The 55,673-nt window shown below is 63.6% G+C and carries 55 protein-coding genes (1 of these 55 running past the window's edge); 29 read left to right on the forward strand and 26 right to left on the reverse strand.

The features are described from left to right. Positions 1 to 228 precede the first annotated feature (228 nt). From AB4Y63_RS12175 to AB4Y63_RS12185, 3 genes are all read right to left on the reverse strand, one after another. Positions 229 to 915 carry a hypothetical protein gene (locus AB4Y63_RS12175; protein WP_441791308.1) on the reverse strand — a complete coding sequence of 229 codons (687 nt, stop codon included), beginning with the start codon at positions 913 to 915 and terminating at the stop codon, positions 229 to 231. A 472-nt stretch (positions 916 to 1,387) separates the two neighbouring features. After that, positions 1,388 to 2,047, reverse strand: a complete 660-nt coding sequence (locus tag AB4Y63_RS12180; protein ID WP_441791309.1) for a DUF6338 family protein — start codon at positions 2,045 to 2,047, stop codon at positions 1,388 to 1,390. 246 nt (positions 2,048 to 2,293) lie between these two features. Then, positions 2,294 to 2,422 carry a hypothetical protein gene (locus AB4Y63_RS12185; RefSeq protein WP_441791310.1) on the reverse strand — a complete coding sequence of 43 codons (129 nt, stop codon included), beginning with the start codon at positions 2,420 to 2,422 and terminating at the stop codon, positions 2,294 to 2,296. Between the two features lie 133 nt (positions 2,423 to 2,555). Between AB4Y63_RS12185 and AB4Y63_RS12190 the strand changes: the two genes are divergently transcribed. After that, complete coding sequence (locus tag AB4Y63_RS12190; RefSeq protein ID WP_441791311.1) at positions 2,556 to 3,635, forward strand: DUF4238 domain-containing protein; 1,080 nt, start codon at positions 2,556 to 2,558, stop codon at positions 3,633 to 3,635. Positions 3,636 to 4,312: 677 nt separating this feature from the next. Here AB4Y63_RS12190 and AB4Y63_RS12195 read toward each other — a convergent pair. Together AB4Y63_RS12195 and AB4Y63_RS12200 are read right to left on the reverse strand one after the other, a co-directional pair. Beyond that, positions 4,313 to 5,719, reverse strand: coding sequence for an FAD-binding oxidoreductase (locus AB4Y63_RS12195; RefSeq protein ID WP_441791312.1), 1,407 nt, complete (start codon positions 5,717 to 5,719; stop codon positions 4,313 to 4,315). A 68-nt stretch (positions 5,720 to 5,787) separates the two neighbouring features. Then, positions 5,788 to 9,054 (reverse strand): ATP-binding protein, encoded by a 3,267-nt coding sequence (locus AB4Y63_RS12200; RefSeq protein ID WP_441791313.1) that lies wholly within the window; start codon positions 9,052 to 9,054, stop codon positions 5,788 to 5,790. Positions 9,055 to 9,389: 335 nt separating this feature from the next. Here AB4Y63_RS12200 and AB4Y63_RS12205 point away from each other — a divergent pair, with 335 nt between their 5' ends. From AB4Y63_RS12205 to AB4Y63_RS12215, 3 genes are read left to right on the forward strand one after another with little or no spacing between them, the layout of a single operon-like run. After that, positions 9,390 to 9,755 carry an ArsR/SmtB family transcription factor gene (locus tag AB4Y63_RS12205; RefSeq protein ID WP_441791314.1) on the forward strand — a complete coding sequence of 122 codons (366 nt, stop codon included), beginning with the start codon at positions 9,390 to 9,392 and terminating at the stop codon, positions 9,753 to 9,755. Beyond that, the gene (locus tag AB4Y63_RS12210; protein ID WP_441791315.1) at positions 9,752 to 11,401 is read left to right on the forward strand and encodes a SulP family inorganic anion transporter; all 1,650 of its coding nucleotides are present in this window, start codon (positions 9,752 to 9,754) and stop codon (positions 11,399 to 11,401) included. The genes AB4Y63_RS12205 and AB4Y63_RS12210 overlap by 4 nt, the downstream gene beginning before the upstream one ends. A 2-nt stretch (positions 11,402 to 11,403) precedes the next feature. Next, on the forward strand, positions 11,404 to 12,987 hold the full coding sequence (locus AB4Y63_RS12215; RefSeq protein WP_441791316.1) for a multicopper oxidase family protein: 1,584 nt from the start codon (positions 11,404 to 11,406) through the stop codon (positions 12,985 to 12,987). Between the two features lie 12 nt (positions 12,988 to 12,999). Here the strand turns inward: AB4Y63_RS12215 and AB4Y63_RS12220 are convergent, their stop codons facing one another. Both AB4Y63_RS12220 and AB4Y63_RS12225 read right to left on the reverse strand, forming a co-directional pair. Further along, positions 13,000 to 13,980 carry a Dyp-type peroxidase gene (locus tag AB4Y63_RS12220; RefSeq protein ID WP_441791317.1) on the reverse strand — a complete coding sequence of 327 codons (981 nt, stop codon included), beginning with the start codon at positions 13,978 to 13,980 and terminating at the stop codon, positions 13,000 to 13,002. Between the two features lie 172 nt (positions 13,981 to 14,152). Beyond that, positions 14,153 to 15,106, reverse strand: coding sequence for an alpha/beta fold hydrolase (locus tag AB4Y63_RS12225; RefSeq protein ID WP_441791318.1), 954 nt, complete (start codon positions 15,104 to 15,106; stop codon positions 14,153 to 14,155). A gap of 573 nt (positions 15,107 to 15,679) precedes the next feature. Here AB4Y63_RS12225 and AB4Y63_RS12230 point away from each other — a divergent pair. Next, positions 15,680 to 16,429, forward strand: coding sequence for an alpha/beta fold hydrolase (locus AB4Y63_RS12230; RefSeq protein ID WP_441791319.1), 750 nt, complete (start codon positions 15,680 to 15,682; stop codon positions 16,427 to 16,429). Between the two features lie 109 nt (positions 16,430 to 16,538). Here AB4Y63_RS12230 and AB4Y63_RS12235 read toward each other — a convergent pair whose 3' ends face one another. Further along, positions 16,539 to 16,850, reverse strand: a complete 312-nt coding sequence (locus AB4Y63_RS12235; RefSeq protein WP_441791320.1) for a transcriptional regulator — start codon at positions 16,848 to 16,850, stop codon at positions 16,539 to 16,541. Further along, positions 16,840 to 17,310, reverse strand: a complete 471-nt coding sequence (locus AB4Y63_RS12240) for a hypothetical protein (RefSeq protein WP_441791321.1) — start codon at positions 17,308 to 17,310, stop codon at positions 16,840 to 16,842. The genes AB4Y63_RS12235 and AB4Y63_RS12240 overlap by 11 nt, the downstream gene beginning before the upstream one ends. A gap of 184 nt (positions 17,311 to 17,494) precedes the next feature. On the opposite strand from AB4Y63_RS12240, the gene AB4Y63_RS12245 reads away from it, so the two are divergent. After that, a complete protein-coding gene (locus AB4Y63_RS12245) occupies positions 17,495 to 17,926 on the forward strand; it encodes a bleomycin resistance protein (RefSeq protein ID WP_441791322.1) in 432 nt (143 codons plus the stop codon). A gap of 142 nt (positions 17,927 to 18,068) precedes the next feature. Here AB4Y63_RS12245 and AB4Y63_RS12250 read toward each other — a convergent pair whose 3' ends face one another. Next, positions 18,069 to 18,293 (reverse strand): hypothetical protein, encoded by a 225-nt coding sequence (locus AB4Y63_RS12250; protein WP_441791323.1) that lies wholly within the window; start codon positions 18,291 to 18,293, stop codon positions 18,069 to 18,071. A 540-nt stretch (positions 18,294 to 18,833) separates the two neighbouring features. Between AB4Y63_RS12250 and AB4Y63_RS12255 the strand changes: the two genes are divergently transcribed. The 5 genes from AB4Y63_RS12255 (at position 18,834) to AB4Y63_RS12275 (ending at position 21,864) form a co-directional block, all read left to right on the forward strand. After that, the gene (locus AB4Y63_RS12255) at positions 18,834 to 19,223 is read left to right on the forward strand and encodes a GNAT family N-acetyltransferase (RefSeq protein ID WP_441791324.1); all 390 of its coding nucleotides are present in this window, start codon (positions 18,834 to 18,836) and stop codon (positions 19,221 to 19,223) included. A gap of 158 nt (positions 19,224 to 19,381) precedes the next feature. After that, positions 19,382 to 19,630, forward strand: a complete 249-nt coding sequence (locus tag AB4Y63_RS12260; RefSeq protein ID WP_441791325.1) for a hypothetical protein — start codon at positions 19,382 to 19,384, stop codon at positions 19,628 to 19,630. 126 nt (positions 19,631 to 19,756) lie between these two features. After that, positions 19,757 to 20,404 (forward strand): NUDIX domain-containing protein, encoded by a 648-nt coding sequence (locus AB4Y63_RS12265; protein WP_441791326.1) that lies wholly within the window; start codon positions 19,757 to 19,759, stop codon positions 20,402 to 20,404. Between the two features lie 84 nt (positions 20,405 to 20,488). After that, the gene (locus AB4Y63_RS12270; RefSeq protein WP_441791327.1) at positions 20,489 to 21,052 is read left to right on the forward strand and encodes a hypothetical protein; all 564 of its coding nucleotides are present in this window, start codon (positions 20,489 to 20,491) and stop codon (positions 21,050 to 21,052) included. Between the two features lie 326 nt (positions 21,053 to 21,378). Next, positions 21,379 to 21,864, forward strand: a complete 486-nt coding sequence (locus AB4Y63_RS12275; RefSeq protein WP_441791328.1) for a hypothetical protein — start codon at positions 21,379 to 21,381, stop codon at positions 21,862 to 21,864. A gap of 145 nt (positions 21,865 to 22,009) precedes the next feature. Here the strand turns inward: AB4Y63_RS12275 and AB4Y63_RS12280 are convergent, their stop codons facing one another. Together AB4Y63_RS12280 and AB4Y63_RS12285 are read right to left on the reverse strand one after the other, a co-directional pair. After that, the gene (locus AB4Y63_RS12280) at positions 22,010 to 22,573 is read right to left on the reverse strand and encodes a GrpB family protein (protein WP_441791329.1); all 564 of its coding nucleotides are present in this window, start codon (positions 22,571 to 22,573) and stop codon (positions 22,010 to 22,012) included. Positions 22,574 to 22,659: 86 nt separating this feature from the next. Next, on the reverse strand, positions 22,660 to 23,262 hold the full coding sequence (locus AB4Y63_RS12285) for a class I SAM-dependent DNA methyltransferase (protein WP_441791330.1): 603 nt from the start codon (positions 23,260 to 23,262) through the stop codon (positions 22,660 to 22,662). Positions 23,263 to 23,522: 260 nt separating this feature from the next. On the opposite strand from AB4Y63_RS12285, the gene AB4Y63_RS12290 reads away from it, so the two are divergent. After that, positions 23,523 to 23,984, forward strand: coding sequence for a hypothetical protein (locus AB4Y63_RS12290; protein WP_441791331.1), 462 nt, complete (start codon positions 23,523 to 23,525; stop codon positions 23,982 to 23,984). 76 nt (positions 23,985 to 24,060) lie between these two features. Here the strand turns inward: AB4Y63_RS12290 and AB4Y63_RS12295 are convergent, their stop codons facing one another. Continuing rightward, positions 24,061 to 24,279: a hypothetical protein gene (locus tag AB4Y63_RS12295; RefSeq protein ID WP_441791332.1), complete on the reverse strand. Its 219-nt coding sequence runs from the start codon at positions 24,277 to 24,279 to the stop codon at positions 24,061 to 24,063. A 99-nt stretch (positions 24,280 to 24,378) separates the two neighbouring features. Here AB4Y63_RS12295 and AB4Y63_RS12300 point away from each other — a divergent pair, with 99 nt between their 5' ends. The 5 genes from AB4Y63_RS12300 to AB4Y63_RS12320 all read left to right on the forward strand — a co-directional run bounded on the left by AB4Y63_RS12300 (position 24,379) and on the right by AB4Y63_RS12320 (position 31,039). Continuing rightward, a complete protein-coding gene (locus AB4Y63_RS12300) occupies positions 24,379 to 24,801 on the forward strand; it encodes an ASCH domain-containing protein (RefSeq protein WP_441791333.1) in 423 nt (140 codons plus the stop codon). Between the two features lie 99 nt (positions 24,802 to 24,900). Beyond that, positions 24,901 to 25,359 (forward strand): GNAT family N-acetyltransferase, encoded by a 459-nt coding sequence (locus AB4Y63_RS12305; protein ID WP_441791334.1) that lies wholly within the window; start codon positions 24,901 to 24,903, stop codon positions 25,357 to 25,359. After that, positions 25,356 to 25,697 carry a cupin domain-containing protein gene (locus tag AB4Y63_RS12310; protein ID WP_441791335.1) on the forward strand — a complete coding sequence of 114 codons (342 nt, stop codon included), beginning with the start codon at positions 25,356 to 25,358 and terminating at the stop codon, positions 25,695 to 25,697. Before AB4Y63_RS12305 ends, AB4Y63_RS12310 begins: the two co-directional genes overlap by 4 nt. Before the next feature lie 208 nt (positions 25,698 to 25,905). After that, positions 25,906 to 27,171, forward strand: coding sequence for a HupE/UreJ family protein (locus AB4Y63_RS12315; protein ID WP_441791336.1), 1,266 nt, complete (start codon positions 25,906 to 25,908; stop codon positions 27,169 to 27,171). Between the two features lie 277 nt (positions 27,172 to 27,448). After that, positions 27,449 to 31,039: an outer membrane protein assembly factor BamB family protein gene (locus AB4Y63_RS12320; RefSeq protein WP_441791337.1), complete on the forward strand. Its 3,591-nt coding sequence runs from the start codon at positions 27,449 to 27,451 to the stop codon at positions 31,037 to 31,039. A gap of 88 nt (positions 31,040 to 31,127) precedes the next feature. On the opposite strand, the gene AB4Y63_RS12325 is transcribed toward AB4Y63_RS12320, so the two are convergent. The 4 genes from AB4Y63_RS12325 to AB4Y63_RS12340 are packed head-to-tail and all read right to left on the reverse strand — an operon-like array spanning position 31,128 to position 33,458. Further along, positions 31,128 to 31,892, reverse strand: a complete 765-nt coding sequence (locus AB4Y63_RS12325) for an ABC transporter permease (protein ID WP_441791338.1) — start codon at positions 31,890 to 31,892, stop codon at positions 31,128 to 31,130. After that, positions 31,889 to 32,707: an ABC transporter ATP-binding protein gene (locus AB4Y63_RS12330; protein WP_441791339.1), complete on the reverse strand. Its 819-nt coding sequence runs from the start codon at positions 32,705 to 32,707 to the stop codon at positions 31,889 to 31,891. The genes AB4Y63_RS12325 and AB4Y63_RS12330 overlap by 4 nt, the downstream gene beginning before the upstream one ends. Further along, complete coding sequence (locus AB4Y63_RS12335) at positions 32,704 to 33,072, reverse strand: DUF1048 domain-containing protein (protein WP_441791340.1); 369 nt, start codon at positions 33,070 to 33,072, stop codon at positions 32,704 to 32,706. The genes AB4Y63_RS12330 and AB4Y63_RS12335 overlap by 4 nt, the downstream gene beginning before the upstream one ends. A gap of 2 nt (positions 33,073 to 33,074) precedes the next feature. Beyond that, on the reverse strand, positions 33,075 to 33,458 hold the full coding sequence (locus AB4Y63_RS12340; protein ID WP_441791341.1) for a PadR family transcriptional regulator: 384 nt from the start codon (positions 33,456 to 33,458) through the stop codon (positions 33,075 to 33,077). 222 nt (positions 33,459 to 33,680) lie between these two features. Between AB4Y63_RS12340 and AB4Y63_RS12345 the strand changes: the two genes are divergently transcribed. After that, positions 33,681 to 33,968 carry a DUF1905 domain-containing protein gene (locus AB4Y63_RS12345; protein WP_441791342.1) on the forward strand — a complete coding sequence of 96 codons (288 nt, stop codon included), beginning with the start codon at positions 33,681 to 33,683 and terminating at the stop codon, positions 33,966 to 33,968. Between the two features lie 7 nt (positions 33,969 to 33,975). Here AB4Y63_RS12345 and AB4Y63_RS12350 read toward each other — a convergent pair whose 3' ends face one another. Genes AB4Y63_RS12350 through AB4Y63_RS12360 form a run of 3 tightly spaced genes read right to left on the reverse strand, consistent with a single transcriptional unit; the run spans position 33,976 to position 36,018 of the window. After that, complete coding sequence (locus AB4Y63_RS12350; RefSeq protein ID WP_441791343.1) at positions 33,976 to 35,229, reverse strand: RNA polymerase sigma factor; 1,254 nt, start codon at positions 35,227 to 35,229, stop codon at positions 33,976 to 33,978. Next, on the reverse strand, positions 35,229 to 35,564 hold the full coding sequence (locus AB4Y63_RS12355; protein ID WP_441791344.1) for a YciI family protein: 336 nt from the start codon (positions 35,562 to 35,564) through the stop codon (positions 35,229 to 35,231). The genes AB4Y63_RS12350 and AB4Y63_RS12355 overlap by 1 nt, the downstream gene beginning before the upstream one ends. A gap of 43 nt (positions 35,565 to 35,607) precedes the next feature. After that, positions 35,608 to 36,018, reverse strand: a complete 411-nt coding sequence (locus AB4Y63_RS12360) for an SgcJ/EcaC family oxidoreductase (RefSeq protein WP_441791345.1) — start codon at positions 36,016 to 36,018, stop codon at positions 35,608 to 35,610. 278 nt (positions 36,019 to 36,296) lie between these two features. Between AB4Y63_RS12360 and AB4Y63_RS12365 the strand changes: the two genes are divergently transcribed. Next, positions 36,297 to 37,451, forward strand: a complete 1,155-nt coding sequence (locus AB4Y63_RS12365) for a hypothetical protein (RefSeq protein WP_441791346.1) — start codon at positions 36,297 to 36,299, stop codon at positions 37,449 to 37,451. 12 nt (positions 37,452 to 37,463) lie between these two features. On the opposite strand, the gene AB4Y63_RS12370 is transcribed toward AB4Y63_RS12365, so the two are convergent. From AB4Y63_RS12370 to AB4Y63_RS12385, 4 genes are all read right to left on the reverse strand, one after another. Next, positions 37,464 to 37,904, reverse strand: coding sequence for a VOC family protein (locus AB4Y63_RS12370; protein ID WP_441791347.1), 441 nt, complete (start codon positions 37,902 to 37,904; stop codon positions 37,464 to 37,466). Positions 37,905 to 38,229: 325 nt separating this feature from the next. Next, positions 38,230 to 40,449 carry a cell wall-binding repeat-containing protein gene (locus tag AB4Y63_RS12375; protein ID WP_441791348.1) on the reverse strand — a complete coding sequence of 740 codons (2,220 nt, stop codon included), beginning with the start codon at positions 40,447 to 40,449 and terminating at the stop codon, positions 38,230 to 38,232. A 445-nt stretch (positions 40,450 to 40,894) separates the two neighbouring features. After that, complete coding sequence (locus AB4Y63_RS12380; protein WP_441791349.1) at positions 40,895 to 41,392, reverse strand: SRPBCC family protein; 498 nt, start codon at positions 41,390 to 41,392, stop codon at positions 40,895 to 40,897. After that, on the reverse strand, positions 41,389 to 41,751 hold the full coding sequence (locus tag AB4Y63_RS12385; RefSeq protein WP_441791350.1) for an ArsR/SmtB family transcription factor: 363 nt from the start codon (positions 41,749 to 41,751) through the stop codon (positions 41,389 to 41,391). Before AB4Y63_RS12385 ends, AB4Y63_RS12380 begins: the two co-directional genes overlap by 4 nt. A gap of 146 nt (positions 41,752 to 41,897) precedes the next feature. Here AB4Y63_RS12385 and AB4Y63_RS12390 point away from each other — a divergent pair, with 146 nt between their 5' ends. Continuing rightward, entirely contained in the window at positions 41,898 to 43,028 is a 1,131-nt protein-coding gene (locus AB4Y63_RS12390; protein ID WP_441791351.1) for a M24 family metallopeptidase, read from the forward strand. Positions 43,029 to 43,058: 30 nt separating this feature from the next. Here the strand turns inward: AB4Y63_RS12390 and AB4Y63_RS12395 are convergent, their stop codons facing one another. Continuing rightward, positions 43,059 to 43,439, reverse strand: a complete 381-nt coding sequence (locus tag AB4Y63_RS12395; RefSeq protein ID WP_441791352.1) for a hypothetical protein — start codon at positions 43,437 to 43,439, stop codon at positions 43,059 to 43,061. A gap of 333 nt (positions 43,440 to 43,772) precedes the next feature. On the opposite strand from AB4Y63_RS12395, the gene AB4Y63_RS12400 reads away from it, so the two are divergent. From AB4Y63_RS12400 to AB4Y63_RS12415, 4 genes are all read left to right on the forward strand, one after another. Next, positions 43,773 to 45,377 carry an ABC-F family ATP-binding cassette domain-containing protein gene (locus AB4Y63_RS12400; RefSeq protein ID WP_441791353.1) on the forward strand — a complete coding sequence of 535 codons (1,605 nt, stop codon included), beginning with the start codon at positions 43,773 to 43,775 and terminating at the stop codon, positions 45,375 to 45,377. A 55-nt stretch (positions 45,378 to 45,432) separates the two neighbouring features. Next, on the forward strand, positions 45,433 to 46,827 hold the full coding sequence (locus tag AB4Y63_RS12405) for a glycosyltransferase (protein ID WP_441791354.1): 1,395 nt from the start codon (positions 45,433 to 45,435) through the stop codon (positions 46,825 to 46,827). Further along, complete coding sequence (locus tag AB4Y63_RS12410; RefSeq protein ID WP_441791355.1) at positions 46,824 to 47,555, forward strand: PIG-L deacetylase family protein; 732 nt, start codon at positions 46,824 to 46,826, stop codon at positions 47,553 to 47,555. The genes AB4Y63_RS12405 and AB4Y63_RS12410 overlap by 4 nt, the downstream gene beginning before the upstream one ends. Positions 47,556 to 48,330: 775 nt before the next feature. After that, entirely contained in the window at positions 48,331 to 49,518 is a 1,188-nt protein-coding gene (locus AB4Y63_RS12415) for an ROK family transcriptional regulator (RefSeq protein ID WP_441791356.1), read from the forward strand. Between the two features lie 222 nt (positions 49,519 to 49,740). Here the strand turns inward: AB4Y63_RS12415 and AB4Y63_RS12420 are convergent, their stop codons facing one another. Then, the gene (locus AB4Y63_RS12420; RefSeq protein ID WP_441791357.1) at positions 49,741 to 50,112 is read right to left on the reverse strand and encodes a VOC family protein; all 372 of its coding nucleotides are present in this window, start codon (positions 50,110 to 50,112) and stop codon (positions 49,741 to 49,743) included. A gap of 126 nt (positions 50,113 to 50,238) precedes the next feature. Here AB4Y63_RS12420 and AB4Y63_RS12425 point away from each other — a divergent pair, with 126 nt between their 5' ends. From AB4Y63_RS12425 to AB4Y63_RS12445, 5 genes are all read left to right on the forward strand, one after another. After that, positions 50,239 to 52,311, forward strand: coding sequence for a TPM domain-containing protein (locus AB4Y63_RS12425; protein WP_441791358.1), 2,073 nt, complete (start codon positions 50,239 to 50,241; stop codon positions 52,309 to 52,311). 134 nt (positions 52,312 to 52,445) lie between these two features. Further along, entirely contained in the window at positions 52,446 to 53,180 is a 735-nt protein-coding gene (locus tag AB4Y63_RS12430) for a PspA/IM30 family protein (RefSeq protein ID WP_441791359.1), read from the forward strand. 78 nt (positions 53,181 to 53,258) lie between these two features. Further along, complete coding sequence (locus AB4Y63_RS12435; RefSeq protein ID WP_441791360.1) at positions 53,259 to 53,909, forward strand: NADPH-dependent F420 reductase; 651 nt, start codon at positions 53,259 to 53,261, stop codon at positions 53,907 to 53,909. A gap of 36 nt (positions 53,910 to 53,945) precedes the next feature. Continuing rightward, positions 53,946 to 54,779: an arginase family protein gene (locus AB4Y63_RS12440; RefSeq protein WP_441791361.1), complete on the forward strand. Its 834-nt coding sequence runs from the start codon at positions 53,946 to 53,948 to the stop codon at positions 54,777 to 54,779. A 113-nt stretch (positions 54,780 to 54,892) separates the two neighbouring features. Next, positions 54,893 to 55,673 carry the 5' portion of a dihydrolipoyl dehydrogenase family protein gene (locus AB4Y63_RS12445; RefSeq protein ID WP_441791362.1) on the forward strand. It continues 668 nt past the right edge of the window, so the window shows 781 of its 1,449 coding nt (coding positions 1–781); it begins with the start codon at positions 54,893 to 54,895; its stop codon lies beyond the right edge, outside the window.

Here is a 55,673-nt window from a genome sequence, read left to right on the forward strand (position 1 = left end):
AACGATCCGCCGTCGGCATGGATCCTGACGAAAGAACTGAGCCTGCCTGCGCTCCTCTCAGCGACGTGATCCGTTGCACGTCAAAGGCTCCCCTTACGGGCAATGACGCGGCCTGGTAGACCAGCCTTGTAGCAATCAGCCGGAACGCCCAAATTGGCGTTGCCTCACTGGAGAGCAGCCCAAAGACGTCAGCGCCGAGGCTCTGGAATTTACCGTCATCTGCCCGGGCTAGCGGCGGATTTCTGCAACGTTGGCAGCGATCGCTCGAAGTGTGTGCAGGAGATTTTTGCTCTGTGTCTCGGGTGATGCGCCCTGAGCAGTAGAGCCGGTGCTTGGCAACGGTATGAGCTTCGGATATTCCGTTAGGTCGTACTGGATCGAGTCTGCGTAGTTACGCACCGGTCGGTCATCACCCGGAGCCCAGTCATAGACGAATGCGATACCGGCGGCGACCGGTGTGCCCATGTGTCCCCGCGGTGATGAGTTCTCGTCAGCGGGAATCTGCCAGAACACCCGGCGACGCGCTCCCGGCGCGAGATCGAAGCTTGTCGCGAACAGTCGCCCCAGCGCTTCACCGATCACGTCACCGTCTGACTGCGCTCGGAAGGTGTCGCCCACCAGGCTCACTCGGATGTTGCGTGCGGTTGTGCGCCCGTGGTTCTCGATGATGATGTCAATTGAGCCTGCACCCGCGATCCCAGGCACTATGTCAATCCCGATGTAGGGACGAGTCTGGGCTTCGCTGTTCTGTGCCTCTTGAATCGCTGTCTCTCGCATCTGCCGCGAGGTGAGCCGCAACTGCACCACGGTGAACACGATCGCTGCGAGGGCGACGATGACACCGACGAGGGTCGCGATCGCCTCGATCCATGACGGAACTAGGTCGGCAGGAGTTTCAGTCGCAATCATCCACATGGACCCAAGCTATCGTCGCGCCCCGACATCGCTGTTCTCGTGGGTTAGCTTCGCACTCGTGAGAAGGCGCATCGTATTCGCAGATGCGATCCCGGCAGATCTGGACGCGCAGCGGACCCTTCAGATGGCAACTGACTACGCCGACCTTACGAGGAGGCGAAAGCAAGCGACCGCGAGCAGGCTCGCGAATGTATCTCCGCGTTGAAGCAGCTCCTGGCCCGATGACGGGGCTTCAGCGCACTACCTGCATTCCGCTCTCGCTGGAGAACGTAGCCGGCATCGCGCGGCCTACTTCTTCGGCGATGACACCCCGGACGGACCAGCCGGCGGCTTGCCGGTGGACGGTGCGGCGGTCCCTGACCCGCTGCCCGTCACTGACCGGGGTCGCGCGCCTTCGCTGGAACGCTGCGGCCGAGCACCCTTACCAACAGGTTCGGGGCCTTGCTTGTCATTGGGGGCCATGTGCATCCGTTCACTCGTCGGCGTCGTGCAGCCATTCAACTAGATACTCATCGGTGACGGCCACCCACACGCCCGCGCTGCTCGGAACCGGTGACAAAAATTCTCCCTGCTTACCCATCGCGTACTGCCCCTCGATGAAGATATCCCGCGGTTCGGGATAGGTACTGAAGTACGAGTTGTTGCCGAAACGACCGCCAACCCACACTTCGTCGCTCATCCTGATTCGCACCCAGTTTGCGTCAGTGGTAGTCGCGGCCAGGTCCCATGCAGTCGGGGTGGCCTCGTACCGGGAATCCGTCAGACGTGCTCGGAGCTTTCTGGCTGCCTGATGGAGCGGCCGCAGTAGCTTGCCGTCGCCGTAGACGGCCCAGGACACGATCGAGGGGGTTACGATTCCAGTCGCGATGAAGAGCCATGCCACTGCCGAAACCTCGTTAGGCGTGATGGGCGCACCCGATTGCAGCCGCTGCACAGCCAACGGACCGAGGATTGCAACGTAGATCGCGTCGAAGATGACACTGACCACGAACGCGAGCAGTATGCGACCGCCCACGGTGCGGTCGACGTCTCGGAATCCACGGAACTGGGCTCGAACCAGGATGAATACAACACCCGGAACGATCAAGGCAAGGTACGAGATGATCCCAAAGCCGTCCGTAGGTACCGTCATCAGCTGCCGCTTCTAGTAGAGGTCACCCAGACAGGCTACTGACCGTTCAGCCAACTCCCCGACGTTGACGCTTGACTCCGAGCGAGTCTTTCACATCCATTTCTCTACTAAGTGATCGGCCTCGATGCCGCGGATGGTGCTCCAAGCGCCAGCGCAGCCCGTCAAGCACGATGCCACTCGCGGCTGCTCCGGGTCCGGCAGTGACGGTCGGGACGGCCCACCGCGCAATGCGATCGAAGGATCCYATCAGCGTGGGAGCCCGCCGTGATCGCGCTGCGGGCCGTAGCTTTTCTTCTTGTTCTTGATCTTGTTCCACTGGCCATCGTGGAGCTCACACCTCGCGTGGTGCTTGGCCTTATCGCTGTCTTCGAGCATGCGGGCTGCTATGGGTGCGATAGGCCCTTGCATTCCAAGCTGTTCGCAGCTTTCGCTGAGGCGCCCCCGGCCAAGGATGACCACACCGACGCGTCGGCGTCCTCAGCCGGGTGTCGCCTGCTCTACTGATCACATGATCCGACCGGGGAAAACTAATGACCATACTGTTCCACAGATGTACCTGCGCCGCTTTGCCGTTGGGACTGGGACAGGGCACCGGCTTTCCGTTTCCCTCGTTTCTGACCTCCGCCATTCGTTCATGCAGGTAACTGAAAACGTTGGTGCCAGCAAGGGGTTCTATTGGGGCACAACGCCAGACGGTATCCCCTTCCATGACATGGAGGACTTCCTATCGCTCATCGAAGGTGATGCAGCTGAAGGTTTCAGAGAAGTTCTGGACAGCGAATCCGGGCCACACTCCAGTGCGCTTCCCCTCCAATGGCCTCCTTCACAAAAGACTCGAGCCGCGCTTTCGTGGTGGCTCGCCGTGCAGGTGCTTCGAACGACACGGCAACGAGAGCGAATCACGGCTGCGGACACTGCCGAAGGAAGAGTTCCTCCAACCGGCATCAGCCGCGCGAATTCTCATCTCCAGTACATAGTGAAATGGGCAGAGCCTATCGCCCGCGGTATCTACAACCGCCCGTGGGGCATCGGATTCAGCGTCGCCTGTCTACTTACCAGCGACGTCCCCGTTCTCGTCCTCAACGGGCAGGACCACGATAATCAGTCCTTAGCCATCGACTTCTGGGATCTATATCTGCCCGTCGGACCACATCGCGCTCTCTATCTACCGGGCCGCGCGCACCGCAACAGAAACCAGATCCACCGTGACCATTGGTTCCAACTACATGCTGGCCACGGGATGGGACTGAACGAATCGATGGTCGAAGTCGCAACCAAGCACGTCTTCTTTCATCCCGACCACGACCCGCGCGAGTTCGTAACACAACGCACCAAACATCCTCGCCCCGGCGAAGCCTTTCCTGCCGCACCACCACGGCTGATCTTGAACTACGAGCCATTCGAATATGGGCTCGGAATCGAACGTCGGTGGCTCACTGAACACCCACCGAGGGCCACGGAGCCATCAGCGCCGAACCATCCATTCGATGTGACCATTGTCGAAGAGCTCGCCGCTCAGCTTGACTCGGAAACGGCCGAGTTCGATCACATGGCGGGCCACTCGTTCGACGTCGGTGACAAGCGCTGAACGCATGCGGACACCGTTACGGGAGCCACTCAGGCTCCTGGCGCCGGACACTTCAACGCTAGACGCGGTGTCTTCCTCGCTTGTCCGAAGTAGCGTGGCAAGAATCGTGGATGGTTTCGACGTGACATCCGCATAATTCCGGGTGTCCGGACTTGGCAAATTGTCCGGACTGACCTGTCACGGGACACATTTGGTCACATGACCTGCTTGATCGGACTTTTGCCACTGTTGAGAACTCAGCGTGTTTGCGATTCATCCCGGCGGGAAGCCGCTTGAGTGGTTCCTTCGATGCTGCCGAGCCGGAGAACACAGATTCCAACAAGCATCTACCACGGCGGCGGTCTATACGAAGTGGCGAGGTTTCGCTGATCGTCACCTCGCCGTAACGCACTCTGGGCGAGCGCGACCCAGCCCCGCCGCTTGGTTTGAACTAGCCACCCGAAAGCGCTCACGGCGCGAACGTGGACCGAGGGCGACTTCGGCGCCGAGGCGACCGAGGTCTGGTTGGCAGAGGAATCGGACATCGTGGTGCTCCTGGCTATACGAGATGCGCTGGGGGGGCTCAGTCTCGACCGAGCCGCGGATGCGCATCGAGGTCATTGTTGAGTAGCCATCCGTTTATCGCGATGGCGCTTGCACTTCCGGCTCCCACCGCGGGACCAACGATGGCAATGCGTTCATACCGTGGGTGCGATGTTCTGGTTCAACCGGAACAGATTGGTGGGGTCGTATTCGTTCTTCAGTTCCACGAGACGTCGGTAGGTGTCCGGCGGGTACGACGCCCTGACCAGCGCCGCATTGGTCTCACCGGTGAAGTTCACGTAGGCCGCAGCGTCCGGGCCGAGAGCGGACGTCACGCCCCGGGCCCATTCAACGACATCCGCAAAGCCTTCCGCCGTCGGCGTGCGGGCAATAACGTTGACGACGAATTCCTGGTCACGCAGCGCGAAGGCCGTTGCGTCGGCCGGAACGCGGCCCACTGCACCGCCCAGGTGGTGCAGGTGAATCTCCGCCAGAGCGTTGGGCAATGCCGCAAACGAGTCCAGCAGCACGCGCACGGACGCGTCGTCGGCGGTGCGGAGGAATGCCGAGCGGAAATAGTTGTGCACACCGCGCGGGTACAGCGGGTCCAGCGCCTGCTGCCACCCCGCATACGGGTTCGCCGCGAAAACATCGGCGATTACCGTGCCCAATGACCGGAAGGGGGCGGTGGCGGCCTCGCCGGCATTGGGATCGCCGGACCAGCACCCTGCCACAGCGATGACTGGCTTGCCGTGCACCGATTCTGGCAGGAACGGGACCGGCGGCGCCGTGGTCATGTTGACCAGCGTCGTCAGCTCATCAGGGGCCGCCGCGCAAGCCGACCGGTAGCCACGCAACACCTGCTCCGCCTCATCGGCGGGGTAGAAAACCAGACCGGAAAGGACGGTGGGACCCACTTCGTGCAATTGATAGTCGAAGGACGTCACCACACCGAAATTGCCGCCGCCGCCGCGCAACCCCCAGAACAAATCGGGGTGCTCCTTGGCACTGGCGTGAACAAACTGCCCGTCAGCGGTGACGACGTCGGCGCCGACCATGTTGTCGGAGGCCAGTCCGTGTTTGCGCATGAGCCAGCCGATGCCGCCCCCGGTGGTGAAGCCGGCGATACCGGTCGAGGACACCAGGCCACCTGTCACCGCAAGCCCGAATTGCTGGGTCTCTGCGTCCACGTCTTTCCAGGTGCAGCCGGCCTGCGCCGCCACGCGGCGGCGTTCAGGGTTGACCCGGATCCCCTTCATCAGCGAGAGGTCCAGCACGATGCCGTCGTCGACGGTGGAAAACCCGGGGATCGAATGGCCGCCGCCGCGAACTGCCAGCGGCAACCCCTCGCTTCGGGCGAAATCGACCGTGCGGATCACATCGGCCACGCCTGCACAGAGTGCGATGAACGCCGGGCGGCGATCGTGGGCCCCGTTCCAGACGCTGCGTTCGTGGTCATAGTCCTCGTCGCCCGGCCGGACGACCCTGCCGCGCAGGCCCGCAGCGAACTCTGCAATGGTGGCCTCCCCGATGCGGGTCGGCCCAGTCTGCGTCGTTGTCATGATGCGTTCCTCCTGTTTGTTTGTCGGATCCATTTGCCAGATCCGGGAGCAACGCTATTGACCGGGCCTCAACGAGAACTCAACACGATCTCAACATCGCCACCCTGGCCCCGCCTGCGCAGTGCGGCCAGTCGCTGACCGGCGATGACGCATCTCGTTCGGTCGAAAATCGCCGCAACGCTGTCAATTTCGCGGGTCGTCCGATGCGGGTCGCCGAGCTCGTTGGACAGCTCGGCGACCATCAACCGCTGCCAGCCGGTGAGCCGTAGCCAAGGGGCCACCTTTTCGGCCGCGCGCCTGTACATTTCCCGCGCTGCCCGGACCTCCCCGGAGATCAGTTCGACGGCCCCCAGAATGGTCAGGGTGGCGCCCAGCCCCACCTGGTCTCCCGCAGACTCGAACATGGAAAGGCAACGCCGAGCGTCTGTCAGGCCATGGTCGATGTCATCGCCCATGGCGCGAAGCAGGGCGAGGTTAAGCTCGGTCAGCAGCTCGCCCCGCCGGTCGCCCAGGCCGTGCCGGAGCTCCCGAGCCAAAGACAGGGCCTCATCGGCCGCGCTGTGGTCGCCACAGTCGCGCTGAATACAGCCCAGCTGGTGAAGCGCCTGCGCCCGGGCCAGGTCATCTCCCAGCCACGCGAAATGTTCGGCTGCCTCCGCGACGACGGATGTCGCCGACTGCGAGTCCGCCGACAGCCGGGCCGCGTAGCCGAGCGCGGACAGCACATAGCCTTTGGCCTGGATGACGCCGACCCGCCTGCCCAACAGCATGGTCTCCTCGACGCAGGGGACCAACCGTCCGGCGATCGGGACCAGTTGCAGGCTCGGCGTGATCACCGGCAGGAAAGGAGGAGCGCTGGTTTCGGACTGGGCGAGCTCGCTCAGGCAGGTGTTCAGATGACGGGCGGCGGACGGTCCGTCCTCACGGGACAACGCGCACTGGCCGAGAAGCCAACTGCTGGCAGCGGCATGTTCGGCCTTGCCCCTCTCGACTGCCTCGGCGTGGATGTCGGCTGCCAGCTGTTCGGCCTCGTCCAGGTCGAAAGTGCCCCAGGCGAGTGAGGTCTCAACGAGCCGGGCCATTACCACCTCGTCGGGTTGGCCGATCTGCTGCACGATCGCCAGGGCCTCCGCGCCGAGGGCCCGATGCCGATCGCTGCGACCCTGCCTACTGTCCAGCCCAGTCAGACCTATCAGGGCGGCCGCGCGAGGCCGGGTCGGGTCGGGTGCCACCGCCAGGGCACGCTCCACCCAGCGCGCTCCTTCGATCGCGTGACCGCGGAGAAACCAGAACCGCCACAGGCTCGCGGCGAGCCGGAGCGAGGTCTCTGGCTCGTGGGCGCACGACCAGCGCAGCGCGGAGCGCAGGTTGTCGTGCTCGCGGTCGAGCAGCTTCGGCTGTTCGATGACCACTCCGGTGGCCCGTTCGGGATTGTGGGCGACGGCGAAGGCAAGGAAATAGGCGCAATGCGCTGCCGACAGCTGAGCCGCCTCACCCGCACGATCGAGATTCTCGATGCAAAACTGGCGGACCGTCTCCAACTGCCGGTATCGGGTCCCAGCGGCTCTTCTTTCACTGATCACCAAAGACTTGTCCACCAACCTGGCCAACAGATCGAGCAGTTCGATTTGCTTGAGGGGCGGGTCAGTGCAGACTGCCTCTACGGCGTCGAGAGTGAATCCACCCGCGAACACCGACAGCCGACGCAACAGAACCTGTTCCGGTTTGGTGAGCAAGCCGTGGCTCCATTCCAGGGTGCTGCGCAGCGTCTGATGCCGCGTAACGCCGTTGGTTGCTGCACCAAGGATGGACAAGGCATCGCCCAGCCGCTGCACGATCTCGGCAGGCTCGAGAACGGCCGTTCTGGCCGCCGCCAATTCCAGGGCCAGCGGCATCCCGTCGAGCCGTCGGCACAATTCGGTCACGCCGTGGACGTTGCGGGGGTCGAGGGCGAAACCCGGCCGCACCTGCGCTGCCCGCTCAACGAAAAGCCGAACAGAGGGCAGAAGGCCCAGCTCGGCCAGGTCGGGAGCGTCGGTCCCGATGGGCGAGGGCACCGTCAATGACGGCACACGGAAGGTGTACTCGCCGTCGACATGGAGCGGCTCCCGACTAGTGGCCATCACTTTAACCCCAGAAGATCCGGCCAGCAACGCGACGACGAGTTGCGCACAGGCCACGAGCAGATGTTCGCAGTTGTCCAGAACGAGGAGCAGCGAACGTCGCCGCAGCTGGTCGACCAGCGCTTGTACGCGGTTTGATGCCGCGCCGGAATCCAACCCGAGCACCTCGGCTACGGCGTCGGCCACCAGTAGCGACTCCCCAACCCCCGCGAGGTCGATGAACCAGACCCCGTCCACGAAACCGGAACGAACGTTCTTCGCGGCCTCCAGCGCCAGCCTGGTCTTGCCGCTGCCGCCGGCCCCGATGAGGGTGAGTAGGCGGGCACGGCCGATCAGCCGCTCGACGTCAACGAGTTCACGCTCGCGCCCGATGAAACTTGTCAACGGGGATGGGAGAGAGCCGAGGGCGTCTTCGTTGCCGGACTGCTCGGCGGGCTGGTGGGGGCGTTCTTCGGGCGGCGACCCGGTCAACAACTCGCGAAACAGTCCAGCCGTGCGGGCATCCGGGTCGGTCCCGAACGCATCGAGGAGGTCCTCGACCAGCCGCTCATAACGGGCCAGTGCCTCCGAGCGCCGGCCCATTCCAGCCAGTACCACCATCTGGGCGCGCACTGCCCCCTCATGGAGCGGATCGGATTCGAGCGCACGGGTGAGGATGGCCAACGCTTCTTCCGGTGCGCGCCGCCCCACCGTAGACCCCAGTTTCACCAGTACTTCCCGATGGGTCTCCCGGAGCTCATTGCGCCGGGTCGTCAGCCAATCCGCATCTGGCAGATCGGGCAAAAGGTCACCCCCGTAAAGGTCGGCCGCTTCGCGCAGGCCTGCCTCGACGCCGGAGGCCAACGCTGCCACGGCCAATCGCTCGAACTGCAGCACATCGACTGCGACCGGTCCCCTGTCATCGAGCACAATTTCTCCACCGCGGATGGCGAGCAAACCGTCGTCTCCGGCTCCCAGCCCCGCGAGTGTTTGACGGGCGACGTACAGGGTCTGATGCAGATTCCGTGCGGCGGCCACCGGCCCCAGGTCAGGCCACAGACGGTCCAGTACCTGTTCGCGACGACGACGCTGACTGGGCGCCAACGCCAGCATCGCCACCAGGGTCTGAGCCTTCCGCAGTCGCCAGTGGCCGTTCTCGACGGTGTTCCCTTTGACTTGAATGGTGAACGAGCCGAGCAGCTGGATACTCAGCCCGCTGTGGGATGGCATCATGATCTTTCAGTATCCGCCCGTCTCCCGGTCTTGTCGAACAAAGAAATTTCCCGCGCACCGCTGCCCCTGACCTCGCGCCGCTCGCAGACAGCCGATGCTCGATGGAAGGTGCGATGCGTTCGTCTGTTCCGATTCCAGGGAACCTCTGAGTCAGCCAATCCAGGTCGTCGCTCCTGTGTGTCCGAAGTAGGTTGGCAAAAGCCGCACTCCTTCTTCACCGCAAGTACCGCGGGATTCCGAGTGTCCGGCCCTGGCAATTTGTCAGGATCAAAGCGGTATGATGAATCCATCAAGTCACCATTTCGCAGGATCACATCGAATTCACGAGGAGACGAATGGTATTCGGCAGCGATGAGCGGCCCCTGTACGAGATCAAGGCGAATCTGTTCAAGGGCCTCGCCCACCCCTACCGCATCCGGGTGCTCGAGATTCTCGCGGGTGTCGTTGAGGTACCTGTCTCAGACCTGCTCGCCGAGACCGGACTAGAGGCTTCGCATCTCTCGCAGCACCTCTCGGTGCTCCGCCGTTACGGGTTAGTGGTGTCCGAACGACGAGCTAGTGTCGTCTACTACCGTCTGGCTTTCCCTCAGGTCGCCGACTTGTTGCGAGTGGCCCGTCTGTTGCTTTCGGAGTTGCTCCAGGATTCGCAGAGACACCAGGCCTCTGCCCTCACTCTGCCCGCGATCTCCCCTGCTCCATGACAGCCTCCTCGCGGTCGATGAGATCGTTGCTACCCAGCCTTCGGGACTACCGGGAGCTTCGCCGGAGCTGGCGCGGCGACCTGGTTGCGGGTGTCACGGTCGGAATCGTGGCACTCCCTCTTGCTTTGGCATTCGGAGTGAGCTCCGGCGTGGGCGCCGAAGCAGGTCTCATCACGGCGATCGTCGCCGGTTTGGTCGCCGCGGTGTTCGGTGGCTCGAATGTTCAGGTGTCGGGACCGACCGGGGCGATGGTGGTGGTGCTCGCCCCGATCGTGGTCAGCCACGGCGCCGGTGCCGTGGTGCTCATCAGCATCCTCGCGGGCGTCATCGTGTTGCTCGCCGGCGCACTTCGTCTGGGGCGAACGGTGAGTTACATTCCTTGGCCGGTGATCGAGGGATTCACCGTCGGAATCGGTGTGATCATCTTTCTCCAGCAGGTCCCTGCCGCAGTCGGCATGAGCGGGGCCGGGCACAGTACCAATGCCGTGATCGCCGCCATCGAATCTGTTCGAGGCGCGGATTGGCCAACCGCTCTCATCCCGCTTGCCACGGTTGCAGCTGTCGCGCTCATCATGCTGCTCCTCGGCCGCATCAGCGGTCGACTTCCGGCATCCTTCATGGCGATCGTGATCGTGACGCTGGGCGCATCCCTCCTCGGTCTGCCATTGGACACGATCGGTGAGTTGCCTCACGCGCTCCCACTCCCGATGTTGCCCACGATGGATGCGGATGGCCTGCTGAGCCTGCTGGGTCCGGCTTTCGCCGTCGCGGCTTTGGCCGCGATCGAATCGCTGTTGTCGGCCAGAGTTGCAGCGTCCATGGCTGACACCGGCCCGGTCAACGCCGATCGTGAACTCGTCGGACAAGGACTCGCCTCGATCGCGTCGGGGTTCTTCGGCGGGATGCCCGCCACCGGCGCCATCGCCCGAACCGCGGTCAACGTGCGATCCGGCGCCAGAACGCGGGCATCGGCGATCGTGCATTCGCTCGCCCTCCTCGCCGTCGTCTATCTGGCCGCGAACGTGGTCTCGGTAATCCCGTTGGCCGCCCTTTCAGGGGTGCTCATGGTCACCGCGGCCAGGATGATCTCGCCCACCATCATCAAGCAGGTGATGCGCTCGACCCGCTCCGACGCGATCGTGTTCGTGCTCACCGCCATCATCACGGTGAGTTTCGACCTCATCATTGCCGTCGGCATCGGTATCGCGGCTGCCGCGTTCTTCGCCCTGCGCGCCCTCAGCACGGCCAGCGGAGTTCACCGCGAGGAGCTTCCGGGCTCCCCCGTGGCCGGCGATGAACGGATCGCACTGTTCCGCATCGACGGCTCGCTCTTCTTCGGAGCCGCCGAACGAATCCTCGACCGCATCAATGCCCACGAAGGTATCGAGGTTGTGATTCTGCGCCTGTCCCAACTGCAACTCATCGACGCCACCGGCGCGCACACCCTCACCGAACTCGTCACCGCTCTGGAACGACGCGGAGTCACGGTGCTCATCAAAGGCATCAGGCCCGAACACCTGCACCTCCTTGAACGACTCGGCGTGATTGGATCACTCCGCCACTCCAACCACCTCTTTGTCGAACTCGAGCCCGCGATCGTCCATGCCCGCTCCCACATCAGTCGAGCGGCCAACGCCACCGTATGAGCGTGAGCAAGAGCGCCGGCGGCAGCGGCAGCGGCAGCGGCAGCGGCAGCGGCAGCGGCAGCGGCCAACAGACACCAACGGATGGTCCACCTCCGATCCGGATCAGCCGTCGAACGTTCCTCGTCGGTCTGGGCACGCTCACTGCCATCGGAGCGGGCGGGTACTGGCTCACCGAGGGACATCCGCAGAACCCAGGGTCATCCTTCGCCACTCCCCTGCGCATCCCGCCGCTGCTGGAGTCGGAAATCGTCGACGGCGAACGGGTCTTCCGGCTGAGCGCCAAGGCCGGCGAAACAGAACTCGTGCCCGGTGTCGTGTTCGCCACGATGGGGTTCAACGGCACCCACCTTGCACCGACGATACGAGCCGCTCGCGGAGAACACGTTCGTATCCAGGTCACGAACGACCTCGAGATGCCGACCACAGCGCACTGGCACGGCATGATTCTGCCCGCCAGCCAGGACGGCACCGCACACCAGAGCATCATGCCCGAAACTACGTGGACTGCGGCCTGGCAGATCGACCAACCAGCGACGACACTCTGGTATCACCCGCATCCGCACGGGCAAACCGAGTTACAGGTCAGCCGAGGCATGGCCGGCCTGTTCCTTATCGACGACGCGTTGTCGGACAGTCCGTCGGGCTTGCCGTCCGACTACGGCGTGGATGACATCCCGCTGATTATTCAGGATGTCACCGTGCAGTCCGGGGGCACGCTTGCAGGGACGCCTGTCACTGCGCCCATCGGTCGGATCGGCAACACCGTGATCGTCAACGGCACCTACCAGCCGCACTTTCAGGCGAGCACGAGCCTCGTGCGCTTTCGCATCCTCAATGCCTCGGCGGCTCGCTGTTACAACGTGGAGCTCGAGGCCCAGCAGACCTTCTACCTCGTCGGCACCGATGGGGGCCTTCTGCCTTCGCCTCAGCCGCTCACCAGTCTGCTGCTCTCCCCCGCCGAACGCGCCGAAATCCTCATTCCGGTGCCACGGAACGCCGATCTGATTCTTCGTTCTGTGCCGCACGATCTCGGCATGAGTCACGGCGACAACATCACCTCCGGCGCCGAAAACACCTTGGATCTTCTCCGCATCACCCGAGCGACCAGCGCGACGACACGAGAGCTTCCGGTCGCGCTGTCCTCGACAGCGCTCCCTCACAAGACGGATGCCGCCACCGAACGTCATTTCACACTCGGCGACACGACGATCAATGGCCGGGCAATGGACATGAACCGTGTCGATACCATGATCGCCGCCAACGCCACCGAGCTGTGGACGGTCTCGAATTCCTCTGACCGTGCCCATAACTTCCATATCCACGGAACTCAGTTCGCGGTCAACGCTATGAATGACGAAGCAGCGGCAGTTCAGAACCGGGGCTGGAAAGACACCGTATTCATACCCGCGGGGCAATCCGTCGAACTCATCGTGCCGTTCAGCTCCTTTGCCGACCCGACGACCCCTTACATGTACCACTGCCACATGCTGTGGCACGAAGACCAAGGCATGATGGCGCAGTATGTGCTCACCGACGGGGAGCACTCAGCTGCATCCCTCCCCCTCGACGACGAAATGCACCATTGAGTCGTCACCAACTCATGAGCTGTCGAGAGCGCGAAGTAGCGTGGCGGGTGGCACAAAGTATGTGGAGCCAGTGTGTGCCGTAGAGAAATCAAGGAGCCTGTCGTGGGTGCCGGGCGGGTCCCCGATGAACATGCGTTCCAGCATCCGTTCGATGACCCACAAATGACGTGAGTAGCCAATGAAGTAGGTGCCAAACTCTGCGCTGCCGGGGCGCCCGAACGGCATGTTGTCACGAAGGATGTCGTGCTCACCTGCGTCATCAGTGATCGTGGCAAGCGTCTTGTGCGACTTCTGCCCCGTTACCGCGTCGTCGAGTTCGACACCGTCGGCTTTGCGCCGTCCAATGATCGCCTCCTGCTGTTCGGTGGTCAGCGATTGCCAGGCCGAGAGCGGATGCAAGTACTTTTGAACGACGACGTAACTGCCGCCAGCGAACGCGGCGTCCTCCTCACCGACAAGGGTCGCGGCCGGGAGACCCGGCCCGACGGGATTGGCCGTGCCGTCGACAAACCCAAGCAAATCGCGGGAATCGAAGTATCGAAATCCGGATACCTCGTCGACAACGGCGACTGCGGCGCCGAGCGACTCGAGCAACAGCCGCTCGAGCTCGAAGCAGAGATCCTGGCGGTCGGATCGGATATGGAAGAGCAGATCTCCCGGCGTGGCAATCGCCGTGTGCGTGACGCCGGCGATCTCACGAAAGGGGTGCAGCTCCAGTGGCTGTTCGCTCCCGGTCAGCGCCGTCCAGACCTGGCTACCGATTCCGACTGTGCAGGAGAGTCGCGCGCGAAGGTCCCGGAACCCGACCGTCTTGACGAGGCCGTCAATATCGGCGAGCACACCGCGCACTGTGCCAATCGCGTCGCCTCCATCGGCAACGCCAAGCACGAGGAAGATTGCGGAGCGCGTCAGGGGCGCATCGACGCTTTGCGGTTCGATCGGCACGCGCTCCGTCGCTGGTTGTCCGGTGGAGTGCGGTTCAATCGGTGTCATGCCGGCCCCTGTCAGCATCGCTCATTCGTCCACGCTATCCGCGGTCAGGCACGCAGGACAACTGATCGGCACTCTTGTGCCGGACGGCAATTCTGTTCGTTCTCGCACACAGTCCCCCTCCTCACGGCGCCGTGCTGGGCGCCGATGGAGCGAGGCGTCGGTCGAGCGAGTGCTACTGCGCAGAAGCCGGCGTCACTTCGGCCAGGAACCGCCGGGTGTCCTCCGCGATCTCCTTCGACAGGGTGTGGTGCAGGTGGTGCAGGCCCTCGAGGATGATTGCCTTGCCGCGGTCAACGCTTGCCGCCTGCTCCTCGTGCAGCTCGACCCAATTCGGAACCCCCGGCGTCTCAGCCTTTGCGAAGAGCAAAACGGGGAGATCCTTCGGGAACGTTGTGCCCCGGGCCGCAGCGAAGTTGGAATTCATCTGACCCATCTCGTTCAGATAAGTCGATGAGAACGAGTTCTTGAACGTAAGGATTCGCATCTGCTCCTTGGCTTTTTCGCTGTGCGGGGAGTCCGCGTAGATGTCGCCGCTGGTCGACAGGAGCAGGCGCAGGAGGCCGAGCGACTTCGCAGCCTTGAGCGCGTCGATCGACAACCCCATGTCAACGTCGGGCTGACCCGGCACGCTGCTGTCAATGCCGACAAAGGCGGTGACCTCGTCGCGGTAGGTGGTGGTGTAGTCGAGTGCATAGATGCCCGCGATCGAGTGGCCCATCAGAATGTACTTGTCGATGTCGAGCGCCTGCAACGCCTTGTGCACCTCATTTCCGATGTTCTGGGTGGTGCGCTCCTTCTCGGTGGGGTCGCTCAGGCCATAGCCGAACGGCTCGATCACGACCACTCGGTAGCTCGACTCGAGCTCCATGATCAGCGGCGAGAAGTCGAGCGAGGGGGATCCGGTGCCAAAACCGGGCAGGAGCACGATCGTCTCGTCGCCCTGGCCGCTGATCATCACGTTCATCTTCTTGCCGTCGACAGGCACGAACTGCCCGTAGGGTTCAAGATTTTCGGCTTCTGCGTTGGTCGCAACAACGTTGATGATCGAGGTGGCGGCCAACGCCAGGGCAACAATCGCGGCGAGGCTGCCGACCGTTGTGAGGGCGATTCTGAGAGGCTTTTTCATGGGGATCCAATTTCTGTGTAATGGGCCGGAACGTTGAAACGAGCCCAGCGGGCGCGCCCGTGGGAGAGATGGGTGTGAGACTCGGCTCGCTCGGTCTGAGATTCGAGCACCGAGAGAGGATGCGCACGCGGGATTCCTTTGGTCAGAACAGTGCAGTGTTCTCACGCTAAAAGCGCGTGCCCGGAGGCGCGTCCCCACGAGTGCCCATGTGTCCGGTTGGCGCATGGACCTTTGGTACGAAATCTTCCGGTGATCGGCCCGGCGATCAGCCCCGTACGCTGCTCGGCACTCGCCAGCGATGTCGAGGCGCATGCTCCAGCCGCACTTCTCTTTGTCGCAATTGGCGCATCTGCGTGAGAATCCTCATCGGGCGGGGCATGCGCAAAAGGCGCACAAGTTGGAGGCTTGCTTCGCTTGTTCTGCGCGCCGATGACCGTTTGGCCTCCATCTTGCGGGCACCACTGAAACCGCGTATGAGTGGTCGCGAGGTCGACAACGGTGTCCCATTCGGGGTCCGGTATTCGGGCGCTTCAATATGCCCCTGGGCATGGCATCGTAAACCTGCGTGAGAGCATGAGCGATATGCATGTAAGCAAGTTCGGCCCCGAAGACGGTTCTCCAGTGCTTCTTCTGCACGGCGGCGGAGTAGCCGGGTGGATGTGGAACTCACTTCGCGGGCGACTCGAATCGAAGTACAAAGTGCTCGTACCCGATCTTCCCGGCCATGGCCAGAGCGCCGATGAACCGTACCGATCCCACATCGAAACAGTCGATGTTCTCAGCCAGGTGCTGTTGCGTGGCGGCTCGGCTCCCGCTGCGGTAGTCGGATTCTCGTTGGGTGCACAGCTCACTGTCGAACTTGCGTCCACGTACCCCGATCTCGTAGACCGGGCGATGGTTGTCAGTGCACAGGCAAAAGCGATGCCCTTTGCCGGACTCACCCTTCGCGCGCTCGGGGCCGCCGCACCCCTGGCACGAAATCGAAGGTTCGCCCGACTGCAGGCTCGGGAGTTGTTTGTGCCTCCGGAGTTGATGGAAGATTACATCGACACAAGTGCCCATATTACGAAAGCCACGCTGCTCGCAGCCGTCGGGGACAACATGAGATTCGAGTTACCGGCAGCATGGTCAGAGTTTCGCGGTCGAGCACTCGTGATGGTCGGACGGCGGGAACGCGTCTTGATGCGTGACTCCGCTGTGGCCATTCACACGGCCCTCCCTGGTAGCGAGATTGAGATTGTCGATGGCTGTGGCCACGGGATCCCGCTGCAACGCCCAGACTGGTTCAACGGCCGTGTTGCCGCTTGGCTCTCTCGGCAATAGCTAAAACTAAACCTCAGTAGAGGTTGGGCTTTCGGGCGAGTCTCGTGGTCATCGCTCCGATGGCTGATCCAGTCATTTCGGCGCCCGTACGACGTCCGGCTTGCCGGCGCTAGAGCGCTTCTGTATCAGCGAGCTCCCGTAGCGCTGCAATGTGCCCGTCGAACGCCGCTCGTCCTCGAGAGGTGAGTGAGACGGTCGTGATACGACGCGAGTCCGCTCGTTCGGGCGATGTCTGCTTCGAGGTGTGCACGTAGCCGAGTTCGATGAGGTTGCGGATGGTTTTGGAAAGGTTCGCTTCGCTCACTTCGAGGGTATTGACGAGGGTGCCGAAGTCGGCGGCGTCCAGCGGCCGGAGCAGCGCGCAGAGCCGCAGCCGTGTCAATGCGTGGATCGCCTCATCAAAGCGCGGGTCAGCGGACACGCCGCAGGTCCCGAGCATAGGCCCTGTCGTAGATCGCGACGCCGACGAGCATGACTATGAACCCGGCGGACGTCGAGGCGATGATCCAGGAGCGTTCGCCCATCGTTGCGAGGACGAGGGAGATGATGAAGGCAGCAACGATCATGGTGCACAGCACGATCAGTACTGCCAGACTTGCCGGGCCGGCCGGGCGGTTGGTCGAGATCCCGGTCCGCTTGCGAAAGCGGTGCTCGATGCCGACGAGGGCGATAGTGGCAAGCGCGGCTACGACGCTCATTGGGCCGGCGACGCCCGCGGCCGGCGCGGCGACTACCGCGGCGACCGCGAGAGCCTGTGCCGGAGCAGCCCACCAGGTCTCAGCCGTGAACCGAACAGCCAGCCGACGGCGATCGACGGCGATCGTGTCAAGCGCCTCGCGAGCGAACGCGGCGTCATGCGGGCCGAAATGGGCACTATCCATGCGATCAAGTGAATCACTTGCCTCCCAGTTAAGCAACACAATTCGGGTCCGAGTCTCGCGTTGAAACCTGCGCTGTAGCCGTTCCCGCTTGCGGGCATCTCTCGGGGTCATCGCACCTATGGACGTTTCAATCGTTTGGGCGCCTGCACGGCGTCCGACTTACGGGCGGTGCGACGATGGCCTTATGACTGAAGCATTCGAACCGGCGCTTGTCCCCGAACTCTTGATCGTCGACATTGATCGCAGCCTCGTCTTTTGGCGCGATCTGTGCGGTTTCGAAGTTCGCTACTCGCGGCCCGAAGAGCGTTTCGCTTACATCGCGCTCGGCTCCGCCCACCTCATGCTGGAGCAGATCGGCGTCGGTCGAAACTGGATCACTGGCCCGCTTGAGGCTCCGCTTGGGCGCGGAATCAACTTCCAGATCAATGTCCCCACCACCACGCGCCTGGCCTCAGTCCTCGAGCATGCCGGTATCGAGCTCCTTATGCAGCCAGAGACGAAGTGGTACCGCATCGGCGACGAAGAGGCCGGGGTGGACCAATTTCTTGTAACAGACCCCGACGGGTACCTCATCCGCTTCCAATCGTCTCGCGGTCGCCGACCCGTATCCAGGTAGTCCAGCTACTGCTTCTGGCTCACAAGCTCGTTCGGCGGCGATCAGGCGCCCGGTTGAACACCATCTACTTATGGACACCTCCGATGACCGGCTGAGGGTTCCCGTTGCGGCACGGAGACAAGCAGGGTCGGTGCGATTACTCTCATTCTTCCGCAGGGGGCATCAGACGGCGGCGCTTCTGAATCGCCAATGACACCAGTCCGCCGACGATGACGGTCGCAACCTGCAAGACAGCTCCGAGTATGTGCGCCCAAGGCGCATCAACCGTTTCTCGCAGGGTTGTGCCGACCGCGATGAGGACGGCAGCGACGACCGCGAGCATCGCGTATGCCCACCAGACCCACTTTCGAGAATGACGTGTCCGCATGCGTGAAGACTATTCCATCGCCCCGCCGGCGGCCGCCGGAATGGTGCGGCCTGACCACGGGAAGCGCGGCAGCGCGTGGCTTCTGAGCACAGGGCTATGGGTGTCCTGCCCGTCTACTTGTGACGGCGACAACTTCAACCAGAATCCCGATCAGGATAAGAACCCATCCCAAAATACCGAGATTAGTGTTCGTGACGACGACCGCGCCCGCAATTAGGAACGTGATCGAAAGGATCAAGGTCAACAGAGTGACTTTGCTCAGACGCATAACCTCACAATACGGCCCAGCATGTGACCGTGGTCGCGCGGGCCAGCCGGGGCACTGCCCCGCCAGTGGTTGGGCTTTTGGGCGAATCTCGTGGTCATCGCTCCGATGGCTGGTCCAGTCGTTTCGGCGCCCGCACGAAGTCCGCCTTACGCGCGCGCCTTTGACGGTCGCGTGGTTCGTACGCTTGCATTGACCTCATGACTTTCGATTGGTCACTTTCGCGCAGTAAGCAGTCCGATGCCCTCTGGATGGCGGAACTCCGAGCCGAAGTCATGCGCGCCGATCTGGAAAGGTTGGGCCGATGGGATCCATTACGGGTCCGCCAACGTTTTCTGGACGCATTCGAAAGTGCCCACACCTCGGTCATCCAAATAGACGACGAGAAGGCTGGACTCATCGCCGTTCGACCGGAAAGCGACTCGATCTGGATTGAGCACTTCTACCTACAACCGACTCACCAGGGCCGAGGCCTCGGCGGCCAGGTTCTCCGTCAGATCATGGCCGAGCATGAGGACCATCGTCCGTTTCGACTGAACGTGCTTCAAGGGAGCCCTGCGCGACACCTCTACGAGCGCAACGGATTCGTTTTCGAGCGCGAAGACTCGATCGATGTGTTCTTAGTAGCACCGCCACGCGCCCCCAGCTCTCCGCCTCGGCCCTGATGACTCGATGAGCCTTCCGATTCCGGTCGGTCAGCGAGAAGGCGGGAGCGGACACGTGCGGTCGGCGGCTAGCATGGCCGGCAGTGCTGCGAGACTGGACTTGGCGCTGTTATGCGCGGGAACCAGAAGGCACTCAGCAGTCCAACAAGGAAGAACTCATGAAGACTGAACGTCAGATCAGCACTTCCTCCAGGCGGTTGCTCTCAATTGCGCGCCTGATCGGCCAAGGCGCCTTGACGCTGGTTCTGATCGTTTTTGATGTCGTAAAATCTGCAACTGGCGGAGGCAATTCGTCGTCAGCGTTCATGCCCGTCATTCTTCCAGGTGCGGAATCTGACTCCGCCCCGCTCGGGCCTGACCGAAAAGCGCGCAAGAAACCTCGTCGGACCAAGCGCCGGACGAACTAGTTCTGCTGATGCGCGACCCCGCGTCGCCCTGGCTTTCGATCCGTATCAAGTTCCCAGCTTGACGTCCCCGTTGAAGGTTCGGTTTGCAGTCGCTCGGCTCAGTGCCTCATGCCATAGCCTCCTGCCATGCCACTTTCCGAATATGTCTCGCAGCTGCGACAGCTGATTGGACCCCGACTGCTTGTCCTTCCTGGAGTGACTGCTGTCATCAGAGATGATGCCGATCGCTATCTTCTGGCGCGGCACGTTGCCGGAAATCGCTGGGGGTTTGTCGGCGGGGCCGTGGAACCACTCGAGGCGCCGCGCGTTGCATTGATGCGCGAGGTTCGTGAAGAACTCGGTGTCGAAATCGAGATCTGCGCGGTAATTGACAGCTATGGCGGCGCAAGCCTGATGAACGAGTATCCCAACGGTGACATGGTCAGCTATGTCACGACTGCCTATCTTTGTCGCCTGAAAGAAGAGCCGACGGCCGCCGAAGCTGACGAGGTTTCGGAGGTGGGTTGGTTCTGTCGCGATGAAATCCGGCACTCGAGCGATTTGAGTGGATCGACCTCGTGCTTGACGACGCGCAATACATTCCCGACAGTGACCGGTAGACGTGCCGCTTCCGGACACCAAAACGGCCGCCGCATTTTGCTAGCTAGCGGAGTCAGATCGTTCCGGGAGACGGCAACAGCGGACAATCCCGTTCCCCCACTGACGCGGCAACCGCCGTTTCTGTACCTCGCGTCGACGGTTGAAACCCGTATCAGTGAAGGTCCTCCGCACTGACCAGGGCGTTCTTCTTGGAGGTCACTTCTTGGCGCTACTCGCGAGCACCATTGCGGCGCACCTACGCGACAGTAGTCTGCCTTTGTGGACACGAACAAAACAAGCCCAGCGCTCGGGTTTGAAACCCTCGGCTTAACTGAATCAGTCGAGCCGGTGTCTGCTGTGCGGGGGAACTGGTTCGGGAAGGCAGCAGTGCTGGCCGTCCTAGCCTGCCTGGTAGTTGTCTGTGTCGTGGGGGTGTACTTCCTAGGCCGTGCCGCGCTCTCTCCGCTTGTCTTGGATCTTGACGGGAATCCAAAGGGTCATTGTTTCGTTCTCTCGCCATCAGAATGCTCCGCCCTCGATGTGCGGTACGTCCAGAAACTCTCGGGAATCGACTTCCCTTCCGGAGCAGAAGTTGTCGAGTCTGGCGCAACCAAGTCGCTGAAGTCCGGTTCGGAGTGGGCAACGGTTCGCTGGCCGGAAGGAACGACGATGCCAGAAAATCTGTCAGGTGGATCTGCGTCGCGTGGTGAGTCGTTCGGCGGTTTCGCCCGAATCGATGCCGTCTGGAGTATCGAGGACGGCAGCTACGATACGAGCGTGCAGCTCGGTGTCGGAACGGACAACCGACCCAGACTTCAGCTCCTGCGTGGCTGGGACGGTTGAGCAGCTGATTCTGTTGCGTTCACGGACGCGATTTGCTGGCGGAGGTATGTCCTCCTTTCACGGAAGCACTCGCCTGCTCCGGTAGAGGCGCGCTTCTCATGAAAGCTGACTATTGGATATCTGGATGCCTGCCTTGAGCGCCCAGTTGCTCAGAGATAGCAGGAACCCAGGGATCCACTTCTGTGAACGCCGACGGGAGCCTTCGTTCCTAATTGCTCCGTAGGGGGTTTCCCCAAAGACACGGCACGATGCCGCGCTGGCGTCCGACTTTCGGACATCAGCGACGGTAGCGCCACCTTTATCCATGTTCGTGGGATAGTCAGGCGATGGACGATCATGAGGTCGATGCCGACATGGATGCATTCGAAGCTCACACACGGGCGGTTATGACAGACCTCGCTCAGCTCGCGCGAAATCTCGCCGGCCCGGCTGCGCGAGTCGACGAATCCACCACCGACTCGTGGCTGATGATTGACATCCGCCCTAAGCGACCAGACGCGCTCGCGATATCGCTTGCAGTGGACCAGTGGCTAGCTCTCAGCGCGGGGCACAACGGCGGGACGTGGGAACTCGGCTGGGACAATGAAGCCGATATGGGGCTAGCCCGTGATCTCATTGCCTCAATCATTGCCGGTCGAGTGGAAGAACGCTTTGGCGCGTTTCGTTCCCGAGTAACGGTCTCGCTCCCGAACGGATCAACAGAATCGGAAACGGGCTGGTCTGGTTGTCTGGCGCTTCTCATTCCTCAACCCGGGTGGACGCGATGGGGCCGACACTGCCAATACGCGCCCTATCGTTCAATTGACGCGTAGTCGTAGACCTGAAATCTGATGAGCAGATGCTCAATGTCTTCGTCAACTATCGAGGCAATGTTCCACGGGCAATAGTGCTGCTCGGATAGCGTTCCTCTCGTGTGTACGCGCGAGGATGCTCCGCGGCGCCAGGCCGGCAATACACTCAGGCCCGCTTGGTCGCGCGCCAATCGCGCGCACGACACAGGATCTGTTGGACCACGGCGCTCTTGGCATCCGCGTAGTAGTTCATGTCACTCCACCGCTGCTGTGCCAGCCTTTCCTTTGTGGTGGCATAGAGACCGCGATCGGCACTGTTGATTCGAAGCCAGTCGCGCAGATCGCGGTAGTCGTCGATTTCCTCAGACTCGGGCTCGAGGACATGCACATGAACGTCTTTCTCCGTCGTTCTGAGCATCCGATGCCGCGGTTCTCTGACTCGGAGGAAAAAACCCTTCGACTCGAGTGGCGTGACGTACGCGCTTTCGTCCGTCACATCGGGGACGATGAGCAGCATGTCAATGATCGGTTTCGCGGCGAGCCCCGGAACCGCCGTTGACCCGATGTGTTCAACCGAAAGGGCCCCGTTGCCAAGCGCATTCTTGATCTGATAAGCCAGTTGTTCGAAACGCTTTGGCCATTCGTCGTCAGAATCTACGATCACGATGGGACGCTCTTCTCGCCCGCCAATCAATACCTCGTCAAGTCGCGCGTCCATCTCAGCACTCATGACGCAATTCTCTCAGTTACGCTGCCAATGCAGTGGGTTCGGCCAACGGGCGAGCGACGTGACGGTGGGTCGGGATGCCTGTCAGGTCAGAGCGGACGTCGTGCGAGCAGGAATGCCTGTGGGTACGCCTCAGTCGCGCGCGGCCCGCGGCGTAGTCGGGCGGCAACGGTGAAACCCACGTCCTCGAGCGCATCCTGCACAGCGATGTCGTCATACAACTGAGATTGAAGGGTGACGTCGTGCCCGTATGCGTGCCGAATGATGCGCTCCCCAGTTCCGACGTGAAAGCCGAAAAGCGCGTACCCACCGGGGCGAAGTACGCGGTGCAGCTCGCTGAGCACGGAGGCAAGCTCGACCGTCGGGGTGTGAATGATGGAATACCAGGCGAGCACGCCGTCGAAGTGAGCGTTCTCATAGGGAAGATCCTTCAGATCAGCAATGGAGAACCTTCGAGCGGGGTGAGCTCTCTGTGCCAGCTCGACCATGCGCGACGAGACATCCACGCCCTCGATATCGAAGCTGGCGATCGCGTCGATGAAGGTGATCATCCGTCCCGCTCCGCAGCCGGCGTCGAGGAGCCGGGCTCCACTGGTTTCTCCGAGCTCGGCGACGAAGTGGCGAACCATCGCGAGGTCGAGTGGCGACTCATACGCCGTATCGGCTAACAACTGCGCATATGACTCAGCCACTACGTCGTACGTGTCCCCAACTTCACTCCACGAACTGACATTTGAAGGCATACCTCGAATCTACGGGACCAACGACGCCGGTCAGTAGCGGTGAGCAAGCCGTGCACTCGTCCGATRGGGGTTCCGCTTGCGGGCCCCTGCCGTGGTCACGGCTCCGATAACTGATCAAGTCGTTTGGGCGCCCGCACGACGTCCCTGTTGCGGCACCCTGCGTAGGTTCCACGACGCCAGTAGATTTGTCGTCCCGCTAGGCTCAGCCCATGCTCCGCCTTCGTAAGACGCGTTGGAAAATCGCCTACATTGCCATCGGCGTTGGATCGCTCTTCGTGCTCAACGGCGGAATTCTTTCGCACCTACTTTCTGATCCAATTTACGCAGTGGTTGCAAACCTGCTTACCGTCCTGCTCTATTTCGTAGGGGTGCGATCCTTCCGGGGTGCTGGCGAACCAATTGACCCGCCACGCGCCTCGTGGAGGATGACCTCTCGGCCGCGAGCCGGTTTCGTCATTGGGTCGCTACTCATCCTGAGCTCCGCCAACGGTATGTTCGTGGCGGCCTCAGGACCGAGCGACCTCACATTTGCCGGCGTGCTTGGTGCAATAGTCGATGCGTCATTGGCGTTCTTCTACTTCAGGTCGTCGATCTTGCTGCGACGAGTGCCCCCTCTGACGGTGCAAGAAGCTCCGCGCTGGAAGCCCATCAAGCGCCAACCGCTCCAATGAACGGCCAGGCTTCTCCTCGTAGGGGGTGCGTCTAGCGTGCGTCGGAGCGCCGTCTAGGCTCGCGACAGTTGGGGTCTCACTTGCTCGCGCGGCCGTGCCCTGGCCGGCGTAGGCCGAGCACAATCAGGATGATGCCGACGATGGCGATGATGAGCCCGATGAAAAGCCACATGCGGCTACCTGTCATGACACTTCCCGGGATCAGATTCATGCCCTGCCCGGCCCACACTCCACCAAGGATCAAAGCGATCACGCCGGAGGTGATCAGGGCGATGCGCCCGGTACGACTAGTCACGTTTCCCAACGTACCCGCGACCGACTCATCCGTCGCCGGTACAGGTTCTTTTCCTGGACGGGACTCGCTTTCCTCTGGCGCTGCCGACAGACTCAAGGAATGAACGAGTACGACGATTTGCCCCGCTCTGAATTCGCCTTCCCCGGCCCGTTGCGTGACCAACTTGTTTGCGCGATTCTCGACGGGAGCAAGACGTCGACGACCTCCATGGCTGTGGAGTATGAGTTAGAGAACGAGTCGTTTCCGCAGCTTGGTGCACGGCAAGTTGTTGTCGACTCGGCGGAGAAGGCGGTCGCGGTAATCGAGACCACAGCCGTCGATTACGTTCGCCTGGCCGACGTTCCGTTGGAGCATGCGTGCGACGAGGGCGAGGGACATTCGTCGGTTGCTGACTGGCGCGCTGGACACGAGCGGTTCTGGCACAGCGAGGAGATGCGCAACTTCCTTGGAGATCAATCATTCGCTGTGAATGACGACACGATGGTGGTCCTTGAACGGTTCCGCGTCACCAAGTTGCTTTGAGCCACACCACGTCACACGTCCACTCGCCAATGGCGGCGCGGAGGGTTCCTCCATTGATCTGCAGGGGGCAGGCTGTTTCGTCACAGATAGCCTCTCCCTATGGAAGATGAGTTGACCATTTCAATCGTCACGTTCGCCGACAACGATCTCGCAGAAGAAATTCACAGATTGCTCCCGCAGCTCTCGAAGACAGCGGTGTTCGACCGTGACCTTCTCAATCGGATGGTGGAGAACGAGTCAGTCGATCTCTTCCTTGCGCGTCTCGCTGGTCGGGTTGTGGGCATGGCCACACTCGTCACCTTTCCGATTCCGACGGGGCTCCGAGGGCACATCGATGACGTCGTGGTGGATGAAGCCGCGCGTGGTCGAGGGATCGCCCGCCAGCTGTTGGAGGCCATGATCGTCAGAGCACGGGCAGTGGGTGTGCGGAGCCTGGACCTGACGTCGCGCCCGTCCCGAGAATCCGCGATCCGCCTGTACGAGGCTTCTGGATTCAAGCGGCGTGATTCCGTCCTGTTCAGGTACCAGTCCGTCGATTCAGACAGGATCAGAGCATGACTGAGCCAGTTGTACGGGCAACCCTTCTTGAACAGGCTCTCGACAACAAGGTGACGGCATCCGTCCAGGTGCGTCGCATTACCTTGCTGCCCGACGTTGCTGGCGGCCCCCATCATCACAACGGCCCGGTCTTTGGATCGATCGAAGCTGGCTCTGTCTACTTCCAGGTCGATGGCGGGCCCGAAACAGTGCTGCGCGTGGGAGACGTCTTCTACGAGCCCGCGGGCATCCTGATCGATCGGTTTGATGCGACTTCCGAGGGCGTCACGTTCCTGGGCTATTTCCTGTCTAGTCCCGGAGAAGAACCAGTGCTTACGCCGGTGGCCCAAGAACACTGAGCTGTTCTGTTTGTGCACGCGGCACCATCCGCTTGCGCCGCTCGATCTCGCGTCGCTCAGACGATTTGCGTGGCCCGCCTCGTCTCAGCCCACCGCAATCCGAACGTTTACCCCACGGCCGCCAGGTACTCACCCAATGTTCCTCAGCCATCCAGGGCGTCATGAGGCAATGTGTGGTGCCCGATCCCGGCTAATCGATGGAGTTTGCATGCGCCGTCTCGTGATGTTCATCATCGCCTTCGTTGTCCTGTTCGGCCCAGCCACGGCAGCCCAGGCCCATCCGGTTGGTACAACCGGCGTGCTGATCGATGTCAAGGCTGAGAGCGTGGGGCTGACGCTGCAGCTTCAACTCGACCAGCTGAACAAGGCCACCGGCCTTGGCCTGGCGCCCGGAGGGTCCATCCCCACGGAAGACATTGCACGACTCATCGACGACAAAGTTGCGCTCACCGCGGGCGACCGCACCTACACCACCACGATTGCGGGCCTCGATTACGGCAGTATCAACGGAACCGATGCCCTCATCGTCAACCTGACCGCCGTGCTTCCGTCTGGGCCGGGCTCATTCACTCTGAACTATTCGCTGCTGACAGATGTTCTGACAGACCACAAGGTCTACGTTTCGCGTGTCGTCGACGGAAGTGAACCCGAACTGCTCGGCGTCATCTCCGCGACGCAATCGACCCTGGACATCGCCGTGGACTCCCCCAAGGCAAGTGTCGGGGCAATGATCGGGCAGGGGATGCACCATATTGCGGATGGCTATGACCACTTGATGTTTCTCGCGGTGCTGCTGCTGTCGGCTCCACTTGTGGCCAAACGGAGCGCTGCAGGGTGGCGTTGGAGCCCCCGCGCAGACAGTCTCCGCTCATCGCTGAAGCGTATCCTCGCCATCGTCACCGCATTTACTGTCGGGCACTCGATCACGCTGCTGATCGTCAGCCTGGGCTGGTTCACTCCTCCGGTCCGCCTCGTCGAGACATTCGTCGCGCTCTCGATCGCCGCGGCGGCGTGGAACCTGGTCCGACCGATGTTCGCGCATGGTGAGGTGCTGCTGGCCGGTGTCTTCGGGCTCGTGCACGGCATGGCGTTCGCGACGACGATCCTCGAGCTGAACCTCAACGTGACGGACACGCTACTGGCCGTGCTCGGCTTCAACATCGGAATTGAGCTAGCCCAGCTGATTGGCGTGATACTTACTGTCCCGCTCATCCACGTCGCTGCGACCGGAAACTACTACCGCCCGTTCTGTTGGGTGGTCGCCGGTCTCGGCATTGTGGCTTCGGCTGCTTGGACGGTTGGCATCTGGACTGGCACGGACTCAGTGTTGACTCCACTCTTCGACGGCATCGCCACGTATCCGTTGGTTTCCTACGTCCTGTTTGTGACCCTCATGGTCCTCCTCGGATTTGCGACACCGAAGATCACCGGCAAGACCGGAGTCAAGACCAAGGTCAGTACCGCGGTCAATTAGCCGTCAGAAAAGGGTCGGTGAGTGCCTGCACCCTGCGGTGAGCATGCCATTCCGCCGTCGTCGGCAAATTTACAGATGGTCGTACCCCCATAACCGGGGGTATACCGAGTCGTCACATTGGCCACTTACGTTTGCCAGCATGAAACAGCTCTTCGCACGCAGCGGGTCCCCTTCCTGTCGAACTATGATCGCCATCCTGATAGCGACGATGGCGGCCCTACTACTTTCTGCAAGTCCCGCCTCGGCCCATACGAGCCGTGACCACGGCGAACTTGTGGTGACCACAGATAACGGAAGCACCAGCGGGCGACTCATGGTCAGCAGCGACGTCGTACCCGTCAAGCAGGCCGGCGAGTGGGTCGAGGGGCTGCTGTCGGCTGGCTGCCCCCTCACCGCTACCGGGGTGGATGGTGCGAGCGGCGGCGCACCCGGAACCGTCGTCGTCGAACTGGCATGGGGCTGCACACTCAGCCAATTGGACGTCTCCTCCCTACTGACGGCTTCTGGCGTGCCCAACCTGGTCGTCGAATTCGATGGCCACACGGCCGTCGCTAAGGCCTCGACTCCCGTCGTTGACGCAACCGGGGTACACGCCACGACGCCAGCCGGCATGCCGGCAATGCTGCCAATGGCTCTGTTCGCCGCAGCCCTCGGCCTCGCGGCGGCCGCGATTTTGGCCCGCCGCAGGAGTGCCTCGACACCTACTGCCCCGCGGCCAAAGCGGAGCAGCCCGAGCGGGCGCATGCGCGTAGCCATCAGCAGCGGTTTGGCATTCGTTGCGTTGGCACCGGCATTGGTCGTGCTGTCGCCCACCGCGGCACTCGCCGCGACGCCGGGCCTGTCCCTCACCACGGAGAACCCGTCGGTTGGTCAGCAACTGGAATTCCATTACTCCACGGACGCGCCGGCGTCGAACAACTGGGTTGGCATCTACGGCCCGAAAGACGTTCCGGGTCCAGTGGCAGCAAAGACATGGGCCTACACCCCTCAGGCCGACGGATCCGTGACCTTGGGCAGCGGCGGGTTGAGTGCCGGCCCCTGGACCGCACATTTCATGGCCAAGGATGGCTACGAGCCATTGGCCGCGCCCGTCAGCTTCACGCTCACGAAAGTGTCCAGCACGGATCTCGCCATCGTTCAGGGCTCGGTGTTCACCGACCTCAACGCGAACGGCAAGCAGGACGCGGGCGAGTCCGGGATGGCCGGCGTCTCCGTCACGGACGGCGAGAACTGGGCGGAGAGCGGCGCCGACGGCACCTACAGCATCCAAATCGACCGGGTGCGCCGAGAAACGGACCTGGTCACAATCGTCTCGCCCAACGGTTACACCCCTGCACTGCGTGAGGACTCCGTACCGCAGTACTTCCGCACAGTCCCGGCCGGCCCGTCCCCCGTCACCGGATTGGACTTCGCCCTGGTGCCCGACGACAACGCGGCCAACCCAGCCGAAAAGTGGTCCCTCGTCTCCGATGTGGAGGTCAGCAACACCAGCGACAAGGCGGCGGCCTCATCCCTGCCGCAGTGGACCGGGCATGTGCAGGCAATGGCCGAGGCCACGCAAGCAACCATGACAATGACCACCGGCGACCTGACCGTCACGGACTATGCCGCGGAGCCGCGCCGGCAGGCCGGCTACGACATCCTGCGCAACGGGCTGATCGACGGCAAGCTTGGCCACCCCTTCTATCCGGTGGTGGGCAACCACGATATCGGCGGCACCGCGACATCCGTCGGCTACGGCGGCAGCTTGGAGTATTGGCGCAAGAACCTGGGCCCGGAGTGGTACAGCTTCGACCGCAACGGCCGCCACGTCGTGGTCTTGGAGAACAACTACGACTCCGCCGGTCTCGAGCCGCAGCTGCAGTGGCTTCGTGAAGATCTGCGCCGCCACGCCGTCGGCAAGCAGGTGCTGGTCTTCGCGCATCGCTCACTGTTCACCAAGTGGGGTCCCGGTGCTGGGATGCAGCCGACCGTGGACGAGCTGGCCAACTACGACGTTCGCATGTTCGCCGCGGGCCACAACCAGCAGGCCGAGTACCGCCGCGGCGCGTTCGCCCGCTCCGTTGAGATCAACAATATGGGCACCTACGGCCTCGACTCCGCCCGGCCCGACTACAAAATCGTGGACTTCGCCGGCATCACGGACGACCCTGACACGGCGGCCAACGAGGATACGGGCTACGTCGGCGGCACACACCGCCAGTTCGGCGTGAACAACGACGTCGCTCTGGTCAGCCCCGCTGCGGGCAGCACCCATGGCGCCAAGGCCGGCGTGCCGGTACAGATGTTCGTTGAGGACGACGGACGGACGCCCGCAACGGCATCTCTGGTCGTGACGAAGAAGCAAAACGGCAAGGTCGTGTGGCAGGACGGCGCCCTGGAATTCGGGAAGAACACGACGTCGACCGGAACCGTCAATTGCTACACGCCCCCGGGTGGCCAGCCAGAGCCCTGCCCGGCGGCCAAGACCTCCTGGACGCGGGCCGCTGCTCACATCGCCGGATTGACTCCTGGCACATACACAGCGACCATGACGGCCGTTGACACCGCCGGCAAGGAATGGCCGAAGGTCGTCAATGCGTTTGTTGTCCTCGCGGACGCCAGAGTCTCGACGGTCAAGCCAGGACAGGACTGGTTGCGCCAGGGTCGCGACGAGACCGGCGGTTCGGCCAGCGGGGACGATCCCGGTGCCAAACTCGATCTGCGCTGGTCGGCCAACACTGGAGAACAATTCCACCTCAACGGCGCGGCCGTGGCCGACGGCAAGGTGATCGTCGCCTCCCGGGCGTTCGATTCGCCGTACAGCATGATGCTTGCCTACGATGCCCGCACGGGCGCAGAAGCGTGGCGCACCTACCTCGACGGCGACGCCGAGTCCTTCCCCACTATCCATCAGGGCAAGGCGTACCTGACCACCGGCGTCGGACGCGTGTACGCCGTGGATGTGAAGACCGGCGCGGTTGCGTGGGAAACCATCAGCGGCGAGCAGACCCAAGGCTCCACCGTCCGCCGCTATGGCCGGGCGGGAGGGCCGGTGAGCGTGTTCGACCTGCCAGGTCGTCCCGCTGTCGCGGTCTACCAGGAATGGGACCGGATCAAATGCCTCAACGCCGCCACCGGTGAGCAGCTGCCCGGCGGCTTCTCAGCCGCCGCAGGGTGGGGCCAGTTTCACAGCGGTGTGGTTCGCCAGCCTGGTTCCACCTCGGCCTACCTGCACTCCGGCTCCAGCCAGACCCTCATCGAGATGGATTTGAGCACCTGTGGGCTCCTCTCCACGGTGGACACGGCGGGAGACCTGTTCAGTCAGTCCACCCCGACCTTCACGAATCCCACTAGTGGCGACCCGCAATTGGTGACGGCGACGATCTCCGGTGTTCGGGGACACAACCCGAAGACCGGCGGTGCCACGACCTGGCACGCAAAGCTGGGCACCTCCAGCGCCTGCCAGGCGGGGCCGCCGCCAGTGACCGGTCCCGCGGTCTGGGGTGGCATGGCCTACGTGGCCAGCCTGGATGGCGTGGTCCGGGCATACGACACCACATCGGCCGCCCCTGAGGCCCCCCGGTGGGAGACTCCGGTGGGCTACCTGCCGGGCGAAAGTCCGATGGATGACCCATGGAATGTCGCGGCCGGATGCAAAGCTGCCGGGCCGGGGTCCCCGGCCGCAAACGCGCTGGCCACCGAGTCAGTCGTTTATGTCGGTACCCGTGACGGACGCGTCGTGGTGCTGGACCGGGCCACCGGCAAGCGCCTATCGGAATACAACCTCGGCGGTGCGGTCACCTCTGCACTGTCCGTCAGCGGAAACATCGTGTTCGCCCTGACCGATGACGGAACCCTGCACGCCCTCGTCGCCACCAAGTCTTAGGTGTAGTGACGACGCCGCCCGCGTCCCCTTTGGGGGAAGCGGGCGGTATGCGTCGCGGGGATGTACCGCCCATGGGCGGCACCCCGCTTCAGCTGATCTTGCGACGGTAGATGGCGATCGCAAAGCCGTAGGCGACAACGAGAATGCCGACGAGCCAGGCGAGGGCGATCCAGATGTCACTGCCGACGGGCTGCTCGGCGAACAGGGCCCGGATGGTGTTCACGATGGAGGTCACGGGCTGGTTCTCAGCGAACCAGGCGACCGGGGCCGGCATCGAATCGGTGGGTACGAACGCCGAGCTGATGAACGGCAGGAAGATCAACGGGTAGCTGAACGCGCTCGCGCCATCGACGGTCTTCGCCGAGAGCCCGGCAATCACAGCGAGCCAGGTCAGAGCGAGGGTGAACAGCACCAAGATACCGGCGACAGCGAGCCAGGCGCCGACGGATGCTCCGGTGCGAAATCCCATGATCACCGCGACGCCGATGACGATCGCGACGGAGACCATGTTTGCAACGAGCGAGGTGAGCACGTGTGCCCAGAGCACGCTCGACCGGGCGATCGGCATCGACTGGAACCGTTCGAAGATGCCGCCCTGCAAGTCGAGGAACAGCCGGTAGGCGGTGTACGCCACGCCGGACGCGATCGTGATGAGCAGGATGCCGGGGAGCATGTAGTTGATGTACGGCTCGTCGGATCCGGTGTTGATCGCACCGCCCAGCACGTATACGAACAGCAGCATCAACGCGATCGGTGTGACCGCGGTCGTGATGATCGTGTCGGGGCTACGGAGGATGTGGCGCAGTGAGCGACCGGTGAGGACGCGGGTGTCGCCGAGGGCGTAGGTAGTCATCGGAGTTCCTTTCCTGCAGGGACCGTGCCATCGGCGCGGTCGTCGTCGGAATCGAGTTCGCCGGTGTCGCCGACGAGCGCGAGGAAGACATCCTCCAAGGAAGGCTGCTTCTCGACATACTCGACCGCGGTCGGCGGGAGGAGTTTTTTGAGTTCGCTGAGGGTGCCGTTCTGGATAATCGTTCCCTTGTGCAGGATCGCGATCCGGTCGGCGAGCTGCTCCGCTTCGTCGAGGTACTGCGTGGTGAGCAGCACCGTGGTGCCACTGTTGGCGAGTTTCTTGATGGTCTGCCACACCTCGATGCGCGCCTGCGGGTCGAGTCCGGTAGTCGGCTCGTCGAGGAAGATAATCGGCGGGTTGCCGATCAGACTCATCGCGATATCGAGTCGGCGGCGCATCCCGCCCGAGTACTTCGCCGCCGGGCGTTTTCCCGCGTCGGTGAGCGAGAAGCGGGCGAGAAGGTCGTCGGCGATCACGCCCGGGTTCTTGAGGTGGCGCAGCTTGGCGATCAGCACGAGGTTCTCCCGTCCGGAGAGAATTTCATCGACCGCGGCGAACTGGCCAGTGAGGCTGATCGACTCGCGCACCTCGCCGGGCTTCGTCGCAACGTCGAAGCCGTAAACCGTGGCAGTGCCCGCATCGGCCTTCAACAGCGTCGACAGGATGCGCACCAGCGTGGTCTTACCTGCACCGTTCGAGCCGAGCAAGGCGAAGATGCTCCCCGCCTTCACATCGAAGTCGACGCCCCGCAGCACATGGAGGTCTTTGAACGATTTCTCGATGCCCTGCACGCGGATGGCTGCTTCCGAAGTCATGGCCGTTCCTCCTCCTTTGCGTTCTCGATCGCCTTGATCAGGCGAGCGCGCTCCTTGTCAATCCACTGCGTTCCGCCGTAGGCCTGGGTGAACATCTCGGCGAATTCGACCGGGTCGTCGCCGACGATCGCGCTCACGGGCGTTCCGTCAACGACGGCGCGCTCCCAGAGATCGGCGAAGTCGCCGAACATCTTGACGATGGTGTCGCCGTCGGTGATGCCCCCGTAGTACATGAAGTACCGCTCGAATGCCTTCGCGGCGGTGCGGTACGGCTCGGGGAGGGCCTCGATACGGGCCTTGTACTGCTTGTACTGCTTCTTCTGCTCGAGCGAGCCGGTGAGGGTCTCGATCCATTTTGCCGCCATGATTACGCTCCTTCTTCTTGTGGGTGTGCTTCTTCTTGCGGGTGTGCTTCTTGCGGATGCTCGATGTGCTCGCGGATCTGTTCGATCCGTTCTGCGAGAAAGGCCCACGACTTCCAGAACTCGTCGAGGTACTCGCCGCCCAATGCGTTCAGCGAGTAGACCTTGCGCGGCGGCCCCTTCTCAGACGGGACTTTCTCGACGTCGACGAGGCCGCGCTGTTCGATCCTGATCAGCAGTGCATACACGGTGCCCTCGACGATGTCGGAGAATCCTTGGTCGCGCAGTCGCGCCGTGATCTCGTAGCCGTAGGCCGGCTGCACGGCGAGCGTCGCAAGAACGATTCCTTCGAGCGTGCCCTTGAGCATCTCGGTCATTTGCTTACCCATGGCCTCGTCCTTCTAACTACTCAGTCTTGCTGACTACCAGTACATAGTAAGCATGAGTACCGGTAGATAGCAACACTGAATAGCAAAATTCTGGAGAAGACTCTCTCGCCGCTCCGTGGCCACCGATTCACAGTGGTTCATCCATCCGCCGACGTGCGCGAGTAGCCTCTGATGAGTCTGCAAAGCCCGCGCTTTCCACTGCGACAGATTGGAACGAACGCCATGAGCACAACCCCCGGCCCCCTCGATGTCACCTTCACCGGCCCGATTGGGATCGAGATCAAGGGTGACCTGTGGTCCTGCGTGGAGATTCCGGGTTCCGTGGAGCTATTCGGAACGGGCAAGGCCATCAAAGTCGTTGGTCTCGTTGACGACGAGCCGGTGGCGCTTGCGCTGATGCCGACCGGATCCGGCGGCCACATGCTCTCAATCAGCGCCAAGCTGCGCAAGAAGCTCGGCAAGAACGTCGGCGACGACGTCACGGTTCACCTGTCGGAACGAGTCACCTAGATCGGCGTCAACCCGTCAGTTCGCTCAGACGGATGCGCAGATAGCGTCGTTCGGACTCGTTGTCGGTGAGGATCAGCGCCTCCTCGAAGGCGACCCGCGCCTCATCGAGACGGCCCAGTCGGGTCAGAAAGTCGGCGCGGGCGGCGGCAAGATACGGGTAACGCGCGAGTTGCGGTTCGGCACCGAGCGCATCCAGCTCGGCCAAACCTTCCGCATAGCCGACTGCGAAGCCGAGGGCGATGGCCCGGTTGAGTTGAACGACCGGCGACGGCCACGTTTCCAGGAGTAGGTCGTAGAGACCCAGGATCTCCTGCCAGTCAGTGTCTGACCACGACTCGCTCTCGTCATGCACGGCCGCGACCGCCGCCATCAGGGCGAACCGACTCGGCGGCCGTTGCTTCAGAGCCTCCCGCAGCAGCGCCGCCCCTTCATCGATAGCCGATCGATCCCATTTCGTCCGGTCCTGGTTCTCCATCAGCACGAGTTCACGCTGGTCATCGACGCGAGCGTCCCTCCGGGCATCCGTGAGCAACACGAGTGCGAGAAGCCCGGCGACATCGCGGTCACCGGGAAGCAACACGCGCAGCATTCTCGCCAGCTCATGTCCACGCTCGGCGAGATCTCGGCGCATCAGGTTCGCTCCCGAGGGAGCGGTGTGCCCGGTCGTGTAGACCAGGTAGACGACGGTCAGCACACCGTCGATGCGCTCGCGCAGCCCGGATGCCGCCGGCACGCGGTACGGGATGTTCGCGGCCGCGATCTTCTTTTTCGCTCGGGTGATCCGTGCCGCCATCGTCGCCTCCGGCAGCAGAAACGCCCGCGCAACATCGGCCGTCGACAGCCCGCAGAGCAGCCGCAGGGTCAGCGCGACTTGAGCATCGAGCGCGAGGGCGGGGTGGCAGCAGGTGAAGATCAGCCGCAGCCGATCGTCGGAGATGTCCTCGGTGTCGTGACCGGGGCCATCCGCCAAATTCGCCTCGGGATCGAGAAGTTTGGGCAGCGCACGCTGCGCTGTCGCAGCGCGGCGGTGGATGTCCAGCGCACGTCGCCGCGCAGTCACGGTGAGCCATGCGCCCGGGTTCTGTGGGATCCCGCGCGTTCCCCAGGTCGACAACGCGCTGGCGTAGGCATCCTGAACGGCTTCTTCGGCCGTGTCGATATCGCCGGCGACACGCACGGTGGCCGCCAGCACGAAGGCCCACTCCCGACGGTGCGCATCCGCAACCGCAGCAGCGACCTCCGAACCGGCGGCCGGTGACATCAGCTCGCCACGCGTACGGGCCGAACTTCGACGGCGACGCCGGCGGGAATCTCTTTGGCGATCTCCAGCGCCTCGTCAAGGTCGGCGGCCTCGATCAGGTAGTAGCCGCCGAGTGTCTCCTTCGACTCCGCGAAAGGACCGTCGGTCACCGAGAATCCTCCGGAGCCGTCGCGCCGCACGGTCGTTGCCGTCTCCGGCGGCTCGAGCGCGGCACCGTTGAGCAGCGATCCGCCGCGCCGCCGCATGAACTCGAGGTAGTCGGCACTGACCGTCTCGCCGGCTTCCTCTTTCGTCGCCACTTCTTCTTGGAAGATCATGACCAAATACTTCGACATTTCGTACTCCCGTCGTTGGAACCTTGGCTTGCACGATTGATTTTCAATGGGCCGGCGCGTTGGCGTAGGAGGCGACGAGCCAGCGCCCATCCTCTCGAACTAGCACCCAGGTGGCAATGACTTCGCGTTCGGTCGGGAGTTCGGTCTCCCCCGCCAGGAGAATGCCGGCCTTGCTGACCACGATCGCCGTGTCCCCGATGAGGCGGATGCTCAGAGTTTGATCGACCGTGCGGGATCCTTTGAGCGGGCCCCCAAACCCGGCCGCCATAGATCTGCGAATCTCGTCCCTGTCGCGGTGAAACGCGCCAGGCATGACCACAGTGGCATCCTCTCGATATGGGCCCACGAAGGCATCCGCATCGTTGTCGGCCCAGGCGGTGTAGATCTCGTTGAAGAGACTGCGGATCTCGTCGGTCGCCTCGAGCTGAGCGGTGGTGGAAGTGTTGTTCGACATTGGTCTGTACCTTTCGTCGTTGTCGGTGAGCCCTTCTATTTGGGCTCTTACCTCTACGACGCGGAGCAGATGCTCAGATCGACAACTGTGCCCAGGTATTTGAAGCAGTCATGACGTGGCTTTCAACGACCCGCTCGCTCAGGTCCGGCGACCTCTACGGTCTCCCGCATCCCTTGACAAACCCCGCGGCGGAATCAATGATGCGATCCTCACCAGGTTTGCCCTGAACTTCGACGTCGAACCTGGCCGGATGAGTGTCCGACTATTGAAAGAGCGCTGTGACAGTTCTCGTATGGGCGTGTTTTGCGGTCGGAGCGGTCGTGCTGTTTCTCACCTGGATGAGTGTGATCGGAACGCTGATCGTGCCGCGATCCACACGCAGCGCCGTCTCACGGGTGACGGGCCGCGCCACGATGAAGTTCTTTCATGCCATCACGAAGCCGATTTCTTCCTACGTCGTTCGCGACCGGGTTCTGGCCTGGCAGTCCCCGATGTCGTTGTTCGTGCGCCTGCTCGCGTGGGTTGCGATGTTCAATCTCTCGTTCATCTTGCTTTTGCTCCCGTTCGTTGACGGCGACTTCTGGAAAGCCGCCAGCGAGGCCGGCTCCGCAATGTTCACGCTGGGATATGCGGAGCCGACGAATGCCGGCAACACGGTGTTGGTCTATATGGCAGCGATTACCGGTTTGATCGTCATCGCCTTGCAGGTCGGATACTTGCCCACCCTCTACGCCGCATTCAACAGGCGCGAAGCGGAAGTCACACTTCTCGTCTCGAGAGCCGGCTCCCCGTCGTGGGGACCGGAGCTCCTTGTTCGCACACGATTCGGCATGGAGGCCCAGAACACCACCCAGGAGCTGGGCGAGCTCTACCAACGGTGGGAGCGCTGGGCTGCCGAAGTTGCCGAGTCACACACCACCTACCTCACCTTGGTGTGGCTCCGCTCACCTGCGGCGCAGTCGAACTGGCTCATCTCGCTGCTCAGTGTGATGGATGCCGCGGCGTTGCAACTTTCGCTGAGCCCGAAGTCGGCCCCGCACATCCGTGCCCGGCTCGTGCTGAGGATGGGGTTCACCTGCCTCAATCAGGTGGCGCGGGCTGTTCGCATCCCGGTTGACGAGGATCCCGACCCCGACTCCCCCATCGACGTGACGTTTGAGGATTTTCAAACGGCAGTGGAGATTCTGCGAACCGTCGATTTTCCGATTGAGGTGACGCCGGAACAGGCTTGGCCCCATTTCAGAGGATGGCGCGTCAACTACGAAAAGGTGGCCTACGCTCTCGCCTACGCGATCGATGCGCCGCCCGCAATGTGGAGCGGCCCGCGACGGTTCAAGTTCGAACCGGTCTTGCCACACCGGCCCCAGAATCGCACCGCCAAAGAAGTGAAGCCTGATGACCCGCAGATCATCAGCCGACCGCGCCCCGAATGAGAGCGGCCGACGTCAACCGATTTGCTCGGCCAGCGCGACGATGATGCCCGCGGGGCCGCGGAGGTAGCAGAGCCGGTACGTGCTCTCGTACTGCGCGATCTCGTCGAGGAGTTCCGCACCATGGGTGCGCAGGCGGTCGACGGTGTCGTCGATGTCGTCGACAGCGAACATGATGCGATGCAGGCCCAACGTGTTGGGCGGAGGGTTTTCCGATCCAGCCCCAGACAGCGCGGGAGCGTGATACTTGGTCAGCTCTAACCTGCCGTGGCCGTCGGGAGTGCGCAGCATCGTGATTTCGCTTCGGATCCCGTCGAGCCCGACGGTGCGGTCCGCCCACGGGCCTTCGATGTGGGCACTGCCTTCCACCTCCATGCCGAGCTCAGCAAAGAAGGCGACGGCCGCGTCCAAGTCGTCGACGACGATCGCGACGTTGTCCATCCGCTGAATAGTCATGTCTCCCCAATCAATCAACAAATGCACGAGAACGTGACGGCCACTCTCTCGCCCGCGGCGTTCCCGGAATCATCGGAACCTAGCACGACGCTTCAGCGGGTTCAACGAACGTCAGCCCGACCGCGACGGCCAACGAGACCGACACGAAGCGGCGGTACTCAGCCTCGTCGAAAAAGGTCGGCCAGGACCTGCTTCTGAATGTCGATAGCGATCATTGTCAGGCCGGATGGTCGACCAGGAATGGTCCGCGTCGACGAACAGAAGTGCCCAGACGGCGATACCGTCTGGGCACTCACGGTGTATCTGTTCAGCTGATGCGGTCCTCCTATTTTGCGAGCGCTTGCGCCTGCGCCATGACTGCATCGGAAATCGCGAGATTTCCGCCGAGGACCACGATCTTCGTTGGCTTCAACCGCGTCAGCTCGGCGCCGATCGCTGCGGGAATCCCGTTGGGCTGGACGAGGAGCACTGGCCCGCCATTCACGATCGCTGCAGGGCCTCCGGAGAGAGCATCCTGGTATGTAGCCCCAGTCGCGAGGTACACCACCGGAGCCGTTGCAAACGTTCCGGCCGATACGGCCGCTGAGGTGCCGAACGCATCAGGGCCCCATAGCCTGGTCGTCGGTGCGATTCCCGATAGTGCAGCCGCGACACCGTCTGAAACGGCGGCGTTTCCACCGAGCACGACGATGCGTGCAGGACGAAGCCGCGCCAGCTCCGCGGCGATCACGCCCGGAATTGCATTCGGTTGAACCAGTAGAACCGGCCCTTTGTTCACACCCGCCGCCGGCGCACCAGACAGCGCGTCCTGGTAGGTTGTTCCGGTTGCGATGTAGGCAACCGGCACACCAGGGGCAAATGTTCCTGCCGATACTGAGGCCGACGTGCCGTAGGCGTCAGGGCCCCATAGCCTGGTCGTCGGTGCGATTCCCGATAGTGCAGCCGCGACACCGTCTGAAACGGCGGCGTTTCCGCCGAGCACGACGATGCGTGCAGGATGAAGCCGCGCCAGCTCCGCGGCGATCACGCCCGGAATTCCATTCGGTTGAACCAGCAGAACCGGCCCCTTGTTCACACCCGCCGCCGGCGCACCAGACAGCGCGTCCTGATAGGTTGCTCCGGTTGCGATGTAGGCAACCGGCACACCAGGGGCAAACGTTCCTGCCGAAACGGCCGCCGAGGTTCCGTACGCATCGGGCCCCCACAACCGGGTAGCCGTCACTGTAGTCCCCGGTGCGCCGACCGTGTCATAGAGGGCGTAGTCGTCGGTGACCAGAGTGCCGTTCGAGATGAGGTTGAGCCCGAAGCTGAGCCCAGTGGATCCCGCCGGGACCGGAGCTGTGTCCCAAGCCACCTGAGTGTACGTCGCCGAGGGCAAGTACTGAGGACTAGAAGTCCAATAGATCCAGCCACCGACGGAGTTACGGTAGTACACATCGAACTGCGTATTGGCCGTCGATTTGTACCAGGCCCGCAGCGAGTAGGTGCGCCCGGGAGTAGCGGTCGGCGCGCAAGTGCCGAGGTCCTGCGTGAGCGCGAGTTTCGCATCACCCGAGACTAGATTCGTCACTATCAGTTGCTCAGCGGCCGTTCCCGTATGCGCGTCGGTCACGGTACTGAAGGCCCTCGTGCTGACACCGAATCCACCTTGCTGCCAGCACTGCGGGGGCTGTCCAGCCGCTCCGGGCGTCTCGAGGCTCGGGTTGAGAACGCCGTTCACGCCGGGGCCGGGGGCTGGGCGGAAGGAGTTGGTCGAGGTGACGAGGGGCTTGACAGCCCCGCCGACGACCTCTGCGACCGTCTTGACGGTCGTGTTGTTCGTGGCGGCGCGAAGTTTGAGCCAGTCGACGAATTGCTGGAGAAGCGTCGGGGTTACTGTCAGGTTCAGCGGGTCACACGCCGTGGCGCAGATGTGATGCATCGTGAGCTGAACCCAGCCTCCGCCGCTCGATTCCGCATCAGTCACCGTCTTCTGCAGGTCCGCGAGCGTCCACGTGGAGTCGACCTCGTCGGGGGCGCGGGTCTCGAAGGGATTCAGCGGAGGCACGGTCTCTGCGAAGAGACCGGGAGTTCCGCCGAACCGCGTGAACGTGTCACCCAAGTTGCGGGCGCTGTTGTAGCCGCAAGCTTCCACAGCAGCGGAAACGGCCGGGTTCAGACTTGCGTACGGGTAAGCAAAGTCCGTGTTGGGGTAGCCCCAGCCTGCGAGCGTATTCCTCGCCTGACAGATCTGTTTCGTGACCTCATCCGCCGGAATGAGCGTAAGGTCTGGGTGGCTTACGGTGTGTCCGCCGATCTCGTGGCCCCCGGCCTTCAAAGTAGCAAGGTTGGCCTGGGTCATGTAGTCCTGGGCGCCAATCCAGCCGGTCGTGATGAAGAATGTGCCCTTCATGCCGGCGGAGTCGAGAATCGGCAGCGCTGTCATCTGGTCGGCGTTGCCGTCATCAAATGTGAGACTGACTACCGTGGGCGGATCTGTGATCGCGGCCTGCGCGGGCACCGTCCCAATCGCCAGGGCCAGCACCACCCCGGTGAGTGCGGCCATGCTTCGTAGCAGTGTCTTGCCGCGTTTTGAAGGTTCGTTCATGATGATTGCGCTCCCCAATCGTGTTCGGTCACGTGATCGACGGTGACGGGCTATCCCGGGCAGTTGACCTGAGGTGCGATGCCGAAAGGTGCCTGGTGCCTCAGTCTTAGGCCGAACAGGTGCAGGAGGGACGCTTCGTCGGAACTCTGCGGGTTCGCGCGGTCATCGTGTGGTTAACCGAAACATCCACCACTAACGGACTCGTTCGAAGGCGGGTATAACTGCGCCGCACCCTCAAGGTGCGCTTCCGGAACCATGATCCACAACGCGACTTCACGTCGGCACCGCCAAGCCGATCCTCAGAGGGGATGGATCATCCTGTTCAACGAACCTCGGCCCGCCCGCGACGACCACCGCGGCCGAAACACGAGCGGGCCGAGAGGCCAGCGAACACGAACGCGAGTTAGGCCGACACGCTCTCGGCGAGCAGCGCGTCGATCTGGCCGAGGGCGTCGCGCATCCCCTCTTCCATTCCCATCGCCATCACTTGTTCCATCTGATCAAGGGAGGAGAACGTCGACACAATCGTCATGCGTGTCGTGTCGCCGTGCTCCTCCAAGGTGACCACTGCGCTCCCAACCCCCATGGAGGCGTCCGGTTCTCCGTCGTCGCCCGAGAACCCGTCGTCGAACGCGAGCCGGCGCGGAGCGTCGATCTCGGTAAAGGCCCACCAGCCACGGGGCTTCTCGCCCTCCGGACCGGTCATAAAGTAGCGGGAGCTGCCGCCCTCGCGAAACTCATGACGTTCGAATGTGGCAGGAAAGGTGGGCGGTCCCCACCAGCGTTCGAGTTGGCGCGGGTCTTCCCACAGCTGCCAGACCCGGGAGGCGTCGGCGTTGAACTCGGCGACGAACGTGAGCGTCAATGAGTCAAGGTCTTTCTCAGAGCTGAGTACGGTCATGATTTCTGTCCCTTCTCGGATATCGGTTTGTTTTCGGCGAGGATGCCCACCATGCGTTCGGCCCGGTCGTGCCAGATCTGTTCGTAGGCGTCGAGTAGTTGCGCTGCACGCCGCAGCGTCTCCGGATTGGCCTGCACGATCTGTTCTCTTCCGCGTCGTTCCTTGCCGACGAGTGCGGCTCGCTCAAGCACCGCCACATGTTTCTGCACCGCGGCAAAGCTCATCGCATAGCGTGCGGCGAGCGCTGAAACCGACTGCTCACGCACCATCACCTGGGTGATGATGTCGCGCCGCGTCGCATCCGCCATTGCCTGAAAGATGCGATCGATCTCGTGTGCGCTCAGATTTGATACAACCATTTGGTTGCATGTTAGTTCGCGGCGTGGAGGCGCGCAAGGGTTTCCCGAGGGGCTAATTTGCAGGTGCTTGGCGCGTGTTCAGCTTCCCCGCGGCCAGCCGCAGTGGGATCCTCAGTAGGTAGGTACGGCAGCTGAGGAGGCGCGCGATGAATCCAGAAACGGAACCGGTCCCGTTCACGAGTGACGACTATGCAGCACGGATGGAGCGTGTCGTGGCCGATGCTCTCGGCGCCGGGCTGGACGGTGTCATCGTGATGCCCGGACCCGATCTTGTCTGGCTCACCGGCTACCAACCCACCGCCATCACCGAGCGGCTGACCATGTTGACGCTTGCTCCCGGCCAGCCGCCGACCCTGCTGGTCCCGATCTTGGAACGCGCAGACGCCGAAGCGGCTGCCGGTGCACCGAGCGTCGAGATCGTGGATTGGACGGATGGCACGGACCCCTACGAGGTCGCACAACAACTCGTGCGCCCGCACGGCCAGTTCGGCATCTCTGACTCGGCCTGGGCGATGCATCTGCTCGGGCTGCAGGAGACTCTGCCGGAGACCCGCTACCGCTCGCTGAGCCAGAGCCTGCCGATGATGCGCGCGGTCAAAGACGCCGATGAGCTCGCCCGCCTGGCACTCGCGGGCGCCGCAGCGGATGCGACGTTCTACGAGATCGTGAAGGTGCAGTTCGCCGGACGCCGGGAGAACGAGGTCGCCGCCGACCTGGCCCGACTACTACGCGAGTTCGGCCACGAGCAGGTCGACTTCACCGTCGTCGGGTCGGGACCGAACGGGGCGAACCCGCATCACGAGGCCGGCGAGCGCGTGATCCAGGTCGGCGACGCGGTCGTGCTCGACTTCGGCGGCCTGATGCACGGCTACGGGTCGGACACGACTCGCACGGTGTGCGTCGGCGAATCGACCGAGGAGCAGCGGGATGTGCACGAAATCGTGCGGAACGCCCAGCAGGCCGCCTTCGACGCGGTCGCACCCGGCGTCGCCTGCCAGGAGATCGACCGGGTCGCCCGGGCGGTCATCACCGAGGCCGGCTACGGCAAGGAGTTCATCCACCGCACCGGCCACGGCATCGGCGTCACCACGCACGAGCCGCCGTACATGGTCGAGGGCGAAGAGCAGCTGCTGCGACCCGGTATGTGCTTCTCGATCGAACCGGGCATCTACCTCCCCGGGCGCTTCGGGGTGCGCATCGAAGACATCGTCACGGTCACCGAGACCGGCGGCGAGCGCTTCAACAACAGCGACCGGACGCTGCGCCTGGTTGAGTAGGGAACGGTGGCCGGGCGGGGGTGCTGAGGCTCAGTTCAGCTCAGTTCCCTGCGACACCCACACCCGGCCAATGGCTTCGTGGTACTCGGCCAGGCAAGAATCTGCCTGGACGCTGATCGTTGCGACCTGAGCTTCAGTGTCCCGTTCAATGGAATAACTGAAACTCAGGTTATTGCCATTGGCCACGATTTCTGTCGGATCCGCTCCGGCCTCGACCACGCATTGTCGCCAGTCATCGACGGATTGCCGGTACTCAGCTTCGTCGACATAGAGGTCGGCCAGCACCTGCTGCTGGTACTCGCTTGAACTGTTGCGAAGATCGACACGCTGGTCGTCGTTCAGAACGTCGAACGGCGAGACGCTGCAGCCGGCCAATAGAAGGATGCCAACGATCGGCACGACGAATCCCATCCGCATACTTCCCCCTGAGCGTGAGTGGTGCTCGAAAGCTAGCCCATCAGGCAGACCACGTCAACAAATCTGGGCCAGGCATCCGTTGCCTCGCCGGACAGCCGGACCCGAACAGCGGCGAAGCACCCAGCAACACTTTGTAGACTCGAACCGGGCCACATGCCCTCCGGGCCAGCACCAGCTGGCCAGCCACTTCGTCGCGGCACGCGTTGACGCTCGCGGCACGTGTTCTAACACGCGCCACCTACTCAAACACGTGCCACGAACTGCGTACACGAGCTACGTACACGAGCGACGACGGCCAGAGGGATGCCCCGCGAGAGGACACCAGCAATGAGCCTGATCAGGCTGCAAGACATCAACGTCAACTTCGAGAAGACCCAGATTCTGCGCGAGGTGTTCCTCCGCCTCGAAACCGGCGACCGCGTCGGCCTGATCGGCAAGAACGGTTCGGGCAAGTCGACGATCCTCAAGCTGATCCTCGAACAAGTGACCCCGGACACCGGAACCGTCACCGTCGATGCCGGCGTCAAGATCGGCTACTTCTCCCAGTTCTCCGAACTGAACGGCGCATCCACGATTCTTGAAGTTCTCGACGAGCTCTTCGTCGAAATCAAGACAATCGAAGCCGAACTGGCCGGGATCGACGCCGATATCGCCGTCGTAGCGATGGACCCGGACGGCGGCGACGAACTTGACCGGCTCATCCACCGCCAGGCTGAACTGTTCGAAGAGATGGAACGCCTCGGCGGCTGGGACTACAAGCGCAACATCGACACCGCTCTCACCACGCTCGGCTTCGACGAGGCGCACCGCGTCTGCCCGATCGACGATCTGTCGGGCGGCTGGCGCAACCGCGCGGCCCTGGCGAAGATCCTGCTCGAGAACCCAGACGTGCTGCTGCTCGACGAGCCCACCAACTACCTCGATGTGGCCGGTGTCGAGTGGCTCGAGTCATGGTTCCGCGACTTCAAGGGCGCCGCGATCATCGTCTCGCACGACCGCAAGTTTCTCGACGCCGTGGTCACCCGCATCATCGAGGTTGAGAACTTTCACCTACACGAGTACCCGGGCAACTTCGGCGAGTACGTGGTGCAGAAGCAGTTCCGGCTCAAGACGCTCGAGGCGCAGTTCGTGCATGAATCCGAGCTGCTCGCCTTCGAATCCGAGGGCATCGCCGACCGCCGCGAGGCCGCGAAAGCGTCAAGCCGCAAGCTCGGCAGCCAGCTCGCCAGCATCAAGAAGAACCGCGCCCCGCGCCCGGTCGACCAAATCATCACCGAAATCTACAGCGGCCTGCACATCAAGGATGTGCTCTGCCGCGTCGAGTCACTCGACAAGAGCTACGGCGACAAGCTGCTCTTCAGCGACCTCGGCTTCGAGGTGCGCCGCGGCAACCGCATCGTCGTGCTCGGCTCCAACGGCAGCGGCAAGTCCACGCTGCTCAAGGTGCTGAACGGCGAAGAGAAGGCGGATGCCGGCAAGGTCACCTGGGCACCCGGCGCCGGAGTTGTCTCGTACAACCAGGTTCTCGCCGAGCTCGACGAAGACGACACGGTCAGTCATTCGGTCAACGCGATGCCGGGCAGCCTGGCCTTCACCGCGACGCGCAAATCGGTGAACCGGTTTCTGTCGATGTTCCAGTTCAGTGAAGCCGACCTCAAGCAGAAGATCGGCAACCTCTCGGGTGGCCAGCGGGCACGCGTCGCGATGGCGCAGTGTTTGCTGTCGGGCGCATCCGTTCTGCTGCTCGATGAGCCCACTAACCACCTCGACATGTCGAGCACTCAGGTGATGGAACGCGCGCTGCTCCATTTTCCGGGCGCGGTCATCGTGGTCAGCCACGACCGGTTCTTCACCGACAAAATCGCGAACCGGCACCTGGTATTCGGTGGGGAGAATGCCCTGCCGGGCGAGATCGAGTTGCGGGTCGCTTGATTCCACCGGGGGTGGCGCGCCCGGTGTCCCCTCTAATGAGGACTACGCTTTTCGCGTGCCACCTTCTTCTGACCCACTTCGCATTGCCCTCATCTCGCTCCACACCTCCCCCGCAGCTGAGCCGGGTTCCGGCGACGCCGGCGGCATGAACGTCGTGGTGCTGCACCAGGCCGAAGCGCTGGGCGCGCTCGGGCATTCGGTCGAGATTCTGACGCGGCGCTCGTCGCCCGAGCAGCCGAGCGAGATGGAGCTGGCACCGGGAGTGAGACTCCGTTTTCTGACGGCCGGGCCAGCGGCATCCGTGCCGAAGGGCGACCACGAGAATTTCATCGACGAGTTTCGGATGCGCATGGGCACGCTCGGGCCGTATGACGTGATGCATTCGCACCACTGGTTTTCGGGCATGGTTGGGCTGCCGCTCGCGCAGCACTGGGGAACGCCGCACGTGCAGAGTTTTCATAGCATTGCCGCCGATTTGTCGACGCCGCTGTCGGCCGGTGAACGGCCGGAGTCGCCCGGACGGATGGCCGGCGAAGCGTGGCTGGCGAGGGAATCGGATGCGCTCGTGGCGATCAGCCAGGCCGAGGCCGACACCATCGTGACGCGGCTCGGCGGGCCTGAGGCGCGGATTACCGTTGTGCCGCCGGGGGTTGACGGGGTGCTGTTTCACCCTGCGGATGTCGATGCGGGTGCTGGTGCTGCGTCGGTCGGTGCTGGTGCTGCGTCGGTCGGTGCTGGTGCTGGTGAGTTCACTGCGGATCTCATTCACAACCTTGCCGGCCCAGCAGAGGACCGCGGATACGTCGTCGTGGCCGCTCGCCTACAGCCGCTCAAGGGAATCGACCTGGCGATCGAGGCGATTGCGGCGGTTCCCGATGCGCTCCGCCCCGATCTGCTTGTGTCGGGTGATGCTTCCGCCGACTTCGACGGATACATCGACGAGCTGAATGAGCTCGCCACTCAACTCGGCGTGGTGGAGCACGTGCATTTCATCGGCCCGCAGTCCCGAGTGGATTTGGCGCGCCTCTTTCGGGGCGCCCGCATTGTGTTGGTTCCGTCGCACTCAGAGACCTATGGACTCGTCGCCCTCGAAGCGGCGGCCAGCGGGGTTCCGGTCGTGGCGGCGGCGTCCGGTGGGCTGCGCGAAGCTGTCGTGGATGGCGTGACCGGGATGGTGGTGGATTCGCGGGACCCAGCCGTGTGGGCCGCGGCGATGGCTGACATCCTGTCGAATCCCGAGACCGCGCGGCACCTGTCGGTGGCGGCACGGGAGCGAGCCGAGCGCTTCTCCTGGGAAAGCTCGGCCGAGGCCCTTCTTGAGGTGTACCGCGGGTTGCTCGAGTCGGATGCGTCGGCTGGTCCGGACTCGACGCGCCAAGCTCCTGATGCTGGCGACGTGGGTATTGCCGGCGGCGCAGCCTCGTCAACCGGTTCGGCATCGCGTTCGTGAGCATTCTCGACGGGCTTGCATCCGTGCTCTTCGTGCATGCGCATCCGGATGACGAGACCATTTCAACCGGCGYGCTGATCGCCGAACTCGTGGCGCGCGGCGTGCGGGTCACGCTGCTCACCGCGTCACGCGGGGAGCGCGGCGAGGTTGTGCCGGGTCCGCTTTCTGGCCTGGAGGGCACCGAAGCGCTGACCGCCCATCGGGAGTTCGAGTTGCAGCGTGCGACGGAAGAGCTGGGTATCGCCGAGCGGTTCTGGCTCGGCAGTCCCCCGGCGCGGGCCGCCGGGCTGGCCCCGCGGATCTATCGCGATTCGGGCATGCAGTGGATCCGGCCGGGTATTGCCGGCCCCGCGGAGGACTCCGGCCCCGACGCACTGACGACCGCTCCGCTCGCCGAGGTCGCTGCCGATGTTGCGGCGCTGATCGAGGAGCTGCGGCCGTCGCTGGTGATCAGCTACGACGATGAGGGTGGCTACGGGCATCCCGACCATGTGCGGGTGCATGAGGCGACGATCGCGGCGTGCCGAGCGCAGGGCGTGAAGTTCGCAGAGATTCTGCACGCGCCGGTGACGGATACCGAATGGTTTGCGCTCGGCGACCACCTCGACACGGTCACGCGGGCGCTGCGCTGTCATGCCAGCCAACTCACTGTCGACGGCACGCACGTGGTGCATTCCGGTGGGCAGCGGGAGCCGATCGTGACGAGCGTGGGGTTGCGGGTTCTGTAGGGCGGGCCGCTGGCGCACTTCGGAAGCTGTGCACGGCGCGGGCGTTCACAACTGCGGAGATTTTCTGTAGTTCGGAGTTTTTCGGGGCTGAATCGGCGCGATTGAGCAGAATCTCCGCTGTTGTGAACGCCGTCGGTTCAAGAGGCACGGACGCGATGCCTTGAGTCTCGAGTTTGGCTCGCGTGGTTTCGAGACGCGGCCGACTTCGTCGGGCGATCCTCAACCACCGACGGGCGAGGCCAAAATCAGGAGCGGAGGCGTGTCGCGGCTACCGAGGCCAGACTGTTCCGCGGCCGGCTCACTGCCGACACACCTCCGCTCCTGAATTCGGTACCCCCACAAGCGCAGGAGTGACCACCATCGCGGCACGTGTTTGGGATGGCGGCACGCGGTAGAACACGTCCCCGCTTTGCACACACGTGCCGCGAGCCCTGGGGCCGACTCGCGCGATTTCGAGACTCGGCCAGCATTCCGGCGTGGGGAATCCCGCTGGGCGTGTGAGATGGCGCACGCCCAGCGGGGTGTATGAAACCGACCCCTTCGACCACTCGGGCACGCCGCGATCAGCCCACCCTACGCACCGCGAAGCCGTGGCCGCTGGCGCATTGCGCCCCCTTACGGAATGTAACCGCGTGTGTCAGCGCCAGCCGCCCCGCAGCAGCAGCCATCGTGTCGAGTTCAGCCCGACCGCACCAAACGATTAGATTGTTGTCTGCGCTGCAAGACGGCGCACCCCACAACCAGCACACTTCCGGCCGCGCACAAGAGAGGGCCCATGGCAGCAACATCCGCCCCCGGCACCCCGGCGTGGCTCGGCGCCTGGAACGACCGCACCGCCCTCTCCCTTCTTCTTGAGCACGGGCCGCTCGGCCGCGTGCGCATCGCCGAACTCGGCGAAATGTCGAAACCGACCGCATCCCTCGTGGTCACCCGGCTTGAGAAGGCCGGACTCATTCGCGTCGACGGCGAAGCCACTGGCGGTCAAGGCCGCCCCTCGGTCACCTACGCGGCACGCGCCGATCGCGTGCTCGGCGTCGCCATCGACATTGACGCCAAGCGGATGCGCGCCTGCCTGGTCGACGCACTGCGCACCGACCACGAAATCGTTGAAATTGCGCTGCCTGCCCATGCCTCGGAACGCAACGCCGTCGCCGAAGTGCGCGCCGCGATCGAGGCCGCCTGTGCTCCGAGTGGGGCCGACCCGGCGTCGGTGCGCATCGTCTGCCTGGGCGTGCAGGGCTACCTCGACACTCTCGACGACGATCATCTGTTCACCGAAACCCTGCCCGGCTGGCCTCGCATTGGCGTGCGCAAACTCATCGAGGACGAACTCGGACTCGCGGTGCAGATCGACAACGACGTCAATCTCGCCGCGATCGCCGAGCGCGCTTTCGGGGCCGCCGCATCGGCGAGCAACTTTGCTTTGCTCTGGCTCGGCAACGGTCTCGGCGCCGCACTCGACCTCAATGGCGCTATTCACCGCGGCTCGTTCGGCGGCGCCGGGGAGATCGGCTTTCTGCCGGCACCGCAAGCGCTCACCGGCGTCGACGGTCGTCCGGTCAGCGATCTGCAAGACGTCATGGGCGGCAAGGCACTCGTGCGCCTGGCCCGCGAACACGGCATGCGCGGGCGCACCTTGCCCGATATTCTCGACGCCTTGGCCACGAGTCCTGCGCGCACCGCGATTTTGGATGAGCTGGCCTACCGGGTGGCGTTCGGCGTGATTCCGCTGCTTGCCGTCGTCGACCCCGAACTCGTTGTGCTCGGCGGGCCGACCTGCCGCGCCGGCGGCGACGAACTGGCCGAGTTGGTGTCGAAGAAGATTCGTGGCTCGAGTCGGTGGTCGCCGGCAGTTGCCGCGAGCACGGTGACCGGCAACCCGATTTTGGCCGGCGCGCGCGAACTGCTCGTCACCGAGGTGCGCAACGAGCTACTGGAGAGCGTGGCGCGGATCACCGCGTAGGGCATGTCTCGGCGGATGCCTGGCGAGCGTGCCGAGGACCGGTCACGGCGTCGTTGGTCGAGGAGCAGCCGACGCAGGAGGCCGCGTCTCGAGACCCGGCGAGCCGATCCTCGAACCTGAGTTGCTTGGACGTCGGCTCGCGAGGTCTCGAGACACGGGCTCGCTGCGCTCGCTCGCCCTCGACCAACGAAATGGTGAAGCGCTCCTCGATCACCGAGAGGGTCAGGCCGGCGCGGCCACGCGCGCCCGCTGCGAGACACAGAACTCGTTGCCCTCCGGGTCGTGCAACACCGTCCAGAGCGTGTCCCACTCGTCGTGATCGGCGACGCGCGTCGCGCCGAGCGCCAGCAGACGCTCGACCTCGGCATCCCGGTCGTCGGCCTCGAAGTCGACGTGCATCCGGTTCTTCGCCATCTTCGGCTCCGGAACCTTGAAGAACAACCAGCCCTGCTCCCCCGCCTCCCCGTCACCGATGAACGCGGCATCCGCGCTCGCGCCCGGCAGAACATCCCGACCGAGCACGGCCGACCAGAACGAGGCGACCCGGGCCGCGTCGACGCAGTCAAGAACAATGTGATGAAGAGTGAGAGCCATGCGCGGATTTTACCGAACCACACGCCGCGAGACGGCGTCATCCGGCGTTCACACCACATTCCTAGACTGACAATCTCGCGCGCCCTAAGCTCGATTCAACCCCATCCCTCGCGAGAAGGCAGGCACATGCACGCATGGTCGAAGCTCGGCGCCGCACTTCTGGTGAGCGCTCTGGCGGTGGGGGTACCGACGATCGCGTATGCCGAGAGTCCCGTCGATTTCGGCGCAAGCCACATCGTCGACAAGACCGGCGCGCTTGGCAACCGCGAGGGCGAGGTCGCCGCGGCCATCACGAAGCTCGCCGACGAGACCGGCACCGACCTCTTCGTCGCCTATGTCGACAGCTTCACCGGGGTGTCCAACCGCGAGGAATGGGCCGACCAGACGGCCGACCAGAACGGTCTCGGCACCAACGACGTGCTGCTCGCCGTCGCCACTGGCGACCGGCAGTACCAGCTCTCGGTTTCGCCGAACTTCACACTGACGGATGCCCAGCTCAGCGAGATCGAATCGGTCGCCATTGAGCCTCCCCTGCGTCAAAACGACTGGGCCGGCGCGGGCATCGGAGCCGCGAACGGGCTGTCCCAGAGTCTGCAGGGGCAGGCCGTGACGACCCCGCAGATCACTCCGGGAAAGGCAGACCCCGGCAGCGGAGGCGGCGGCTTCGGCGTATTCGTCGGCATCCTGATTGTCGTCGTCGCGGTCGGTGTGATCATCTTTCTGGCGATGCGCCGACGTCGAAAGAACGGCGCGGGAGCCGGTGGCCCCGCCGCCGTGCAGGCGGTGCCGACCCCACAACTCAAGCAGCAGGCCGGCAGTGCTCTGGTGCAGACCGACGACGCCATCAAGACCAGCGGGCAAGAACTCGGCTTCGCCGTCGCCCAGTATGGCGAGGCGGCGACCACGGCGTTCCAGGCGGCGGTGACCGACGCGACGGCGCTGCTGCGCCAGGCTTTCACCCTGCAGCAGAGACTTGATGACTCGGAGCCCGACTCCGAAGAGCAACAGCGCGCCTGGTACTCCCAGATTCTCGACCTCTGCGCCCAGGCGAACGCCGCGCTCGACGAGCAAGCCGCTGATTTCGATGAGTTGCGCCAGCTGGAGAAGAACGCGCCGCAGGCCGCCGCGACCGTCGCCGCTGCGGCCGCCGCGGCCCAGGCACGGATCGCCGCGGCCGAAGCGAGCCTCGCCGATCTCTCGGCGCGGTACACCGCCACGAGCATTGCGACCGTCGCCGATAACCCCGCCCAGGCTCGCGAACGCGTGACCTTCGCCGAATCTGCCGTGGCCGAGGCCAACACCCGGCTGGCGGCGGGCGACACCGGAGCCGCGGCCGTCGGCATCCGTGCGGCCGAAGATTCGGTCGACCAGGCGACCCTTCTTCTCGACGCTGTCGACCGTTTGGGAGCCGACCTGAAGCAGGCCGCCGCCACCGTCGGCCCGGTGATCACCGACCTCGAGACCGACCTGGTCGCCGCGCGGGCGCTTCCGGTGACCGGCGGGGCGTCGGCCAGCCTGCCCTCCGTGATCGCGCAGACCGAACAGACCCTCGCCGCCGTCAAGGCACGCCTGGCCGACGGTGCCATCAACCCGATCGAGCTGGTGCAGACGTTGGAGGCGGCGAACGCGCCAATGGATGCTGCGCTGCACGGCGTGCGGGAAGCCGCAGTTCAGCAGCAACGTGCGCAGGCCGCGCTCAGCCACACCCTCCTCGCCGCGCGCAGCCAGGTCTCGGCCGCCGAGGACTTCATCACCGCGCGGCGCGGGGCCGTCGGCGCGGAGGCACGCACCCGCCTTGCGGAAGCGGGCCGTCTCGTCGTTCAGGCCGATTCGTTGAGCGCGTCGGATCCGGCCACGGCACTCGCCGCAGCACAGCGTGCCGACGCACTGGCGGCCGAAGCCATCCGACTCGCCCAAAACGATGTGAACGGGTTCAACGCGACGAGCGGCGACCCATTCGGCGGACTGTTCGGCGAGCAAGCGAGCAGGAGCAGCGGCTCGGGCGGCGGCAACGGCGCCATGGGCGCCATATTGGGCGGCATCCTGATCAACACGCTTCTCACCGGAGGCGGCGGATCCCGCGGAGGCGGAGGCGGTATGTTCGGCGGCGGAGGCGGTTCGCGCGGCGGCTCCCGCAGCGCCGGCAGTTTCGGCGGCGGGGGTACGCGCTCTCGACGCGGAGGCGGCGGCCGCTTCTAGACCTCGAGGTCATCCGCGAAACCCCGCGCGACATCAGACGCCCGCCGATTTCGACCCCACAGTCTCACCGACCACGCAACACTCGCAACACTTGCAACACACCGGCACGACCCACTCGAAAGGACACCACCAAAATGGCAAAGCAGTCAATCTTTGGCCGCATCTCCCAGCTGGCGAAGGCGAACATCAACGCGCTTCTGGATTCCGCTGAAGACCCCAAGCTCATGCTCGACCAGATGGTGCGCGACTACACGACAAGCATCGCCGATGCGGAAAGCGCGATCGCCGAGACAATCGGCAACCTGCGTCTGCTTGAGGACGACCACCGCGAAGACATCGAAGCCGCCACCGAGTGGGGCGGCAAGGCCCTCGCCGCCAGCCGCAAGGCCGACGAGCTGCGCGCGGGCGGCAACGCCGTTGACGCCGACAAGTTCGACAACCTCGCCAAGGTGGCGCTCGGCCGTCAGCTGCAGTCCGAGAAGGAAGCCAAGGCTGCCGAGCCGCAGATCGCCTCGCAGACTGCGGTTGTCGAGCAGCTCAAGAACGGCCTGAACGCGATGAAGACGAAGCTGGGTCAGCTCGCGTCGAAGCGCGACGAGCTCGTCGCCCGTTCGAAGTCGGCCGCCGCGCAGGCGCAAGTGATGGATGCCGTCAAGAGCATCGACATCATGGACCCGACCAGCGAGGTCAGCCGGTTCGAAGACAAGATCCGTCGCGAAGAGGCCAAGGTGCGCGGCGCCAGTGAGCTCGCGGCATCCAGTCTCGACGCGCAGTTCGAAAGCCTTGAGGACTTGGGCGAGCTGACCGAGGTCGACGCACGGCTCGCCGCGCTCAAGAACGCCGGGTCGACCACCGCGATCGGTTCATAACGCATTTCGTTTGATTCGAACGGCAACGATTTCAGGGTCGGCGGGAACACCCCGCCGGCTCTCGTCGTTAATCCGATCATGACAACTTTGGGAATCGTCGGCGCCGGGCACATCGGCAGCCAGCTCGCACGACTCGGTGTGGCCAGTGGCTACAACGTGGTGCTCAGCAATTCGCGTGGACCCGAGACACTCAGCGGCCTGGTGGCCGAACTGGGTCCGAAGGCGCGCGCGGCCACCTCGGCCGTGGCCGCATCGACAGGCGACCTGGTGATCGTCACCATCCCACTCCGCCGCATCGAGGAACTTCCGTCAGCGGCATTTGCCGGCAAGGTCGTGATCGACACCAACAACTACTACCCTCAGCGCGACGGAGCGATAGCCGCGCTCGACGACGAATCGACAACCAGTTCCGAGCTGCTGCAAGCCCATTTGCCGAACGCGCATGTCGTCAAAGCGTTCAACCATATTTACGCATCTGAACTCCTGACGGATGGCAGCCCGGCCGGCACCCCGAATCGTCGCGCGTTGGTCGTCGCCGGCGACAGTGCTGCCGCCCGTCACGCCGCCTCCGCATTGATCAATGAGTTCGGTTTTGACACGCTCGACCTCGGTTCACTCGCCGAAGGCTGGCGCATTCAGCGGGACACCCCCGGTTACGGGTTGCGGATGAATCTCGACGAGCTGCGCGCCGCCGTCGACGCAGCCGAGCGCTATCGCGACATGTCGTGATGGCGCTTGGAAGCGGTCTGAGAGCATACTGAAGGGGTGTCTCCCACCTTCGTTGTCGTGCCGCAATGGCAAGGTTCAGTTTCTTCGCGCGCGATGCGCCTGGCCGATGGGGCGGAGGCGATTCGAGGCGATCTGCCCGCTTCAGCCACTGTCGCCGTGCCGATTCCGGCCGAGGCGGGTGACTCGGAGGACACCGGCGTCAACCGGTACTCCGCCCTTGCTCTGGTGCGCAGCGCGCAGACAGCAGTACTTCGCGCAAGCGACGACTGGGCGCTGACGATCGGCGGTGACTGCGGGGTGTCGCTGGCCGCCGTCGAACACGCGTCGCGGCAGCATCCGAGCGATCTGGCGGTGGTCTGGCTGGATGCCCACCCCGATTTGCACACGCCGCAATCGTCGCCGTCTGGCGCGTTCACCGGCATGGTGTTGCGCGCGATCACCGGCGGGGGCGCCGACGGCTTGGCGCTCGGCTCCTCGACCTCGATCCCGCTCGACCGGGTGGTGCTCGCCGGAACGCGGGACATCGATGCGGCCGAGGCGGAACTCATCCGCACGCACTCGATCGCGCTGGTCGCCGCCGAGGATCTCGGCACCGCAGATGCCCTCATCGCGGCGGTGCGCCACACCGGGGCCACGCAGGTCTACCTGCACATCGACCTCGACGTGCTCGACCCCTCCGAGATGACCGGACTGGCGAACCTGCTGCCGTTCGGAATTAGCGTGGAGGCCCTCACCGGCGCCATCACCGGGCTGCGCGCCCACTTCGGGCTCGCCGGCGCGACGATTGCCGGGTTCGCTCCGTCATCAGCCGAGGCGGCCTCTGACGACTTGTCGAACGTGCTGCGTGTCATCGGGTCGCTGACGCGCTGACCACCCCGGTGATCGAGCCTGTCGAGATCCGTCGAGCCTGTCGAGAACCGTCGAGGGGCGTATGCTGACCGCGCAGAGCAGCACCTGGGTGGGAAGCATCGAAAGGCGTCAACATGCCGGAACAGATCTATGACCTCATCGTCGTTGGCGGCGGGACATCCGCCGAGAATGTCGCCGACCGTGCGGTGCAGGGCGGTCTGACCGCCGTCATCGTCGAGAGCGATCTGGTCGGAGGCGCCTGTTCGTACTGGGCCTGCATGCCATCGAAGGCTTTGATCAGGGCCGGGACCGCTCTCGCCGCTGCCCGCCGCGTGCAGGGTGCCGCCGAGGCGATCACGGGAGAACTGGATGCGATGGCAGCGTTCGGCCGGCGTGACACGATCGTGCATGACTGGTCAGATCAAGATCAGGTGAGCTGGTTGAATTCGGCCGGTATCGCTCTGGTGCGCGGTCACGGACGGGTCAGCGGGATCCGCGAGGTGACAGTCACCGCTGCCGACGGTTCGACGACGGTTCTGACCGCGAAACATGCTGTGGCGCTCTGCCCCGGCTCGGCCTCGCTGCTGCCCGCAATCCCGGGTCTGGCCGAGGTGAACCCGTGGACGAGCAAGGAGGCGACGTCGGCGCAGACGGTTCCGCGCACACTCGCGATCATCGGCGGCGGCACCGTCGCCACTGAAATGGCGACAGCGTTCACCGCACTCGGCTCGACGGTCACGTTGATCGCCCGCGGAAAACTTCTCGCGAACTTTGAACCGTTCGCCGGTGAGTTCGTGGCCGATGCGCTGCGCCGCGACGGTGCCACCGTGCTCACCGGACTCAGCGTGAACTCGGCAACACGCACCCTCGACGGCGATATCGCCGTGATCCTCAGCGACGGACGCACGGTCACGG

It is taken from the genome of Leifsonia sp. YAF41, assembly GCF_052113185.1.
In the GTDB taxonomy this organism is placed as follows: Bacteria; Actinomycetota; Actinomycetes; order Actinomycetales; family Microbacteriaceae; genus Cryobacterium.

Excerpts from the sequence above, each read along its gene's own strand:
- AB4Y63_RS12175 (WP_441791308.1), bottom strand. The coding sequence starts at position 915 with ATGTGGATGATTGCGACTGAAACTCCTGCCGACCTAGTTCCGTCATGG.
- AB4Y63_RS12180 (WP_441791309.1), bottom strand. The coding sequence starts at position 2,047 with ATGACGGTACCTACGGACGGCTTTGGGATCATCTCGTACCTTGCCTTG.
- AB4Y63_RS12185 (WP_441791310.1), bottom strand. The coding sequence starts at position 2,422 with ATGCTCGAAGACAGCGATAAGGCCAAGCACCACGCGAGGTGTGAGCTC.
- AB4Y63_RS12190 (WP_441791311.1), top strand. The coding sequence starts at position 2,556 with ATGATCCGACCGGGGAAAACTAATGACCATACTGTTCCACAGATGTAC.
- AB4Y63_RS12195 (WP_441791312.1), bottom strand. The coding sequence starts at position 5,719 with ATGACAACGACGCAGACTGGGCCGACCCGCATCGGGGAGGCCACCATT.
- AB4Y63_RS12200 (WP_441791313.1), bottom strand. The coding sequence starts at position 9,054 with ATGATGCCATCCCACAGCGGGCTGAGTATCCAGCTGCTCGGCTCGTTC.
- AB4Y63_RS12205 (WP_441791314.1), top strand. The coding sequence starts at position 9,390 with ATGGTATTCGGCAGCGATGAGCGGCCCCTGTACGAGATCAAGGCGAAT.
- AB4Y63_RS12210 (WP_441791315.1), top strand. The coding sequence starts at position 9,752 with ATGACAGCCTCCTCGCGGTCGATGAGATCGTTGCTACCCAGCCTTCGG.
- AB4Y63_RS12220 (WP_441791317.1), bottom strand. The coding sequence starts at position 13,980 with ATGACACCGATTGAACCGCACTCCACCGGACAACCAGCGACGGAGCGC.
- AB4Y63_RS12225 (WP_441791318.1), bottom strand. The coding sequence starts at position 15,106 with ATGAAAAAGCCTCTCAGAATCGCCCTCACAACGGTCGGCAGCCTCGCC.
- AB4Y63_RS12230 (WP_441791319.1), top strand. The coding sequence starts at position 15,680 with ATGAGCGATATGCATGTAAGCAAGTTCGGCCCCGAAGACGGTTCTCCA.
- AB4Y63_RS12240 (WP_441791321.1), bottom strand. The coding sequence starts at position 17,310 with ATGGATAGTGCCCATTTCGGCCCGCATGACGCCGCGTTCGCTCGCGAG.
- AB4Y63_RS12245 (WP_441791322.1), top strand. The coding sequence starts at position 17,495 with ATGACTGAAGCATTCGAACCGGCGCTTGTCCCCGAACTCTTGATCGTC.
- AB4Y63_RS12250 (WP_441791323.1), bottom strand. The coding sequence starts at position 18,293 with ATGCGGACACGTCATTCTCGAAAGTGGGTCTGGTGGGCATACGCGATG.
- AB4Y63_RS12255 (WP_441791324.1), top strand. The coding sequence starts at position 18,834 with ATGCGCGCCGATCTGGAAAGGTTGGGCCGATGGGATCCATTACGGGTC.
- AB4Y63_RS12260 (WP_441791325.1), top strand. The coding sequence starts at position 19,382 with ATGAAGACTGAACGTCAGATCAGCACTTCCTCCAGGCGGTTGCTCTCA.
- AB4Y63_RS12265 (WP_441791326.1), top strand. The coding sequence starts at position 19,757 with ATGCCACTTTCCGAATATGTCTCGCAGCTGCGACAGCTGATTGGACCC.
- AB4Y63_RS12275 (WP_441791328.1), top strand. The coding sequence starts at position 21,379 with ATGGACGATCATGAGGTCGATGCCGACATGGATGCATTCGAAGCTCAC.
- AB4Y63_RS12280 (WP_441791329.1), bottom strand. The coding sequence starts at position 22,573 with ATGAGTGCTGAGATGGACGCGCGACTTGACGAGGTATTGATTGGCGGG.
- AB4Y63_RS12290 (WP_441791331.1), top strand. The coding sequence starts at position 23,523 with ATGCTCCGCCTTCGTAAGACGCGTTGGAAAATCGCCTACATTGCCATC.
- AB4Y63_RS12300 (WP_441791333.1), top strand. The coding sequence starts at position 24,379 with ATGAACGAGTACGACGATTTGCCCCGCTCTGAATTCGCCTTCCCCGGC.
- AB4Y63_RS12305 (WP_441791334.1), top strand. The coding sequence starts at position 24,901 with ATGGAAGATGAGTTGACCATTTCAATCGTCACGTTCGCCGACAACGAT.
- AB4Y63_RS12310 (WP_441791335.1), top strand. The coding sequence starts at position 25,356 with ATGACTGAGCCAGTTGTACGGGCAACCCTTCTTGAACAGGCTCTCGAC.
- AB4Y63_RS12315 (WP_441791336.1), top strand. The coding sequence starts at position 25,906 with ATGCGCCGTCTCGTGATGTTCATCATCGCCTTCGTTGTCCTGTTCGGC.
- AB4Y63_RS12325 (WP_441791338.1), bottom strand. The coding sequence starts at position 31,892 with ATGACTACCTACGCCCTCGGCGACACCCGCGTCCTCACCGGTCGCTCA.
- AB4Y63_RS12330 (WP_441791339.1), bottom strand. The coding sequence starts at position 32,707 with ATGACTTCGGAAGCAGCCATCCGCGTGCAGGGCATCGAGAAATCGTTC.
- AB4Y63_RS12335 (WP_441791340.1), bottom strand. The coding sequence starts at position 33,072 with ATGGCGGCAAAATGGATCGAGACCCTCACCGGCTCGCTCGAGCAGAAG.
- AB4Y63_RS12340 (WP_441791341.1), bottom strand. The coding sequence starts at position 33,458 with ATGGGTAAGCAAATGACCGAGATGCTCAAGGGCACGCTCGAAGGAATC.
- AB4Y63_RS12345 (WP_441791342.1), top strand. The coding sequence starts at position 33,681 with ATGAGCACAACCCCCGGCCCCCTCGATGTCACCTTCACCGGCCCGATT.
- AB4Y63_RS12350 (WP_441791343.1), bottom strand. The coding sequence starts at position 35,229 with ATGTCACCGGCCGCCGGTTCGGAGGTCGCTGCTGCGGTTGCGGATGCG.
- AB4Y63_RS12355 (WP_441791344.1), bottom strand. The coding sequence starts at position 35,564 with ATGTCGAAGTATTTGGTCATGATCTTCCAAGAAGAAGTGGCGACGAAA.
- AB4Y63_RS12360 (WP_441791345.1), bottom strand. The coding sequence starts at position 36,018 with ATGTCGAACAACACTTCCACCACCGCTCAGCTCGAGGCGACCGACGAG.
- AB4Y63_RS12370 (WP_441791347.1), bottom strand. The coding sequence starts at position 37,904 with ATGACTATTCAGCGGATGGACAACGTCGCGATCGTCGTCGACGACTTG.
- AB4Y63_RS12375 (WP_441791348.1), bottom strand. The coding sequence starts at position 40,449 with ATGGCCGCACTCACCGGGGTGGTGCTGGCCCTGGCGATTGGGACGGTG.
- AB4Y63_RS12380 (WP_441791349.1), bottom strand. The coding sequence starts at position 41,392 with ATGACCGTACTCAGCTCTGAGAAAGACCTTGACTCATTGACGCTCACG.
- AB4Y63_RS12385 (WP_441791350.1), bottom strand. The coding sequence starts at position 41,751 with ATGGTTGTATCAAATCTGAGCGCACACGAGATCGATCGCATCTTTCAG.
- AB4Y63_RS12390 (WP_441791351.1), top strand. The coding sequence starts at position 41,898 with ATGAATCCAGAAACGGAACCGGTCCCGTTCACGAGTGACGACTATGCA.
- AB4Y63_RS12395 (WP_441791352.1), bottom strand. The coding sequence starts at position 43,439 with ATGGGATTCGTCGTGCCGATCGTTGGCATCCTTCTATTGGCCGGCTGC.
- AB4Y63_RS12400 (WP_441791353.1), top strand. The coding sequence starts at position 43,773 with ATGAGCCTGATCAGGCTGCAAGACATCAACGTCAACTTCGAGAAGACC.
- AB4Y63_RS12415 (WP_441791356.1), top strand. The coding sequence starts at position 48,331 with ATGGCAGCAACATCCGCCCCCGGCACCCCGGCGTGGCTCGGCGCCTGG.
- AB4Y63_RS12420 (WP_441791357.1), bottom strand. The coding sequence starts at position 50,112 with ATGGCTCTCACTCTTCATCACATTGTTCTTGACTGCGTCGACGCGGCC.
- AB4Y63_RS12425 (WP_441791358.1), top strand. The coding sequence starts at position 50,239 with ATGCACGCATGGTCGAAGCTCGGCGCCGCACTTCTGGTGAGCGCTCTG.
- AB4Y63_RS12430 (WP_441791359.1), top strand. The coding sequence starts at position 52,446 with ATGGCAAAGCAGTCAATCTTTGGCCGCATCTCCCAGCTGGCGAAGGCG.
- AB4Y63_RS12435 (WP_441791360.1), top strand. The coding sequence starts at position 53,259 with ATGACAACTTTGGGAATCGTCGGCGCCGGGCACATCGGCAGCCAGCTC.